The 46,357-nt window shown below is 72.7% G+C and carries 35 protein-coding genes; 24 read left to right on the forward strand and 11 right to left on the reverse strand.

All coding sequences use genetic code 11. From position 1 onward, the window contains the following. Positions 1–218 precede the first annotated feature (218 nt). The 3 genes from ACFRU2_RS38210 (at position 219) to ACFRU2_RS38220 (ending at position 3,532) form a co-directional block, all read left to right on the forward strand. On the forward strand, positions 219–1,064 hold the full coding sequence (locus tag ACFRU2_RS38210; protein ID WP_382980923.1) for a GNAT family N-acetyltransferase: 846 nt from the start codon (positions 219–221) through the stop codon (positions 1,062–1,064). Between the two features lie 116 nt (positions 1,065–1,180). Next, positions 1,181–1,750 (forward strand): GNAT family N-acetyltransferase, encoded by a 570-nt coding sequence (locus ACFRU2_RS38215; protein ID WP_382980950.1) that lies wholly within the window; start codon positions 1,181–1,183, stop codon positions 1,748–1,750. Between the two features lie 78 nt (positions 1,751–1,828). Further along, the gene (locus ACFRU2_RS38220) at positions 1,829–3,532 is read left to right on the forward strand and encodes a proline--tRNA ligase (RefSeq protein ID WP_382980924.1); all 1,704 of its coding nucleotides are present in this window, start codon (positions 1,829–1,831) and stop codon (positions 3,530–3,532) included. A 186-nt stretch (positions 3,533–3,718) separates the two neighbouring features. On the opposite strand, the gene ACFRU2_RS38225 is transcribed toward ACFRU2_RS38220, so the two are convergent. From ACFRU2_RS38225 to ACFRU2_RS38240, 4 genes are read right to left on the reverse strand one after another with little or no spacing between them, the layout of a single operon-like run. After that, a complete protein-coding gene (locus ACFRU2_RS38225; RefSeq protein WP_382980925.1) occupies positions 3,719–4,651 on the reverse strand; it encodes a slipin family protein in 933 nt (310 codons plus the stop codon). A 50-nt stretch (positions 4,652–4,701) separates the two neighbouring features. Next, positions 4,702–5,604 (reverse strand): aminoglycoside phosphotransferase family protein, encoded by a 903-nt coding sequence (locus ACFRU2_RS38230; RefSeq protein WP_382980926.1) that lies wholly within the window; start codon positions 5,602–5,604, stop codon positions 4,702–4,704. A 52-nt stretch (positions 5,605–5,656) separates the two neighbouring features. Further along, on the reverse strand, positions 5,657–6,112 hold the full coding sequence (locus ACFRU2_RS38235) for a ferritin-like domain-containing protein (RefSeq protein ID WP_382980927.1): 456 nt from the start codon (positions 6,110–6,112) through the stop codon (positions 5,657–5,659). Then, positions 6,109–6,660, reverse strand: coding sequence for a hypothetical protein (locus ACFRU2_RS38240; protein ID WP_382980928.1), 552 nt, complete (start codon positions 6,658–6,660; stop codon positions 6,109–6,111). The genes ACFRU2_RS38235 and ACFRU2_RS38240 overlap by 4 nt, the downstream gene beginning before the upstream one ends. Positions 6,661–6,814: 154 nt before the next feature. Between ACFRU2_RS38240 and rimP the strand changes: the two genes are divergently transcribed. The 9 genes from rimP (at position 6,815) to ACFRU2_RS38285 (ending at position 19,118) form a co-directional block, all read left to right on the forward strand. Further along, positions 6,815–7,312 carry a ribosome maturation factor RimP gene (gene rimP, locus ACFRU2_RS38245; protein ID WP_243337559.1) on the forward strand — a complete coding sequence of 166 codons (498 nt, stop codon included), beginning with the start codon at positions 6,815–6,817 and terminating at the stop codon, positions 7,310–7,312. A 2-nt stretch (positions 7,313–7,314) separates the two neighbouring features. Further along, complete coding sequence (gene nusA, locus ACFRU2_RS38250) at positions 7,315–8,385, forward strand: transcription termination factor NusA (protein WP_382980929.1); 1,071 nt, start codon at positions 7,315–7,317, stop codon at positions 8,383–8,385. A 188-nt stretch (positions 8,386–8,573) separates the two neighbouring features. Then, positions 8,574–8,861 carry a YlxR family protein gene (locus ACFRU2_RS38255; RefSeq protein WP_382980930.1) on the forward strand — a complete coding sequence of 96 codons (288 nt, stop codon included), beginning with the start codon at positions 8,574–8,576 and terminating at the stop codon, positions 8,859–8,861. Positions 8,862–9,012: 151 nt separating this feature from the next. Continuing rightward, the gene (gene infB / locus ACFRU2_RS38260; protein WP_382980931.1) at positions 9,013–12,156 is read left to right on the forward strand and encodes a translation initiation factor IF-2; all 3,144 of its coding nucleotides are present in this window, start codon (positions 9,013–9,015) and stop codon (positions 12,154–12,156) included. 173 nt (positions 12,157–12,329) lie between these two features. Then, on the forward strand, positions 12,330–12,623 hold the full coding sequence (locus tag ACFRU2_RS38265) for a DUF503 domain-containing protein (protein WP_030161467.1): 294 nt from the start codon (positions 12,330–12,332) through the stop codon (positions 12,621–12,623). 27 nt (positions 12,624–12,650) lie between these two features. Then, positions 12,651–13,121, forward strand: coding sequence for a 30S ribosome-binding factor RbfA (gene rbfA, locus ACFRU2_RS38270; RefSeq protein WP_382980932.1), 471 nt, complete (start codon positions 12,651–12,653; stop codon positions 13,119–13,121). Beyond that, on the forward strand, positions 13,121–14,029 hold the full coding sequence (gene truB, locus ACFRU2_RS38275) for a tRNA pseudouridine(55) synthase TruB (RefSeq protein WP_382980933.1): 909 nt from the start codon (positions 13,121–13,123) through the stop codon (positions 14,027–14,029). Before rbfA ends, truB begins: the two co-directional genes overlap by 1 nt. 290 nt (positions 14,030–14,319) lie before the next feature. Further along, the gene (locus tag ACFRU2_RS38280) at positions 14,320–18,105 is read left to right on the forward strand and encodes a serine protease (RefSeq protein ID WP_382980934.1); all 3,786 of its coding nucleotides are present in this window, start codon (positions 14,320–14,322) and stop codon (positions 18,103–18,105) included. Positions 18,106–18,161: 56 nt separating this feature from the next. Next, on the forward strand, positions 18,162–19,118 hold the full coding sequence (locus tag ACFRU2_RS38285) for a bifunctional riboflavin kinase/FAD synthetase (RefSeq protein ID WP_382980935.1): 957 nt from the start codon (positions 18,162–18,164) through the stop codon (positions 19,116–19,118). Positions 19,119–19,224: 106 nt separating this feature from the next. Here the strand turns inward: ACFRU2_RS38285 and ACFRU2_RS38290 are convergent, their stop codons facing one another. The 3 genes from ACFRU2_RS38290 to eccE form a co-directional block, all read right to left on the reverse strand. Further along, on the reverse strand, positions 19,225–22,047 hold the full coding sequence (locus ACFRU2_RS38290; RefSeq protein ID WP_382980936.1) for an SCO5717 family growth-regulating ATPase: 2,823 nt from the start codon (positions 22,045–22,047) through the stop codon (positions 19,225–19,227). A 1,961-nt stretch (positions 22,048–24,008) separates the two neighbouring features. After that, positions 24,009–24,788 carry a hypothetical protein gene (locus tag ACFRU2_RS38295; protein ID WP_382980937.1) on the reverse strand — a complete coding sequence of 260 codons (780 nt, stop codon included), beginning with the start codon at positions 24,786–24,788 and terminating at the stop codon, positions 24,009–24,011. Beyond that, positions 24,785–26,068 carry a type VII secretion protein EccE gene (eccE, locus tag ACFRU2_RS38300; protein ID WP_382980938.1) on the reverse strand — a complete coding sequence of 428 codons (1,284 nt, stop codon included), beginning with the start codon at positions 26,066–26,068 and terminating at the stop codon, positions 24,785–24,787. The genes ACFRU2_RS38295 and eccE overlap by 4 nt, the downstream gene beginning before the upstream one ends. Before the next feature lie 260 nt (positions 26,069–26,328). Between eccE and eccB the strand changes: the two genes are divergently transcribed. The 4 genes from eccB (at position 26,329) to ACFRU2_RS38320 (ending at position 30,094) form a co-directional block, all read left to right on the forward strand. Then, a complete protein-coding gene (gene eccB / locus ACFRU2_RS38305) occupies positions 26,329–27,915 on the forward strand; it encodes a type VII secretion protein EccB (RefSeq protein WP_382980939.1) in 1,587 nt (528 codons plus the stop codon). Beyond that, the gene (mycP, locus tag ACFRU2_RS38310) at positions 27,915–29,165 is read left to right on the forward strand and encodes a type VII secretion-associated serine protease mycosin (protein ID WP_382980940.1); all 1,251 of its coding nucleotides are present in this window, start codon (positions 27,915–27,917) and stop codon (positions 29,163–29,165) included. The genes eccB and mycP overlap by 1 nt, the downstream gene beginning before the upstream one ends. A 216-nt stretch (positions 29,166–29,381) precedes the next feature. Continuing rightward, complete coding sequence (locus ACFRU2_RS38315; protein ID WP_250749227.1) at positions 29,382–29,723, forward strand: WXG100 family type VII secretion target; 342 nt, start codon at positions 29,382–29,384, stop codon at positions 29,721–29,723. A 62-nt stretch (positions 29,724–29,785) separates the two neighbouring features. Beyond that, complete coding sequence (locus tag ACFRU2_RS38320; protein WP_274549813.1) at positions 29,786–30,094, forward strand: WXG100 family type VII secretion target; 309 nt, start codon at positions 29,786–29,788, stop codon at positions 30,092–30,094. Positions 30,095–30,182: 88 nt separating this feature from the next. On the opposite strand, the gene ACFRU2_RS38325 is transcribed toward ACFRU2_RS38320, so the two are convergent. Both ACFRU2_RS38325 and eccCa read right to left on the reverse strand, forming a co-directional pair. Then, the gene (locus tag ACFRU2_RS38325; RefSeq protein ID WP_382980941.1) at positions 30,183–30,431 is read right to left on the reverse strand and encodes a DUF397 domain-containing protein; all 249 of its coding nucleotides are present in this window, start codon (positions 30,429–30,431) and stop codon (positions 30,183–30,185) included. 109 nt (positions 30,432–30,540) lie between these two features. Next, on the reverse strand, positions 30,541–34,524 hold the full coding sequence (gene eccCa / locus ACFRU2_RS38330; protein ID WP_382980942.1) for a type VII secretion protein EccCa: 3,984 nt from the start codon (positions 34,522–34,524) through the stop codon (positions 30,541–30,543). Between the two features lie 238 nt (positions 34,525–34,762). Between eccCa and eccD the strand changes: the two genes are divergently transcribed. From eccD to ACFRU2_RS38360, 6 genes are all read left to right on the forward strand, one after another. After that, the gene (gene eccD, locus ACFRU2_RS38335) at positions 34,763–36,268 is read left to right on the forward strand and encodes a type VII secretion integral membrane protein EccD (RefSeq protein ID WP_382980943.1); all 1,506 of its coding nucleotides are present in this window, start codon (positions 34,763–34,765) and stop codon (positions 36,266–36,268) included. Between the two features lie 172 nt (positions 36,269–36,440). Beyond that, positions 36,441–36,728 carry a 30S ribosomal protein S15 gene (rpsO, locus tag ACFRU2_RS38340; protein ID WP_254385843.1) on the forward strand — a complete coding sequence of 96 codons (288 nt, stop codon included), beginning with the start codon at positions 36,441–36,443 and terminating at the stop codon, positions 36,726–36,728. A gap of 296 nt (positions 36,729–37,024) precedes the next feature. Continuing rightward, positions 37,025–39,247 (forward strand): polyribonucleotide nucleotidyltransferase, encoded by a 2,223-nt coding sequence (locus ACFRU2_RS38345; protein ID WP_382980951.1) that lies wholly within the window; start codon positions 37,025–37,027, stop codon positions 39,245–39,247. Then, positions 39,244–40,623, forward strand: coding sequence for a M16 family metallopeptidase (locus ACFRU2_RS38350; RefSeq protein WP_382980944.1), 1,380 nt, complete (start codon positions 39,244–39,246; stop codon positions 40,621–40,623). The genes ACFRU2_RS38345 and ACFRU2_RS38350 overlap by 4 nt, the downstream gene beginning before the upstream one ends. Before the next feature lie 75 nt (positions 40,624–40,698). Continuing rightward, entirely contained in the window at positions 40,699–41,451 is a 753-nt protein-coding gene (gene dapB, locus ACFRU2_RS38355) for a 4-hydroxy-tetrahydrodipicolinate reductase (protein ID WP_382980945.1), read from the forward strand. Positions 41,452–41,470: 19 nt separating this feature from the next. Next, positions 41,471–41,923 (forward strand): hypothetical protein, encoded by a 453-nt coding sequence (locus ACFRU2_RS38360; RefSeq protein WP_266954845.1) that lies wholly within the window; start codon positions 41,471–41,473, stop codon positions 41,921–41,923. 59 nt (positions 41,924–41,982) lie between these two features. Here ACFRU2_RS38360 and ACFRU2_RS38365 read toward each other — a convergent pair whose 3' ends face one another. Together ACFRU2_RS38365 and ACFRU2_RS38370 are read right to left on the reverse strand one after the other, a co-directional pair. Next, on the reverse strand, positions 41,983–42,540 hold the full coding sequence (locus ACFRU2_RS38365; protein ID WP_375957531.1) for a PH domain-containing protein: 558 nt from the start codon (positions 42,538–42,540) through the stop codon (positions 41,983–41,985). Between the two features lie 48 nt (positions 42,541–42,588). Beyond that, positions 42,589–42,828, reverse strand: a complete 240-nt coding sequence (locus tag ACFRU2_RS38370; protein ID WP_243337485.1) for a hypothetical protein — start codon at positions 42,826–42,828, stop codon at positions 42,589–42,591. Positions 42,829–43,255: 427 nt separating this feature from the next. Between ACFRU2_RS38370 and dapA the strand changes: the two genes are divergently transcribed. Beyond that, the gene (gene dapA / locus ACFRU2_RS38375; protein ID WP_382980946.1) at positions 43,256–44,155 is read left to right on the forward strand and encodes a 4-hydroxy-tetrahydrodipicolinate synthase; all 900 of its coding nucleotides are present in this window, start codon (positions 43,256–43,258) and stop codon (positions 44,153–44,155) included. A 116-nt stretch (positions 44,156–44,271) separates the two neighbouring features. Continuing rightward, positions 44,272–45,957, forward strand: coding sequence for a ribonuclease J (locus ACFRU2_RS38380; RefSeq protein WP_382980947.1), 1,686 nt, complete (start codon positions 44,272–44,274; stop codon positions 45,955–45,957). The last annotated feature ends 400 nt before the right edge of the window (positions 45,958–46,357 follow it).

Consider the following 46,357-nt stretch of genomic DNA (forward strand, 5'->3'; position numbering starts at 1 on the left):
GGCTCCCCCCCCCTCTCTTTTTTTCTTTCTCTTTCCCTTTTTTTTTTCTTTTTTTCTCTGCTCCCCCCCCCCCCCCCCCCCCCCCCCCCCCCCGGGCCCGTCTGCATGCGGGCCTCCGGGCGCGACCGCCCGGGAGGCGCCCCGAGGGCCCTCGGGGGCATCTCGGAGCCGGTCCGGGTACAGTGCGGAGATCAGCAGACTTGCATGGTGAGGCCCCAGTGTTGACGCAGACCACCACCCGGGTCCTTGAGCCCAGTGATCTCGACGCCGCGCTCGACATCCTCGGCCGCGAGCCGGTCGAGAACGCGTTCGTCACCTCCCGGGTCCAGGTCGCCGGGCTCGACCCGTGGCGCCTGGGCGGCGAGATGTGGGGCTGGTACGCAGACGGCGAGCTCCGCTCGCTCTGCTACGCCGGCGCCAACCTGGTGCCCGTCTGCGCCGGTCCCGACGCGGTACGGGCCTTCGCCGACCGCGCCCGGCGCACCGGCCGCCGCTGCTCCTCCATCGTCGGCCCCGCCGAGGCCACCGGCCTGCTCTGGCAGCTCCTGGAGCCGAGCTGGGGCCCGGCCCGCGACGTCCGCTCCCGCCAGCCCCTCATGGTCATGGAGCAGCCGTCCACCGCGGTGACCGCCGACCCCCGGGTGCGCCGGATCCGCAAGGACGAGATGGACGTGATCATGCCCGCCTGCGTGGCCATGTTCACCGAGGAGGTCGGCATCTCCCCGATGACGGGCGACGGGGGCCTGCTCTACCAGGCCCGGGTCGCCGAGCTGGTCGCCAGTGGGCGTTCCTTCGCCCGCATCGAGGACGGCAAGGTCGTCTTCAAGGCCGAGATCGGCGCCGCGACCTCCCGCGCCTGCCAGATCCAGGGCGTCTGGGTGGCCCCCGAGTTCCGCGGCCGCGGACACTCCGAGACCGGGATGGCCGCCGTCGTCGCGTACGCGCTCCGGGACGTGGCCCCCGTGGTCAGCCTCTACGTCAACGACTTCAACACCGCCGCACGGGCCTCCTACCGCCGGGTCGGCTTCCGCGAGGTCGGCGCGTTCATGAGCGTGCTGTTCTGAGCGTGCCGCCGCCGGGCATCCGCCGCCGGGTGTCTGCTGCCGAGCGTGCCGTTTCCGAGCGTCCTGATCCGATCTTCCTGTTCGACCGCGCGGTCGGACAGTAAGGTCGCCGCATGATGCCAACCCCCGCGGGAGAAGACCCCGGCCGGCCCGCCGGACTGCGGATCGGGCCCCTCGACCTCGCCGCCCGGGTCGACGAGGCCCTGCGCGTGCAGGCCATGGCCTTCGGGCTCAGCGAGGAGGAGGTCGGCATCCGGCGCTACATCGTCCAGCGCCACATGACCTGCCGCGGCGCCCGCGCGCTCGGCGCCTTCACCGAGGACGGCGGGCTCGCCGGGTTCGTCTACGGCATGCCCAACGACCGCGCGCACTGGTGGTCCGGAGTCGTCGAGCCCTATCTGCGGGCCGGCGGCCACGAGGAATGGCTCGACGGGTCCTTCGTGATCACCGAGCTCCACGTCCACCCCGGCTTCCAGGGCAAGGGCGTCGGCCGCGCCCTCATCACCCTGATCACCGACACCGCCGCCGAGGACCGCTCGATCCTCTCCGCGATCGACACCGACAGCCCCGCCCGCGGCCTCTACGGCTCCCTCGGCTACACGGACCTGGCCCGCCGGGTCCTCTTCCCGAGCGCGAGCCTCCCGTACGCCGTCATGGGCGCCCCGCTGCCGCTGCGCAGGCCCTGACCCCCCGTACGGCCCCGACCCCCCCTGAGGCGCTCAATCCGTTTCCGCGCGCCCCGGAGCCCCCGATAGCCTCCCGTCATGTCAACGCAACACGTGCAGCGCATGTCCCGCCTCATGGCCAAGACCCTCCGCGAGGACCCCGCCGACGCCGAGACCCTCAGCCACCGCCTCCTCGTCCGGGCCGGCTACGTCCGGCGCAGCTCCGCCGGAGTGTGGAGCTGGCTGCCGCTCGGCAAGCGGGTCCTGGACAACGTCTCGCGCATCGTCCGCGAGGAGATGGACGGGATCGGGGCGCAGGAGGTGCTGCTCCCGGCGCTGCTGCCGAAGGAGCCGTACGAGGTCAGCGGCCGCTGGTCGGAGTACGGGGACCTGCTCTTCCGGCTCAAGGACCGCAAGGGCGCGGACTACCTGCTCGGCCCCACCCACGAGGAGATCTTCACCCTGGTGGTCAAGGACCAGTGCACGTCCTACAAGGACCTGCCGGTCATGCTCTACCAGATCCAGACCAAGTACCGGGACGAGGCGCGGCCCCGCTCGGGCGTCCTGCGCGGCCGCGAGTTCCAGATGAAGGACTCGTACTCCTTCGACGTCTCCGACGAGGGTCTGGCGGAGTCCTACCGGCTCCACCGCGAGGCCTACGTACGCATCTTCGAGCGGCTCGGCCTCGACCACCGGGTGGTGTCGGCGGTGTCGGGCGCGATGGGCGGCTCGGCGTCGGAGGAGTTCCTGGCACCGGCCCCGGCCGGCGAGGACACCTTCGCGGACTGCCCCGCCTGCGGCTACGCGGCCAACACGGAGGCGGTGACCTTCGCCCTGGCCCCGGCCCCCGGGGAGCACGGTCCGCTGGAGGAGATCCCGACCCCCGACACCCCCACCATCGAGACCCTCGCGGCTCACCTGGGCGTGCCCGCGTCGGCGACCCTGAAGAACCTCCTCGTCAAGGTCGACGGGGAGATCACCGCCGTCGGCGTACCGGGCGACCGGGAGGTCGACCTCGGCAAGCTCGGGGAGCACCTGGCCCCGGCGGTCGTGGAGCTGGTGACGGCGGAGGACTTCGCCGACCGGCCCGACCTCGTACGGGGCTACGTGGGCCCGCAGGGCCTGGAAAAGGTCCCCTACCTCGCCGACCCCCGCGTCGCGCCGGGCACCTCCTGGGTGACGGGGGCCAACAAGCCCGACACGCACGCCCGGAACGTGGTCTGCGGGCGGGACTTCGAGGTGGACCAGTACCTGGACGTGGTCGTCGTGGAGCCGGGCGACCCCTGCCCGTCCTGCGGCACCGGGCTCCGCCTGGACCGGGCGATCGAGATCGGGCACATCTTCCAGCTCGGCCGGAAGTACGCGGACGCCTTCGGGCTCGACGTCCTCGGAGCGCAGGGCAAGCCGGTCCGGGTCACGATGGGCTCCTACGGAATCGGCGTGTCCCGCGCGGTGGCCGCGCTGGCCGAGCAGACGGCGGACGAGCGGGGCCTGTGCTGGCCGGCGGCGGTGGCCCCGGCCGACGTGCACGTCGTGGCGGCGGGCAAGGCGGTGCCGCTCGCCCTCGCGGAGTCGGCGGCGGAGTCCCTGGCCGGGGCGGGTCTCCGGGTCCTCCTCGACGACCGGCCGGGCCTGTCACCCGGGGTGAAGCTCACCGACGCGGAGCTGATCGGCGTCCCGTGGATCCTGGTCGCGGGCCGCCGCTCGGCGGACAACGTGGTGGAACTCCAGGACCGCCGTTCCGGCACCCGCGAGGAACTCCCCCTGGAGGAAGCCCTGTCCCGCCTGACCGCGACCGCGTAACCCTGCGGGGCCGGTCCCCTACCCGCCCTTCCACCGTTCCCCGGGCTCCGCCCGGACCCGGTCCGCGGCATCATCCAGCCTCGCCGGCGTTTGAGGCGCGGGGTCTGGGGCGGAGCCCCAGGGGGGTCCGGGGCGCAGCCCCGGGGAACGGTGGAAGGGCGGGTAGGGGACGGCTCCGCGCAGCGCCTACCCGCGCACGTCCGGCTCCACGGGCGGCGACGTGGCCCCGTCGAGGCAGGGCTCCGCAACCGCCCCGGGGCCGAACCCCGCGGCAGCATCCGGAGGCACCGCCGCCGGGACGGGGGCCGCCATACCCGGGGCCGGCTCCGGGTACGGCGGAGGGGGCGCAACAGCAGGCGCCGGGGCCGCGCGTTCCAGGAAGCGGAGGAGTTCCACCGGGAACGGCAGGACGAGGGTGGAGTTCTTCTCCGCCGCCACGGCCACCACCGTCTGGAGCAGACGCAGCTGCAGCGCCGCAGGCTGCTCCGACATGACCTCGGCCGCCTCGGCCAGCTTCCTCGACGCCTGGAGCTCCGCATCCGCGTTGATGATCCGCGCCCGCCGCTCCCGGTCGGCCTCCGCCTGCCGGGCCATCGACCGCTTCATCGTCTCGGGGAGCGACACGTCCTTGATCTCCACCCGGTCGATCTGGACGCCCCAGCCCACCGCCGGACTGTCGATCATCAGCTCCAGGCCCTGGTTGAGCTGCTCCCGGTTGGAGAGCAGGTCGTCCAGGTCCGACTTGCCGATGATCGACCGCAGCGAGGTCTGCGCCATCTGGGAGACGGCGAACCGGTAGTCCTCCACCTCGATGATCGCGTTGGCCGCGTCCACCACCTTGAAGTACACGACCGCGTCCACCCGCACCGTGACGTTGTCCCGCGTGATCCCCTCCTGCGCGGGCACCGGCATCGTCACGATCTGCATGTTGACCTTCCGCAGCCGGTCCACGACCGGGACCACGAAAGTGAAGCCGGGCCCGCGGACGCCTCCCCGCAGACGGCCCAGGCGGAAGACCACGCCCCGCTCGTACTGCTTCACCACGCGGGCGGCGGCGCCCAGGTAGGCCACGATCCCGACGCCCGCGACGGCGCCGACTGTCAGCAGTTCCTCGACCATGACGGCCTCCTGCTCCTGCCGGGCGGCACTCCCCCCACAGGGCTTATGCCCTACAACCAGCCCGCGAACTCCAGCAGCAGCTCCGCGTCCCGCCGACGCCCGGCGGCCAGCGCCCGGTTGCCCGATTCGACCGCCCGGAACAGCGTCCAGCCCCGCAGCCGGTCCCGGTCCACCTCCAGCGCGTCGGCCAGCTTGTTCACCCGGCGCCGGGCGCCCGAGGCCCCCGCCGAGGAGGCCATCTGGTCCTCCAGCCGGTCCCGTACCAGCCGGGCCAGGTCGTAGGCCCGCTCGCCGACCATCGGGTCCGGGCCCACCGCCAGCCACGGGGCGCGCTCGCCGGCGAGGACCTTGCCCTGCCGGAAGTTGCCGTGCAGCAGCAGCTCCTCGGCCGGCGCCGCCATCAGCTCCTCGCGGGCCGCCAGCGCCGCCGAGGCCAGCTCCGCCGCCTCCGGGGGAGCCTTGCGGAGCACCTCGGCCTGCTCGGCGGTCCGCTCGGCGACCGTCTCCCAGCCGTGCCCCGGCGCCGGGGCCACCCACAGCCTGCGCAGCGTGCCGCAGGCCTCCAGCAGCGCCTTCGCCTCCGGCAGCGACCGCAGCGAAACCTCGGGGTGCAGCCGCTCCAGCAGCAGCGCCCCGTCCTCCTCGTGATGGCGCGTGTCGAGGACCCGTACCGACCCGAAGCCGCCCCAGTGCGCCAGCGCGGCCAGTTCCCGGTCGGGCCGGAGCCCCGGCGGGGCCAGCTTCAGCGCGGCCGGGGTCCCGTCGGCGTACCGGACGAGGACGACCAGGCTGCTGCGGCCGCCGGGGGCCTGCACCCGCTGGGCCTGTACTCCGCGCCGGGCCAGCGCAGCCTCCGCCAGCCCGGGGAGCTGCCCCAGCCAGTCCGAGACGTGCGCCGATTCCGGCAGCTCGCCGAGCGCCCGTACGAGCCGCTGCGGCGGTTCGAAAGCCATGCGTGCGTGGTCCCTTTCAGCTGTGCCCGGGCTCGTCGCGCATGCTTGCGCGCTAGGTCCGCGGTGTGTCCGCGCGTTCCGTGAGCCCTGGGAAGGCTACGCCGCCGCCGCGCCAGCGTGCCGCGCGCAGGGCCGCGGCGCCCAGCGCGTCAGCCGCCTCGCGGCGCAACCGGCCCTCGGCGGCGCGCACCAGATCGGAGTACGCGCCCGCCACCCGGTCCTCGATCCCGGCGGCCAGCCGCTCGGCGTCGGCGGGCGTGCGCACGGTGAACGGCAGGGCGTACGCGGCCTCCGAGGGGCGGGGGGAACCGCCCAGCTCACGCACGGTGCGGGTGAGCGCGTCGCGGCGCGCGAGGTGCCCGCCGTGCGCCTCGCGGGCCTCGGCGGAGCGGGCGGCCGCGGCCCGGGCCCCGATCACGCCGTAGCCGTACGCGGCCGCGTGCTCGGCGGCGAGCGCGGCCTGCGCGGCCTCCAGGACCTGTGCGGCGGGGGAGGGGGTCGGCGTCACGAGGAGGCTCCCGGAGTCGAGGTCAGCAGGTACGCGTGCACGTGGCCGCACGCCGCCACCGAGGCGAGCATCCTGGCCAGCTCCCCGGGGGCGTCGGCCAGGGAGATCGTCCGGGCCTCGGCCAGGCTCCGCTCGGCGTCCGCGAGCGCGGTCAGCGCCTCGGCGGGCGCGGCGGGCACCGGCGCGGCGCCCGGAGCGGGGGGAGCGGCGGCCGCGCCGCCGGACGGGACGGGGGAGGGCGCGGACGCGGAACGGGACGGCGAGGATGCCGGGGCCCCCTCGGCGAGGGCCGCCGCGTGCGCCGCGACCGAGACGCGCAGCGGTGCGAGGCGCTGCGCGAGGGCAGGGTGGGCCGCGCTCGTGGCGTCGTAACGTTCCAGCAGCCGCTCGCTCTCACGAACGGCCGTCTCGCGCATCCGCCGTTCGAGTGGAACCTCGGGGTCCGCGGCGGGCGGCCCGTCGTCGGAGCAACCGCTGAGCAGCGCGGCTCCGGCGATGCCCGCGGCACCGGCGAGCAGGCCTCTTCGCGACGGCAGGATCGAGGGCACGCATACGTCCTAGGGGTGAAGGCGGGCAGGGTGTGATCACGGTACCCGGGGCCCCCTGCGCAGCGCGGACGGCAACACCCTCCGCGACCGGATACCCTTTGACCTGACGCACGACGGAAACCACAACAGCACACGCGGCCGAGGAGTCACCCGGATGAGCACCACCCAGAGCGACAGGCTGCGCGCATTGCTGGAGCCGCTCGTCGCCGCCAAGGGCCTGGACCTCGAGGAGATCGAGACGTCCAAGGCGGGCAAGCGCCGGATGCTGCGCATCATCGTGGACTCCGACGACGGCGTGGAGCTGGACGCGTGCGCCGAGCTGAGCCGCGAGGTCTCGGACCTGCTGGACGAGACCGACGCGATGGGTGAGGACGAGTACGTCCTCGAAGTGAGCTCGCCGGGCGCGGACCGCCCGCTGACCGAGCACCGTCACTACATCCGGGCGATCGGCCGGCTCGTGAAGTTCCAGACGTCGGACGGCGGGGAAGTGATCGCCCGCATCCTCGACGTCGACGACGAGGGCATGGACCTGGAGGTCCCGGGCGTGAAGGGCCGCAAGGCGACCGCCCGCCGCATCGTGTTCACCGACATCGCCAAGGCGCGTGTCGAGATCGAGTTCAACCGCAAGGACAAGAAGGAAGAGGAGGCGTAGTCGTGGACATCGACATGAGTGCCCTACGGGGTCTGGTCCGGGAGAAGGAGATTTCCTTCGACCTGCTCGTCGAAGCGATCGAGTCGGCCCTCCTCATCGCGTACCACCGCACCGAGGGAAGCTTCCGGCGCGCACGCGTCGTGCTCGACCGCACCAACGGTCACGTGATCGTGTGGGCGACCGAGGACCCGAGGGACCTGGAAGAGGGCCAGGAGGCCAAGGAGTTCGACGACACCCCGTCGGACTTCGGCCGCATCGCCGCGACGACCGCCAAGCAGGTGATCCTCCAGCGTCTGCGCGACGCCGAGGACGACCTGACCTTCGGCGAGTTCCTGGGCCGCGAGGGTGATGTCATCACCGGCGTGGTGCAGCAGGGCAAGGACCCGAAGAACGTCCTCGTCGACATCGGCAAGATGGAGGCCATGCTGCCGGTGCAGGAGCAGGTCCCCGGCGAGGACTACACGCACGGACTGCGCCTGAAGTCGTACGTCGTGCGGGTGGCGAAGGGTGTCCGCGGTCCGTCCGTGACCCTGTCGCGCACCCACCCGAACCTGGTGAAGAAGCTGTTCGCGCTGGAGGTCCCGGAGATCGCCGACGGCAGCGTCGAGATCTGCGCGATCGCCCGTGAGGCCGGTCACCGCACCAAGATCGCCGTCCGCGCCAACCGCTCCGGCCTCAACCCGAAGGGCGCCTGCATCGGCCCGATGGGCAGCCGCGTGCGCAACGTGATGGCCGAGCTGCACGGCGAGAAGATCGACATCGTCGACTGGTCGGACGACCCGGCGGAGATGGTCGCCAACGCCCTGTCACCCGCCCGGGTGAGCAAGGTCGAGGTCGTGGACTGGGACACCCGGTCCGCACGGGTGACCGTGCCGGACTACCAGCTGTCGCTGGCCATCGGCAAGGAGGGCCAGAACGCCCGCCTCGCCGCTCGCCTGACCGGCTGGCGCATCGACATCCGTCCCGACACCGAGCAGCCCTCGGACGGGGACGACCGCGACCGCGGCGAGCGCCGCGACGACCGGGGTGACGACCGCCGGGACGACCGGCGCGACGACCGCCGCGGGGAATAAAACCGCTACCGCCCGGAGCTGTCCGGGCGGTACACAAGAACGGCAGGGGCGACAAGAGCCCTTCTCGACGTGCACGGCCGTCCGCCGCCGAGGTTTCGGCGGCGGGACCCTGCACTCGTGATCACGACAACATCCGTTCGATTTTTCGCCCGAAGGGGTGAGGTCGGTGCGGGGAGGTAGACTTAAGCGTGTCTGGCCGGACGCAAGCCCGCGCATGCCCCGAACGCACCTGTGTGGGGTGTCGGGAGCGAGCGGCCAAGAGCGATCTGCTGCGCATCGTGGCGGTCGGTGACAAATGTGTCTCCGATCCTCGCGGTACGCTGCCCGGCCGGGGTGCCTACGTGCACCCCGCCGTGGTCTGCCTCGACCAGGCTGTCCGCCGCAGGGCGTTCTCCCGGGCCTTCAAGTCCGCAGGACCGTTCGACGCGGCGGAACTGCACAAAGCCGTGGCCGATGAGGCCGAGGCGACACCGTAAGCACGTAGTACGGCACGGATCACCGTGCGGTCAGGTACCTCGCGAGTTGGAAGTAGGTCGAGATTGCGATGAGCACCCCTCGATGAGTACGCGATGAGTACGAGCATGAAGTAGAGACGGTCCGGCGTAACCCGGACCTAAAAGGAGCGAAGTGGCTAAGGTCCGGGTATACGAACTCGCCAAGGAGTTCGGAGTTGAGAGCAAGGTCGTCATGGCCAAGCTCCAGGAACTCGGTGAGTTCGTCCGTTCGGCGTCCTCGACGATCGAGGCGCCGGTCGTACGCAAGTTGACCGACGCATTGCAGGGTCCCGGCGGCAGCGCCGGCAAGGCCCCTGCGAAGCCTGGCGCGCCCCGTAGCGCGGCGCCCGCCAAGCCCGGGGCTCCGACCCCGGGTCCCGCACGTCCCGCTGCGCCGAAGCCCGGCGCACCGGCCCCCAAGCCGGTCGTCGCAGAGGCTCCGGCCGCCGTGACGCCCGCCCCGGTGACCCCGACCGCCGCCCCCGGTGGTCCGCGTCCCGGTCCCAAGGCTCCGGCCGCCCCGAAGCCCGCTCCGGCGGCTCCCGTGGCGACCGAGTTCTCCGCGCCCCCGGCGGCTCCGGCCGCCCCGGCGCGCACCGAGCGTCCCGCCGCCGCGGCTCCCGGCCCCCGTCCGGCGCAGCAGCGTCCGGCGCAGGGTCAGGGCGGCCAGCCCGGCGCCCGTCCCGGCGCCCCGCGTCCGGCCGGTGCCGCTCCGGCGCGTGCCGAGCGTCCCGCCGGTCCCGGTGCTCAGGCCCCGCGTCCGCAGGGCGCCCGTCCGGCCGGTCCCCGTCCGGGCAACAACCCGTTCACCTCTGGTGGCTCCACCGGCATGGCGCGCCCGCAGGCGCCCCGTCCGGCCGGCGCTCCCCGTCCCGGTGCCCCCGGCGCCGGTGACCGCCAGGGTGGCGCTCCCCGTCCGCAGGGCGGCCCCGGCGGCGCTCCGCGTCCCCAGGGTGCCGGTGCCGGTCGTCCGACCCCGGGCGGTATGCCGCGTCCGCAGGGCGGCGCCCCGCGTCCCGGTGGTGCTCCCGGTGGCAACCGTCCCAACCCGGGCATGATGCCGCAGCGTCCCGCTGCCGGTGGTCCCGGTCCCCGTCCCGGTGGCGGCCCCGGTGGCCGTGGTCCCGGTGCGGGCGGTCCCCGTCCCGGCGGCGCCGGTGGCGCGGGTCGTCCCGCGGGCGGCGGCTTCGCCGGTCGTCCGGCCGGTCCGGGCTCGCGTCCCGGCGGCGGTGGCGGCTTCGGCGGTCCCCGTCCCGGTGGCGGCGGCTTCGGCGGCGGTCCGGCCGGTGCCGGTGGCGGCGGTCGTCCCGGCTTCGGCGGTCGTCCCGGTGGTCCCGGTGCCCGTGGTGGCACGCAGGGTGCCTTCGGCCGTCCCGGTGGTCCCGCGCGTCGTGGTCGCAAGTCCAAGCGCCAGCGTCGCCAGGAATACGAGGCCATGCAGGCCCCGTCGGTCGGCGGCGTCATGCTGCCGCGTGGTCACGGCGAGACCGTTCGCCTGTCGCGCGGTGCCTCCCTCACCGACTTCGCGGAGAAGATCAACGCCAACCCGGCGTCGCTCGTCGCCGTGATGATGAACCTCGGCGAGATGGTCACTGCCACGCAGTCCGTCTCCGACGAGACCCTCGAAATGCTGGCCGGCGAGATGAACTACGTCGTTCAGATCGTCAGCCCGGAGGAAGAGGACCGCGAGCTCCTCGAGGGCTTCGACATCGAGTTCGGCGAGGACGAGGGCGGCGAGGAATTCCTCATGCCGCGTCCGCCGGTCGTGACCGTCATGGGTCACGTCGACCACGGTAAGACCCGACTGCTCGACGCCATCCGCAAGACGAACGTCGTTGCGGGCGAGGCCGGTGGCATCACGCAGCACATCGGTGCGTACCAGGTCACCACCCAGGTCAACGACGAAGACCGCAAGATCACCTTCATCGACACCCCGGGTCACGAGGCGTTCACCGCCATGCGTGCCCGTGGTGCGAAGTCGACCGACATCGCGATCCTCGTGGTCGCGGCCAACGACGGCGTCATGCCGCAGACGATCGAGGCGCTCAACCACGCCCAGGCCGCCGGCGTCCCGATCGTCGTCGCGGTCAACAAGATCGACGTCGAGGGTGCCGACCCGGTCAAGGTGCGCGGTCAGCTCACCGAGTTCGGTCTGGTCGCCGAGGAGTACGGCGGCGACACGATGTTCGTCGACATCTCCGCCAAGCAGGGTCTGCACATCGACTCCCTGCTCGAGGCCGTCGTCCTCACCGCCGACGCCTCGCTCGACCTGCGCGCCAACCCGGAGCAGGACGCTCAGGGTATTGCGATCGAGTCCCACCTCGACCGCGGCCGCGGTGCCGTTGCCACCGTCCTCGTCCAGCGCGGTACCCTCCGCGTCGGCGACACGATGGTCGTGGGCGACGCCTACGGCCGTGTGCGCGCCATGCTCGACGACAAGGGCAACAACGTCGAGGAAGCGGGTCCCGCGACCCCCGTCCTGGTCCTGGGTCTCACCAACGTCCCCGGCGCCGGCGACAACTTCCTCGTCGTCGACGAGGACCGCACCGCCCGTCAGATCGCCGAGAAGCGTGCTGCGCGTGAGCGCAACGCCAACTTCGCCAAGCGCGTCCGCCGGGTGTCCCTGGAAGACCTCGACTCGGTCCTCAAGGCCGGTCTGGTCCAGGAACTCAACCTCATCATCAAGGGCGACGCGTCCGGTGCGGTCGAGGCTCTCGAGTCCTCGCTGCTCCAGCTCGACGTCGGCGAAGAGGTCGACATCCGCATCCTGCACCGCGGTGTGGGTGCGGTCACCGAGTCCGACATCAACCTGGCGATGGGCTCCGACGCCATCGTCATCGGCTACAACGTCCGTGCGGCCGGCCGTGCCGCGCAGATGGCGGAGCGCGAGGGTGTCGACGTCCGCTACTACTCGGTGATCTACCAGGCCATCGAGGAGATCGAGGCGGCTCTCAAGGGTCTCCTCAAGCCGGAGTACGAAGAGGTCGAGCTCGGTACGGCGGAGGTCCGCGAGGTCTTCCGCTCGTCCAAGCTGGGCAACATCGCCGGTGTCCTCATCCGGTCCGGCGAGGTCAAGCGCAACACCAAGGCGCGGCTCCTGCGCGATGGCAAGGTCATCGCCGAGAGCCTCACCATCTCCGGTCTGCGCCGCTTCAAGGACGACGTCACCGAGATCCGCGAAGGCTTCGAGGGCGGTATCAACCTCGGCAACTTCAACGACATCAAGATCGACGACGTCATCGCGACGTACGAGATGCGCGAGAAGCCCCGCGCGTAAGCGCGAGGCGGTTCGCACCGTGTCGTAGCTAGTCGCGGGTTGCTGTAACACCGGGGCCGGTCGGCGGAATATCCGTCGATCGGCCCCGGCCGTTGCGTGTACGGTTCTGATGACCCTGCCGCGCGACGGCCGGCAGGCCACCGAACCCGCACCGGCGGGATATCCGGACCTGCATGTACGTGGGGACTCTGTCCTTCGATCTGCTCCTCGGCGACGTTCACTCGCTGAAGGAGAAACGCTCCGTCGTCCGGCCCATCGTGGCCGAGCTCCAGCGCAAGTTCTCTGTGAGCGCGGCCGAAGTGGGCGACCAGGACCTGCACCGCAGGGCCCGCATAGGGGTCGCTCTGGTGAGTGGGGACACGGGGTTCCTCTCGGATGTACTGGACCGCTGCGAGCGGCTGGTCGCGGCACGTCCGGAAGTGGAGCTGCTGTCGGTACGACGACGGCTCCACGGTGATGAAGACTGACCGCAAGACGAAGAAGGAGACGGACCAGTGGCCGACAATGCGCGGGCGAAGAAGCTGGCGGACCTCATCCGGGAGGTGGTGGCCGAGAAGCTGCAGCGCGGCGTCAAGGACCCCCGCCTCGGTACGCACGTGACCATCACGGACACCAGGGTCACCGGCGACCTGCGGGAGGCCACGGTCTTCTACACGGTCTACGGTGACGACGAGGACCGGGCCAGTGCGGCAGCGGGCCTGGAGAGCGCCAAGGGCGTCCTGCGCTCCGCGGTCGGCCGGGCGGCGGGAACCAAGTTCACGCCCACCCTGACCTTCGTGGCGGACGCCCTCCCGGAGAACGCCAAGACCATCGAGGACCTCCTCGAGAAGGCGCGGACCTCCGACGCCCAGGTGCGCGAGGTGTCCTCCGGCGCCCAGTACGCCGGCGACGCCGACCCGTACAAGAAGCCCGACGAGGACGCTGCCGACGACGCTGCCGACGAAGACGGGGACGCATCCGCGTAATGAGCACCAACGCAGGGAAGACGCCGGACGGCCTGGTCATCGTCGACAAGCCGTCCGGTTTCACTTCGCACGACGTGGTCGCCAAGATGCGCGGGATCGCCAAGACCCGCCGCGTCGGCCACGCCGGCACGCTCGACCCGATGGCGACGGGCGTGCTGGTCCTGGGCGTCGAGAAGGCCACCAAGCTCCTCGGCCACCTCGCGCTCACGGAGAAGGAGTACCTCGGCACCATCCGGCTGGGCCAGAACACCCTGACGGACGACGCCGAGGGCGAGATCATCTCGTCCACGGACGCCTCCGGGGTCACCCGGGAGGGCGTGGACGCGGGCATCGCCAAGCTGTCCGGCGAGATCATGCAGGTCCCGTCCAAGGTCAGCGCCATCAAGATCAAGGGCGTGCGCTCCTACAAGCGCGCACGCGACGGCGAGGACTTCGAGATCCCGGCCCGCCCGGTGACCGTGTCCTCGTTCCAGGTGTACGACATGCGGGAGGCGGAGGCCGAGGACGGCACCAAGGTCGTCGACCTCGTCGTCTCCGTGGTCTGCTCCAGCGGTACGTACATCCGCGCGCTCGCGCGGGACCTGGGCGCCGACCTCGGCGTCGGCGGGCACCTCACGGCGCTGCGGCGCACGCGGGTGGGCCCGTACAAGATCGACCGGGCGCGCACGCTCGACCAGCTCCAGGAGGAGCTGACCGTCATGCCGATCGGCGACGCGGCGGCTGCCGCGTTCCCGCGCTGGCAGCTCGACGCCCGGCGGGCGTCGCTGCTGGCGAACGGCGTGCGGATCGACATGCCGGACGAGTACGAGCCCGGCAAGGCGGTCGCGGTCTACGGGCCGGACGGCCAGCTGCTCGGGCTCGTCGAGAGCAAGAACGGCAAGGCGAAGTCGCTCGCCGTCTTCGCCTGACGGGTCCTTCGCCCGGCGCGTTCCCCTCTGCAGTTCCCCGGCCGGCCTTCGGGCCGGCCGGTTCTCGTTTGACGTGGAGCGGTGAGCGCACACGGACTGCTGCTCACCGCTCCACGACCCCCCTCGGGTAGGTCTCTATCCACCCGGAGCCCCTTATTCACCCGTCCGAGCAGGCGCTCGGAGTGAATGGAGGGAGCGTAAGGGGGCGCTTTCGCCTCGCGTGCTGTTCCCGCTGATCTTCACCTGCCTACCGTCGTGGCTACGGGGCACGCGCGGCGGGGAGTGGTGCGGTGACGGCGGAACTGATCAGGATCTGCGATCTCGCCGGGAGGCCGCGGGGCAGCGGGTTCGTCGCGGACGACCGGGGGACGGTGCTCACCAGCCACGAGGCCGTCGACGGACTGGCCCGGCTGGTCCTGCACGGGCCGCCGCCGGGGGAGCGGACCTGGCTGGCGGGGGCCTCGGACGTGACCGCCCTGCCGGAGCTGGGGCTGGCGCTCGTACGGAGCGACGGGCTCGGGGTACGGCCGCTGCCGGTGGCTCCGCGGGAGGCGATCGCTCCCGGGACGTACGTACGGCTGTCCGCGCGGGGCTGGCGCCAGGCGAGGGTGCTCGGCGGGGCCGAGGCCACCTACGCGGCGACCTCCACGACGAGGGCGGGGACGGGGACGGCGGTGGGGACGGGGGCGACGGCTGCGGACGGGCTCCACCGCCTCCCGGCCGCGCTGGAGCTGGCCATCGGGACCGACGGCCGCGACGCGCTGCGGCTCGGCGGCGAAGCCTGCGGGGGCCCGGTGCTGGACGCCGGAACCGGAGCGGTGCTCGCGGTCCTGTGCACCGCTCTGCAGGCGGAGCACCGCTCAGGCGGCTTCGCAGTGCCCCTCACGGCCGCGGCCGCCGCCGATCCGGGCGGACCCCTCGCCGCGCTGCTGGAACGCAACGCCGCCACCGTGCCGGGCCACGGCGCCGATCTGAACCTCGCCGGAGCCCTGCAGCTCACCGGGACCACCCTGGGCGCGGCCCTCGCCGCCGGGGGACCGGAGCCGGTGGACCGCCCGGAGATCGCGGCCGAACTGGACGCCTTCACCGCCGGGGACCGCTTCACCGCCGGGGACCGCCCGGTCCTCGCGCTGGTCGGGCGCCCCGGCACCGGCCGCACGACCGCCCTCGCCGCCCTCGCGGTCCGCCGCGCCCGCGGCCCGCACCCGGCCCCGACCCTCTGGCTGCGCGGCGCCGACCTGGAGGCCGGGGACGCCTCCCTGGCCGACGCGGTGACCCGGGCCCTCGTGGAGGCGGGACGGATCCTGGAGGTGCCGGCCGCCGCTCCGGGCCCGGACCCGGCGTCGGCACTGGCCGCGCTCGTGGCTTCGGCCGGGCGGGCCCTGCTCGTCGTCCTGGACGGGCCGGAGGAGATGCCGCCGCGGCTCGCGGCGCGGGCCGGGCCGTGGACCGCGGCCACCGCCGCCTGGCTGGACGCGACCGGAGCCCGGCTCGTGGTGGCCGCCCGCCCCGAGTACTGGGAGTCGGCCGGGCGGCTCTACCCGGCGCGGATGCTCCGGACCCCGGCCCGGCCGGCCCGCCGGCTGCCGCCCGCCCTCCCGGTCGGCGACCTCACCCCCGAGGAGGCGGCGCTCGCCGGGGCCCGGCTGGGGATCCCGGCCGACGCAGTCGCGGGAGCCGACGCCCGGCACCCGCTCACCCTGCGGCTGCTCGCGGAGGTCCGCGCGGCCGGGGTCACCGCCGGCCGTCCGTCCCGTGACGAGGTGTTCGCCGCACACCTGGACCTGCTGTGCCTGCGCGTGGCCGTCCGGGTGTCCGCCGCGCTGCCGCAGCCCCGTAGACCCGGCGTCGGCGGGGCCGCGGACCAGGTCGGCACCGACGGGCCCGACACGGCCGGGGTGTACGGGCCCGGGGTGGGCCGGCTGGCCGCGCGGGTGGCCGGGCGGGTGCACGAAGCCGCCCGGCGGTGTCTGGGGCCGGGCCGGGGCCAGGTGGACCGGGCCTCCTTCGAGGAACTGTTCCCGTGGCGGTCGGGGTGGGCCTCCGCCGTGCTCACCGAGGGGCTGCTGGTGCCCGCCGGAGAGGGGTACCGCTTCGCCCACGAGGAGCTCGCCGACTGGGTGCAGGCCGCGCACCTGGATCTCCCCGCCGCCCTGGACACCCTGGGCCGGGACGTTCCCCGCCACCGCATCGGTCCCGTACTGGAGGCCCTGGGCCTGCTTCCGCCCGGGGAGCGGGCGGCGGTACTGGAGCGGCTCGTGGCCCTGCTCGACGCACCGGCCGACCCCGAGGCGCGGTGGTGGGCCGCCCGCCTCGTCGGCGAAACCCTGCTCCGCGTCCCGGACGCGACGCCGTACCTCCCGGTCCTGTACGCCCTCACCACCCACCTGAGCGGGCCCGCGCCGGGCGGGGCGCACGAAGCCGGCCCGACGCCGGTGAGCCCGGCACCAGCGCCTGTGCCGCCGGCGGGCCTGACACCGGCGGACCCGACACCGGCCGGTTCCGCGGCGTACGCGGGCGCCCTGGGGGCCCCGGCCCCGGCGGCCGCCACCCCGTGGGCGGGACCCGGTACCACCGGGCACCCGTGGATCCCCGCCCAGTCCGGCCGGCCCGGCGGGCCCGCAGGGCCCCTCCGCCCCGGGGCGGAGGCACCGGATGCCGCCCGCGTCGGCTGGACGCGGACCGGCGGGACCACCGCAGCCGGCGGCCCGCCCGGGCCCGGTCCGGGCCGGGAGGACGAGGGGGAGTTCGGGACCTGGTTCTGGACCCGGCTGCGCCTCGCCGAGGAGGACCGGTTCGAGCTGCTGCGCCGGATGCTGCCCCACGACCACCGCCTTCTCGATGCCGCCGCGCGGCGGCTGGTCCGCGCGCCGCACCTCGTGCAGCCGCTGCTCTGCGGCTGGTTCCGCGACGAGCGGCGGCTGCTCGGGCGGCCCGGTGCCACCGTCGCCACCGCCGCGCAGGCCTTGCTCCACACCCATCGCAACCTCGCCGTCGACGACCTCGCCGAGGCGCTCGTCACCGCCGCGCATCCCCGCGCCGACGAGCTGCTCGCCGTACTCGCCGAGGACGAGCCCTCCGCCCTCAGCCGGGCCGTGGACCGCTGGGCCCACGACGAGCGGCCCGGCCGCCGGGTCGCGGCCGCCGCGTACGGGCCGCTCACCGCCCCGCACGTACGGACCCCGGCCGACCGCGAGCTGCTGCGCTACGCCGCGCAGGCCCTCCTCGCCCGCCCCGGCGACGCCTCCCTGCACGGCAGCGCCCTCGGGATCCTGCTCCGCGACCCCCAGGTACGGGCCCGCTACCTCCCCGACGCCCTCGCCTGCTTCCGCGACCCCGGGCGCGGCCTGCGGCTGCCCGCCGCCGCACTGGTCGCCGCGCTCCCCGTGCTGCCCGACCCGGACGCGGTGTTCGCCGCCCTGCGGGAGCGGGCCGACGGCGAGGTGGTGCGTGCGCTGGCCGCGCTGACCACCCCGGGCCTGGCGCGGCGCGCGGCCGACCTCGTACGGGACCACCTGGCGCGGCACCCGCAGGACGCCGCGCACGCCGCCGAGTTCGTGGACCGGCGGCTCGAACAGGGCCTGGCCGCCGCCCCCGTGCTCCGCCCGCTCGTACGGGACCTGCTGGGCTCCGGCCCGCCCCCGGTCCGGGCCGCGCTGGCCGGCGTACTGGCCGCCCCGGGCACGGAGGCCTCGTACACGCTCCGCGGCGAGTTCGCCGAGGCGCTGCTCCGCGAGGAGCTCGACCCGTCGGTGCTGGACGCCTTCCTCGGCGCACTGGCGGCGGGGGCGGTCACGGCCGCGCCCGACCGCACCCGGGACCTCCTGCGGCGCACCGGCCGGCAACTGCTGCGGGCACCGGGCGGCCCGGCGGTCTTCGAGCGGCGCACGGTCGAGCTGGCGCGGGCCGAACCGGCCTTCGGCGCGCTCGTGGCCCGCTGGCTGGAGCGGGCGCCGCAGGAGGCGGCGGCGCTGTTGGGGCCGAGCGCGCGCCGGACCGTCGAGACCCTCGCTCACAGCGCGTCGCCGCGGGACGACGCCGATGATGGGCAGCGGCCACCGGCATGGCAGTCTTAGACCTGCAATCGGCAACCAGAACAGGGCCTTCAGGGTTCGGGCGAGGAGCGGTCACAGTGCAGCGCTGGCGTGGCTTGGAGGACATCCCCCAGGACTGGGGACGCGGCGTCGTCACCATCGGCTCCTACGACGGCGTTCACCGGGGTCATCAGCTGATCATCGGACGGGCCGTGGCCAAGGCCCGCGAGCTCGGGGTCCCCTCCGTCGTCGTCACCTTCAGCCCGCACCCGAGCGAGGTCGTCCGCCCCGGCAGCCACCCGCCGATCCTGGCTCCGTACGACCGGCGCGCCGAGCTGATGGCCGGGCTGGGCGTGGACGCGCTGCTGATCCTGCCCTTCACGGCGGAGTTCTCGCAGCTGTCCCCGGCCGACTTCATCGTGAAGGTGCTCGTCGACAAGCTGCACGCGCTGGCGGTCATCGAGGGACCGAACTTCCGCTTCGGCCACAAGGCCGCCGGCAACGTCGAGTTCCTGCGGCAGCTCGGCCCCACCTACGACTACGAGGTCGAGGTCGTGGACCTGGTCGAGCGCGGCGAGGCGGGCGGCGGCGTGCCGTTCTCCTCCACGCTGGCGCGCAAGCTCGTGGCGCAGGGCGACATGGACGGTGCGGCCGAGATCCTGGGCCGCCCGCACCGGGTCGAAGGCATCGTGGTGCGCGGTGCGCAGCGCGGGCGCGAGCTCGGCTACCCGACGGCGAACGTGGAGACGCAGCCGCACACCGCGATCCCGGCCGACGGGGTGTACGCGGGCTGGCTGACGGCGGACGGCGAGCGGATGCCGGCGGCGATCTCGGTCGGCACGAACGTGCAGTTCGACGCGACCGAGCGGACCGTGGAGGCGTACGCGATCGACCGGGTCGGGCTGGACCTGTACGGCATGCACGTGGCCGTCGACTTCCTCGCCTACGTGCGCGGGATGGCGAAGTTCGAGTCGCTGGACGGGCTGCTGGAGGCCATCGCCGACGACGTGAAGCGGGCTCGGGTGCTGACGGATTCGTACGACGCGGAGCGCTGACGGCCTGATGCTGTCGGCCTGACGAGCGGTTCTGCAACGGGCGAGGGCCCGTACGGTCCCCGGGATTCCGGGGGCGGTACGGGCCCTCGTGCGTGGGCCGGCCGCGTCAGCCCAGCCGCGGGTCGCGCGGGGGCCCGCCGGGCTGCTGGGGCCAGGGCTGGCCGGCGTTGGGGTAGGGCTGCTGCCCGTACGTGGGCTGCGGCTGCTGGTGAGGCTGCTGCTGCTGCTGCGGGTAGGGCTGCTGGGGCGGCTGGGGCTGGCCCCAGTGGTTCGGGGGCGCTTGCTGCTGGGCGCGGATGAAGTCCTCGGCGACCAGGGCGGAGAGGTTGAAGTAGGCCTCGCGCGTCTTGGGCCGGAGCATGTCGAGGTCGACCTCGGCGCCGGCCGCGAGGTGGTCGTCGAACGGGACCACGACGACACCGCGGCAGCGGGTCTCGAAGTGCCGCACGATGTCCTCGACCTTGATCATCTTGGCGGTCTCGCGGACCCCGGAGATCACCGTGAGGGAGCGCGAGACGAGGTCGGCGTACCCGTGCGCGGAGAGCCAGTCGAGGGTGGTGCTGGCGCTGCTCGCGCCGTCGACGGACGGGGTCGAGATGATGATCAGCTGATCGGCCAGGTCCAGGACCCCGCGCATGGCGGAGTACAGCAGACCGGTACCGGAGTCGGTGAGGATGATCGGATACTGCCGGCCGAGGGTCTCGATGACCCGCCGGTAGTCCTCGTCGTTGAAGGCCGTCGAGACGGCCGGGTCCACGTCGTTGGCGATGATCTCCAGGCCGGAGGGCGCCTGGGAGGTGAACCGGCGGATGTCCATGTACGAGTTCAGGTACGGGATCGCCTGGACCAGGTCCCGGATCGTGGCCCCGGTCTCGCGGCGCACGCGACGGCCGAGGGTGCCGGCGTCGGGGTTCGCGTCGATGGCCAGGATCTTGTCCTGGCGCTCCGTGGCGAGGGTCGCGCCGAGGGCGGTGGTGGTCGTGGTCTTGCCGACGCCGCCCTTGAGGCTGATGACGGCGATGCGGTAGCAGGACATGACCGGCGTGCGGATCAGCTCCAGCTTGCGGCGCCGCTCCGCCTCGGCCGCCTTGCCGCCGAAGCGGAACAGGCCGCCGCCTCCGGAGGCGTTGTTGCCGCTCTTGGCCTTCTGCTTGCCGCGCAGCAGGCGGTCGGAGGACAGCTCGACGGCAGCGGTGTACCCGAGGGGGGCGCCGCCGGAGGGCTGGGGGGCGCCGTAGCGGGGATCGGGCCCGTGGGGGCCCTGCGGCCCCTGCGGGCCGGGGGGACCTTGCTGCCACTGACCGCCGCGGGGATCGGCGTACTGCTGGGGCTGGGGCTGCGGCTGGGGCTGTGCGGGCGGGAACCCGTACCCGGCATCGGGCGTCTGGGGCCGGGGCTGGCCCTGGGCCTGGACCGGCGGCAGGATGTCGTACCCGGCCTGCGGATCAGGGGACTCCTGAGCCCGCGGAGGCGAGGTCAATTCCGAAGGCCACCGCGGGAGTTCGCTGCCGGACGCCGGGTCTGCTCCGGCGGGTCCCTCGAACGTGTCCGCCGCGCGCGGCGCCGGAATGACCGTCCCCTCCGGGGGAGTGGGCGTACGCACGACAGCGGGCGGCGCGGGGTTCTCGTACGGCGGCTGGGCGGGCGCGGCGTCGTGCTCGGGGCCGGCGGGCCGGGACGCGTACGGGTCGGCGGAGGCCTGCTCGCCCGCCGGACCGGCGGCACCCTCGGAACCCGGACCGGCCGGGGCCTGCGGGCCCCACACCTGGTCGGCGGGCCCGTCCGCGGCCGGTGCGTGGGGCGGCACGGCCTCAGCGGACGGGGCCTGCGCACCCGGGTACGGCGGCAGCTCGCTGTCCGGGCTCGGGGCGTGGGCCGGCACGGCGCCGTCCGAGGCCGACGCGACCGGCGGCAGGGTGCTGCCCGGGGCCGGCGCGGAAGCCTCCGGAGCCGCCGGGTACGAGGGGAGCACCGAGTCCGGGGCGGCGCTGTCCGGAGCCGCCGGGCTCGACGGCAGTTCGGCCCCCGCGTCCGACGGGCGCCACGGCAGACCGGCGCCGGGGACCGGCGCGTGGGGCGAGGCGGGGCCGTCCGGAGCCGCCGGGTATTCCGGCCGGGCGGCGTCCGGGGCGGACGGGTGCAACGGTCCGGCGGCTTCCGGGGCGGAGGGGTAGGGCGGCCGGCCGGTGTCGGGGGCCGGCGCGTAAGGCGGGGCCGAGCTGTCCGGAGCCGACGGGTACGACGGCAGGCCAGCGTCCGGGGCGGACGGGTAGGACGGCCGGGCGGCGTCGGGGGCCGGGGTGTAGGCCGAGGCGGCGCTGTCCGGGGCGGACGGGTGCAACGGCCCGGCGGCTTCCGGGGCGGCCGGGTAGGACGGCCTGCCGGTGTCGGGGGCCGGCGTGTAGGGCGGGGCCGAGCTGTCCGGAGCCGACGGGTACGACGGCGGGCCAGCGTCCGGGGCGGACGGGTAGGACGGCAGTCCGGTGCCCGGGGCAGGCGGGTAGGGCGGAACGGTATTGCCCGGGGCCGACGGGTACGGCGGGACGGAAGTACCGGCGGCCGGAGCGTACGGTGCGGCCGCGGGGTCCGCGGTCAGAGCCGTGGGTGCGTCGGGGGTGCCCGGGTACGGCACAGCCGAGGCCGGCGCCTGTGCGTTCGGCGCCGCGAGCGGAGCCGGAGCCGCAGCCGGCGGCGCGATGCGCATCGTCGGAGGGGTCTCCAGGTCCGACGGCGGCCGGTGGGGCTCGAAGCCGCTGCCCTCGGGCAGGCCCGGGATCGCTGCGGCGGCCGGAGCCGCGCCCTGCGTGTACCAGGCCGGCGGGGTGTAGTCGATGGTGAACTCGCCCGTCAGTTCGGGCTCCGCGTCGGACTGATCGTCCGTCGGGACGTCCCACGTCCCGCCGCGCCTCTCGTTCCGATCGCCGCTCACTGGTCCTCCTGGTATGTCGAACACTGGTTTGGCGTCCCACCGCGCCACGCCGCCGCCCAGCCTAATCGGGTCCCGCAGCCGGTATCCGCCCCCGCCTGCCCGTACCCGAGGCCGACCGCAGGCTGCGGGCCGCCCCCATCCTGCCCATACGGCCGTATCCCCGGCCAATCCCATCCCCCTGGGGCTGGGCGCTCCACGATGACCGTGCCCACGGGTTGGGCGCTCGGTGGTGGCTGCGTCCTGGGGTCGGGCGCTCCGTGGTGGTGGCTGTGCCCTCGGGTCGGGCGCTCCAGGATGACCGTGCCCTCGGGTTGGGCGCTCCGTGGCGGCTGCGCCCTGGGGCTGGGTGCTGCGTGGTGGCTGCGTCCTGAGGTCGGGCGCTCCGTGGTGGTTGTGCCCTCGGGTCCGGCACGCCGCGATGACCGTGCCCACGGGTTGGGTGCTGCGTGGCGGCTGCGCCCTGGGGCTGGGTGCTGCGTGGTGGCTGCGTCCTGGGGTCGGGCGCTCCACGATGACCGTGCCCTCGGGTTGGGCGCTCCGTGGTGGCTGCGTCCTGGGGCTGGGCGCTCCGTGGTGGTTGTGCCCTCGGGTCCGGCGCTCCACGATGACCGTGCCCACGGGCTGGGTGCTCCGTGGTGGCTGCGCTCTGGGACTGGGCGCTCCGCGATGGCCGTGCCCTCAGGTCGGGCACACCGCCATGGCCGTGCCCTTGGGCCCGGCACGCCGCGACGACCGCGCCCTCGAGCCCGGCGCACCGCGACGACCGCCTCCTCCGGCCCCGCCAACCACGACCACCGCCCCTCCGGCCGGGCGCACCGCCATGACCGCCCCCCTTCGGCCCGGCACTCCACCACGACCCCCCGTTACCCGGCCTGCCCACCACGGCCCCCGCTCTCCGGACTGCCCACCGCGCCCTGCCGCTGGAGGGCCACGGCCGCGTGCGTGCGGGCCTGCGGCCCAGCCGCCGCTCGCGTGCCGACCCCCAGCTCACCCGTTCCCGCCCTGCGGGTCCCCAACCCGTCTGCGCTTTCCGGCGCGTCCTTGAGAGCTTGCCCGTCCCGGTGCCAGGGGCTTCCGGCCTGCCCGTACTGGCACAGCCGGTTCGGGTGCCTACCTGCTCTTTGCTCGCCCATCCCGGGCCAGTTCGGCTCGGGAGGCAGGTTCTTGGCCGGCCTATGTCGGCGCCGCCTGTTCCGGGCCTGCCGGTCCCGGCGCTGCCGTGCGGGGGCGTGCCTCGCGTTGGCCCGTCGCTCTCGGGCCTGCTCTGTTCGGCTTGCCGGGTCCTGTTCTCCCCGTCCGGGCGCTGCCGCTTAAGGGCCTACCGGACCCGGCCTTGCCTGCTCTTGGCCTGTCGGCGCCCGGGATCGTTCGGTTCGGCCTACGGTTCCCGGCCTGCCTTTCAGGGCGCCTGCCTGCCGGTCCGGGGCTTGCCCGGCCTTGGCCCAGAGGCTCTGGCTCGGCCGGTCTGCCCGGGCGCTGCCGGATCCAGGGCCGCGGGTCGATGGCATGCCCGTACATGCTCCGCCGGCTCCGGGCCCCCCACCGGTCCACCGCTCTCGATCTGCCCTTCCCGACCGCTGTTCGGCCCTCCCGGTTCGGGGTCGGGCGGTTTCTGAACTGCCGCTCCCCGGAATGCCTGTTGCGGTCGGCCTGTCCGCAGACTGCCGGTCCGGGGAGTTCCCGGGTGCCCGTAGATGCACATCCACCCAGCCGGGACCCCCGAGTCGTATCCCTCGAACTGGTACCTCCCGAGTGCCCACCCCGCGACCCAGGGTCCCCCGTGAGGCTGAACCCCGCGGCACCCCGGCTCCGCTAGTCAGCAGCAGCGGCTCGGCCTTCTGACGCACCCGAGTGCCCCCGGCTCCACCGGCCCGCACGGACGGCTGCGTTCCGGGGCCGAGCCCCGGCCAGGCAGGCCCGGCTGCGCCGCGCCGCGGGCCCGGCCAGGCGGCCCCCAGGGCTCAGTCGATGCGACGGGCCGGGCCCAGCAGGCCCGTTTCGGCGTCCGTCGGCTGGGTCATCACGAACTGCCGGTCCCGCTCGGTGCACCACAGCGTGACCCCGTCGCCCAGCGTCGGCAGGGACTCCACCGCCGCCGCGGGCAGCCGCATCAGGCGGCCGAGCTGCTCCGCCTCGTCCGGGGAGACCCGCTGGATGCCGACGAGGGAGGCGTTGCGCACCAGGCGGGGAGCCGCCGGGCTCAGGTACGGGAGCAGGGTCAGGACCGACTGCCAGGGTCCCGCCGCCACGCGGCCCCGCGGCGGCCGCATGCCGCAGTCGCGGATCACCAGGACCGGACTGCCCGCCGACGCGCCCTGCGGCGGCACCCGGCCCACGTCGTGCAGGGTCACGCACTGCTGGCCACCGCCCGCGGCCTGCGCGAGCCCGGACCACACCTGGCCGCGCCCGGTCTCCACCGTGACCCGCGCCCCCGTGGCGGCCGCCCGCAGGGCCAGGACCTGCGCCGTCCACAGGCCGCCGATCAGCGTGACCTCGTACGGTGTCGGCCGGTTGACGCCGAGGACCGCCGGGCGGCCCCCCGAGTCCACGCCGATGACGACCCCGTCGTCCCCGATGGGCAGGGCGAGCGCGTCCAGTTCCGCCGCCTGGAGCACGTGCCGCTCCCGGCGCGGGCCGACCAGCCCGAAGCCGCCCCGCACCGATGTCCGGACCCCCGAGCTCGGCGCCGACCCCGCAGCCGAACCCCGCGCCGCACGCCTCGTAGAGCCAACGCCCCTCATCGCGCTCCTCCCAGCGGCAGCGACGCCAGCAGCCCCGGCACCTGCTCCCGGTCCAGCCGCACCAGCCCGGCCTTGACTCCCCGAGCCGTCTGTTCCAGTCCGCGCCGCGCAGCGACCAGTTCCTCGTCGCTGCGCCCGGTGACCCGCACGTGCCCGGCCAGCGTGACCTCGTGCCGAGCCGTCGGGGTCATCGTCAGGCTGAAGTTCGTCGCCAGCGCCGGCAGCGAGGTCAACAGTGCGACGAACTGCGGAAGTCCCGCCCCGCTCCCGCCCAGCTGGGGCCAGCGGCTGATCCAGTACGTGGTGTGCCGCCGGTCGTCGCAGCGCCAGGTCCGCGGGGTCTCCTCGGTGCGCCGCCCCGTGGCCGCCGACCGCCCGGCCTGGGTGATCGCCATCGGGTTCGCGCAGGAGGACGTGGCCAGTGCGCCCGTCAGCTCCTGCTCCGTGAGCACCGTCGCGCGGAAACCCGCCCCCGCGAGCCTGCTCGCCAACTGGTCCGCGACCCGCACCAGACACCGCTGCGCACCCGGCAGCCCGCCGCCGCGCGCGGTGACCGCGTCGGGGCACAGCTCCGGATCCAGCTTGAGCGCGATCCAGGTGAGGCGCACCGCCGGGCTCCCGGTCAGGGCCTGGAGCGGGGCGTAGTTGCGCGTGGCCATCGACTGGGCCGGCAGGTGCGGTGCCGGCGCCGGCTGGGTGTGCTGCACGAGCTGCGCGGACTCCAGCCGGATGCCGTCCACTTCGAGGACGTCCCGTACGAGGGCCAGCGGCAGCGGCCGCTCCGCCCGGTCGGGCCGCAGCGCGGTGGCGTCCATGTCGACCTGGACCACCGCGGTCAGGAAGGTGCCGTCGCCGACCATTCCGACGGGCCGCCGGTCGCGGTCCCGCTCCCGCTCGCTGAACGTGAGCGTCCGCAACGCCGGTTCGGCCTCGACGAGCGGGGCCAGCCCCGGCTCCGTGCCGGCCGGCACCGCGGTGGCGGCGGCCCGGCGGCGGCGTGCGCGCAGCGCCAGTGCGCCGCCGATCCACTCGGGCAGCGAGCGCCGGTGCCTGCGTACGACCGCGAGCAGGACGAGGATCAGGGCGAGCACACCGGCCGGCGCGAGCAGCAGCGGATCCACCACCCAGGCGGCCAACAGCGCTGCCGCGGCGACTTGGAGGAGCACGAGTTGTTGCAATCGGAACGGCCCGAAACGCCCCGGGCCGGACTTCGGATGCGGCGTCACTCCGGCGGGCGCGGGTGCGGGCGCCCCGGTCCGCGGCCTCACGGCAGTGGCCATCACTCGCGCACCTCATCTTTCCGGGGTTCGTACCCCTGAGCCCCGGCAGCACGCGCGACAGCCGGCCGCTCGCCCCCGGAATCTCCCCAATCCGCCCCAACACCCCTGTTTCCCCCGGCCAGGAAGGCGTGGAGCGGCTGCCTCACCCTACCCGGCCCCCACCCGCCCTCCGTCAAGAGGCATAGTAGGTGGCCGGTCGGACAACAGAGGCCCGGCGACCGTACCCATCGACCGGGCCGTGCGGGGAGAATCAGGCGGCCATGGCCTCACGACGTGACGAGCTCAACGCGTACACCTTTGCGAAGCGACGCACGGTGGCCGCGTTCCTTCAGCCTTCCGCGAGCGGGTCGGAGGAGGGCGCTCCGCGACCGTTGCGCGCCGTCCTGCCCGGTGTCATCACCGCGGCGCTCGTCCTCGCCGCCTTCGGAGCCTGGGGGATGTTCAAGCCGACGGCCCCCAAGGGCTGGGATACCCCCGGCGACCACGTCATCGTCGGCAAGGATTCGACGACCCGCTACGTCGTCCTGACCACCAAGGTCGACGGCAAGGACCAGACCCGCCTGCACCCGGTGCTCAACCTCGCCTCCGCCCGGCTGCTGCTCGACCCGAACAAGGCCAAGGTCGTCCAGGTCGAGGACAAGGTGCTGGACGCGGGCAAGCTCCCGCGCGGCCCCATCATCGGCATCCCGTACGCCCCCGACCGGCTGCCCGCCCCGGCGGAGGCGGGGAAGGCCAAGCGCTGGGCCGTCTGCCAGCAGCCCGGCGGCAACGGCAAGGGCGTGCAGACGGCCGCCTTCGTCCTGGCCGACCGCGAGGCGAAGCTCATGGACGACGGGCGCAGGCTCTCCGACTCCCAGGCCCTGTACGTCCAGAGCACCGGCCAGGGCAGGGCCCGCTACCTCGTCGACGCGGCGGGCATGAAGTACAAGTTCCCCGAGGGCACCGCGGACGCACGCACCATGACCAACGCCCTCGTCGGCGGCAGCGCCGTCCCGCAGCCGGTCACCGAGGAGTGGCTGGCCACCCTCGGCTCCGGCGACGACCTGGCCTTCCCCGAACTGCCGGGCGCCAAGGCCGGGACGGCCGCCGGGGTCAAGGGCCTGGCCAGCGCCGACGACAAGGTCGGCATGGTACTGAAGGCCGTGACCGGTGCGGGTGCGCAGCACTACCTGGTGGTACCCGGCAAGGTCGTCCCCGTCTCCGACTTCGTCGCCTGGCTGATGATCTCCTCGCCCGCGACCGACCGGCTGGACATGCACGGCAAGCCCCACGAGGTGGACCTCCAGTCCATCAACCCGGACCGCACGCCCTTCAAGGGCGACGCGAAGTGGCCGCTGAAGAAGACCGACCGGATCAACGAGGTCCGCGCCACCGGCGCCACCCCCGCGGACGGCGCCCGCGACACCGTCTGCAGCGTGCTGCGCTCGGTGGACGCCCAGGGCGGTCAGACGCTGAGCACCTGGGCCGGCACCGGATTCCCGGTCGACATCACCGCCACCGGCACGAGCGCCTACGTCACCCCGGGCACCGGCCTCCTCTACACCCAGACGCAGGGCCGCCAGACCACCGCGGGCGGCGCGCTCTTCCTGGTCACCGACACCGGCCTGCGGTACGCCGTCCAGGCCAACGGCGACAGCGACGCGGCCCAGCCCTCACCCGGACCGAGCGCGAGCTCCGGCCAGGGCGGGCCCGCCGCCTCCGACGGCCGCCCCGCGCCGAGCCAGGCCCAGGCCCGGCTCGGATACGCGAACGTGGTCCCGGTGTCGGTGCCCATCGCCTGGTCGGAGTTCCTCTCCAAGGGGCCCCGCCTCGACAGCAACTCCGCCCGCCAGCCCCAGGGTTCGTGATGCCGAGCACAGCGAAGCCCGCCCTCGCCGCCCTGCTGGCGGCGGCCGCCCTCACCCTGGGGGCCGCGCCGCAGCCCTCGTACGGGAGCGTCCGAGAGACTCCGTACCCCCTGCGCCTCGCGGGCGCCGGCGAGTGCACCTTCCCGATGAAGAAGCAGATAGAGGACCGGCCCTGGGCGCTCCAGCGCCTGCTGCTCGACGAGCTCTGGGCGGAGACCAAGGGCCGCTCCAAGGACGGGAAGAGCGTCCGGGTGGCCGTCATCGACACCGGCGTCGACCGGGTCAACCCGCAGCTCAGTGATGCCCTCGACATCGGGGCCGGCCGGGACTTCCTCGATGCCAAGGGCGACGGCACCGAGGACACCGTCGGGCACGGCACCAAGGTCGCCGGGCTGATCGCGGCCCGCCCGAAGGCCGGTACCGGCTTCGTCGGGCTCGCCCCCGAGGCCACGATCATCCCGATCCGGCAGAACGACGGGCAGGGCAACGGCAACGCCGAGACCCTGAGCGAGGCCATCACGCACGCGGTGGCCAAGGGGGCCCAGGTCATCAACATCTCGCAGGACACCGAGGTGCCGATGACCCAGGACTCCAAGCTCGGCCAGGCCGTCAAGAAGGCCGTGGAGGCCAACGTGGTCGTCGTCGCCTCGGCGGGCAACGACGGCCTGACCGGGAAGAAGCGCCCCACCTACCCGGCGGCCTTCCCCGGCGTCCTGGCCGTGGGCTCCTCGGACCGCAACAACGAGCGCGCCGCCTTCTCCCAGCCCGGCTCCTTCGTCGGCATCGCGGCGCCCGGGGTCGACATGGTCTCCACCGTCCCCGGCTTCGGCCAGTGCGTGGACAACGGCACCAGCTTCTCCGCCCCTTACGTCGCGGGGGTCGCCGCCCTGCTGCGCGCCAAGCACCCGCAGTGGACGGCGCAGGAAGTGGTCTGGCAGCTCCAGAACACCGCGGAGCGCTCCGTCAACGGCCACGACGACTACGTGGGCTGGGGCGTGGTCGACCCGGTCCGCGCGCTCACCCAGTCCGCCGTGGGAGCAGAGCCCCCCAAGGCCCCGGTACCGGACCCCGGACCGCCCCGCGCGGCGGCCCCGGAACCGGCCGCGATGCGCACGAGCGAGACGGCGCGCGAGCGCGACGAGCGGCTCGGCACGTACGCGCTGGGGATCGGCGGCGTGCTCATCGCCGTGATCGCCGGTACCGCCACGGTGGTCCGGGACGCGCGGAAGAGACGGCGCCGTTTGCTGTGAACGGTGTCACGGTTCATCAACAGATCCCAAAGGGCTGTGTTGGGTAAGGCCGATCAACTGACTACAGTGATCGGAGGCTTCACGACTGTGATCGGGGATGGTGTGTGAAGCGGAGGGGATCCGGGGGCGCGTGGCTGAAAACCGCCCCCTCGAAGCACCGCTCCGCCGCGCGATCCGCCGGTTCTGTCTGGCGAATTGAGAGATGAGGAGCTTCGGATGACCAACAATTTCGGACTCGCTGATGACCCGGTAAAGCAGGCACTGAACAAGATTTCGGAGACGGCCGACAGCGTCACCCGGCAGTCCCGGGAGCTGGCGGACATCCTCGCCACCGTCAGCGCGGGCTGGACCGGTGTGGGTGCGTCGGGGTTCACCTCCGCGCAGACCGTCGTCAACGAGGACCACGACGAGATCCGCCGGCTGCTCGGCGTCCTGCACAACGCGGTCGGGCAGACCAAGAACCTGAGCAACGCGCAGGACGACGACGTGGTCTCGGCGTTCCAGACGGTCAAGGCGTCCAGCGGCGGCGGCAACACCTCCGCCCTGAACGGGATCTGACCCACTCGGGATCTGACCCACTTCCTCACCCACCTGCCCCGCCCCGTGCGAAGGAGAAGAGCATGACCGCGAACGACGGGCACACCAAGGTCCAGTACGAGAGCGTCCAGGTGATGGCGGACCGCATCCGCATCGTCTCGGACAACATCAAGAAGGACCTCGACGAGATGGGTGCGGCCCTGACGGTCGTCACCGACACCTGGGACGGCGAGGCGCACGCCCAGTACGTCGAGCTGCAGCGCAAGTACAACGGCAAGGCCGACCACATGCGCGCCCAGCTGCGCCTGGTCGCGGACCTGATCGAGCGCGGCAAGAACGACTACCGCGCCACCGACGTGAAGGCCTCGCGCCTGTTCACCGAGGCCTACTGAGCCGCACGGCACGCCACGCACCACGTGGCACGAGGAAGGGGCGCGCCCGCATCGGGCGCGCCCCTTCCTCATGCCCCACGTACGGAACTCAGCTCGGAGGCTCCCGGTCGAGATCGAACTCCCCGTCCCTGGCCCCGAGCACGAACGCCTCCCACTCGGCCGCGGTGTAGCGCAGCACCGTGTCCCGGTCCAGCGAGGACCGCATCGCCACCGCGCCCTCGGGCAGCCGGGCGATCTCGACCCGCTCCTCGTCGGGAGAGGTTCCGGGCGGGCCCTCCCACTCGACGCCGCTGATGTCGAGCCCGTACAGCTCGTCCTTCTCCTGCTGAGTGCCCATGCGCGGCCTCTCCTTCGGTGGTGCGATCCCTGCCGATTATCGACGCTGACCAGCCGCGCGCGGGGAGCTTTGCAGAACCCTTCCGGACCCCCGGCCCCCGCGCACCGCCCTATATCCCCGGCATCCGCCCGATCTGGATCAGCGAGGTCCCGCGCTTGCGCGAGACGAAGGAGGCCCGGCCCGCAGGCATGGGACGCGGCCGCACGTTGCCGACCAGATCCCCCTCGGACGGATCGCCGGAGAGCACCACGCCCTGCGCGCCCAGCTCCTTGATCCGCTGCATGAACGGCTCGTACAGCGCCCGCGAGGCACCCGCCGAACTGCGCGCGATGATGAAGCGGACCCCCGTGTCGCGCGCGAACGGCAGGAACTCCACCAGCTGCGCCAGCGGATTGCCCTGGCTCGTGGCCACCAGGTCGAAATCGTCGATGATGATGAACACGTCGGGTCCCGTCCACCAGCTGCGGTCGCGCAACTGCTGCGGAGTGACGTCCTGCGGGGGCTGCCGGCGGGCGAACACCCCGGCCAGCGCCTCCATGTGCATCTGCAGGGAGCTCGCCATCGGCGCGTACTCCAGCAGGTGCTCCTCCGGCAGCGCACCGAGCAGGCTGCGCCGGTAGTCGCCGACCACCAGCCGGGCCCGGTCCGGGCCGTAGCGCTCCGAGATCCGCTGCGCGATGAGCCGCAGCAGGTTCGTCTTGCCCGACTCGCTCTCGCCGAACACGAGGAGGAAGGGGTCGGTCTCGAAGTCGACGAACACCGGCTCCAGCTCGGTCTCGTCGATGCCGATCGCGATCCCGCGCTCCGGGTACTCCCCGCCCTTGGGGAGCTGGTCCGCGTGGAGCAGCCGCGGCAGCAGCCGGACGCCGGGGGCGGCCTGGCCGGCCCAGTTCTGCTTCACGGCGTCCACGAAGGCGGCCGTCGCCTCCGACAGGTCCTCCGCCGCGTGCGAGCCGTCGACCCGCGGCAGCGCACCCAGGAAGTGCAGCTTCTCCGCGACCTGGCCGCGGCCCGGCATCCCCGTCGGGACGTTCGCCGCCACCTTGCGGTCGAACTCGGAGTCCATGACATCGCCGAGCCGCAGCTCCAGCCGGCTCAGGATCTGGTCCTTCAGCGCGGCCCGGACCTCCATGTACCGGGCGACCGTGATCACCACGTGGATGCCGTATCCCAGCCCGCGGGACGCGATGTCCGTGACGACCTGCTCCAGGGCCTCGTACTCGCCCCGGAAGCCGCCCCAGCCGTCGATGACCAGGAACACGTCGCCCCAGGCCTCCCCGGGGAGCTCGCCCGCGGCCCGCCGGCGCCGGTAGGTGCCGATCGAGTCGATGCCGTTCGCGCGGAAGAACTCCTCGCGCCGGCGCAGCACCCCGGCCACCTCCGCGACCGTACGCCGCACCCGCTCCGGGTCCAGCCGGGACGCGATCCCGCCCACGTGCGGCAGTTCGGCCAGCGAGGACAGACCGCCGCCGCCGAAGTCCAGCCCGTAGAACTGCACCTCGCGCGGGGTGTGCGTCAGCGCGAACGAGGAGATCAGCGTCCGCATCAGCGTGGACTTGCCCGACTGCGGACCGCCGACCACCATCATGTGGCCCGCCGCACCCGAGAAGTCCCGGTACAGCACCTCGCGCCGCTGCTCGAACGGCTTGTCGATGAGCCCGAGCGGTACGACCAGACCGCCCGGCCGCGTGTACCCCTCCGCGTGCAGCCCGCGCTCCGGCGACGGCGCCAGCGCCGGCAGCAACTGGTCCAGCGGCGGAGCCTGGTCCAGCGGCGGCAGCCACACCTGGTGCGCCGGCACCCCCTGCCCCTCCAGCCGTCCCACGATCACGTCCAGCACCGTGTCCGCCAGCGCGTCGTCGCCCTGCCCGGCCCGCTCGGCCTCCGCCGCCCGCGCCGACAGGTACGCCGGGTCCGGAGCCGCGTACACCACGGGCACCGGCGCCGCCGTGAACAGCACGGGCCGCCGCTCCACCGGGAACAGCCCCACCGACAGATCGGGCCCGCCCGAGCGGTAGGTGCCCGAGACGTACGCGGCCTTGAAGCGCGTCATCTCGTCCGTACCGAACTTCAGGTAGCCCGAACCGGGCACCGACGGCAGGTGGTAGGCGTCCGGCACGCCGATCGCGGTCCGCGACTCCGCCGCCGAGAAGGTCCGCAGACCGATCCGGTACGACAGGTACGTGTCCAGCCCGCGCAGCTTGCCCTCCTCCAGCCGCTGCGAGGCAAGCAGCAGGTGCACGCCCAGCGACCGGCCGATGCGGCCGATCTGGATGAACATGTCGATGAAGTCCGGCTTCGCGGTCAGCAGCTCGGAGAACTCGTCGATGACCAGCACCAGCGAGGCCAGCGGCTCCAGCGGAGCACCCGCCGCGCGGGCCTTCTCGTAGTCGTGGATGTTCGCGTAATTGCCCGCCGAGCGCAGCAGCTCCTGACGGCGCTGCAGTTCGCCGCGGATCGAGTCGCCCATGCGGTCCACGAGCGTGAGGTCGTCCGCCAGGTTGGTGATGACCGCCGCGACGTGCGGCATCTGCCCCATCCCGGTGAAGGTCGCACCGCCCTTGAAGTCGGCGAGCACGAAGTTCAGCGTCTCCGAGGTGTGCGTGACCGCCAGCCCCAGCACCAGCGTGCGCAGCAGCTCCGACTTGCCCGAACCGGTCGCGCCCACGCACAGCCCGTGCGGGCCCATCCCCTCCTGCGCGGCCTCCTTCAGGTCCAGCATCACGGGGGAGCCGTCCTCGCCGACCCCGATCGGCACCCGCAGCCGCTCGCCGGCGGAGCGCGGCCGCCAGGTCCGGGCCACGTCCACCGCGGCCGCGTCGCCCAGGTTCAGCAGGTCGGTGAAGTCCAGATTGGCCAGCAGCGGCTCGTCCTCGTCCCCGCCGCCCGTCCGCAGCGGCGCCAGCTGCCGGGCCAGCGCCTCGGCCGCCGGAAGCGACAGGGCGTCCGGCAGACCCTCGTAGGCGAAGCCCGCACCGGACTCCAGCCGCAGCCGGCCCGGCCGCACCACGACCGACAGCCCGCCGCGCGCCTCGTCCAGCTCGCCGGCCACCACCTCGACGACGGTGACCCCCTGCAGTCCCTCGGCCGCCGCGAACACCGAGTCCTGAGGTACCAGACCCCCGCGGGAACCCGAGTCCAGTACGAGGACCACGTGCGGCTGGTCCAGCACCGGGGAACCCTCCCGGCTGAACCGGGGCCGCCCCTCCAGCCGGGAACCGAGCAGCCCCTCCAGCTCGGCGAGGTCGTCGCCGAACAGCCGCTTCGTGCCCGCCCCGTCGATCTGACCCGGGACCTGCGTGTGCGGCAGCCACTTCACCCAGTCCCACTCCGCCACCGCGCCGGGTGCGGCCACCACGGCCACCATCAGGTCCTCGGGGGAGTGCAGCGTCGCCAGTTGGGCCACCAGCGCCCGCGCGGTGCCCCGCGCCGACTCCGGCTCCCCGGACACCGTCACGTGGTAGAACGCCCGCAGCGACACCGCCATCGGCAGCCCGTCCAGCGAGGAGTGCACCCTCAGGAACTGCTGCATGGCACCCGCCGTCAGCGGCTCCAGCTCGTCCACCGGCGCCGTCTCCGGAGCCACCAGCGGGGTCGCCAGACGCTGCGCGCCCAGCCCCAGCCGGGCCTGCCCGAAGTCCGCGTCGCCGACCCGCCGCTCCCACAGCCGCGAGCCCTCGGCCACCACCGACCACAACTGCTCGGGCGCCGGGTGCAGATAGAGCTGCGCGTCACGCTGGGCCCGCGCGGTCCTGCGTACCTGACGACGGGTTTGCGCCAGGTACTTGAGGTAGTCCCTCCGGATATCCGCCATTTGCCCTTGCGTACCGCGCCGGTGGCGCACCAGCTGGGCCACGAGCATGCCCACCGTCGACACCATCATCAGCACGCCCATGATGCGCATGAACGGCGCGGCACCCGGCATGAAGAAGAACACGGCGGACGAGCCCATCCCGAGCATCGGGAGGAGCTGCATCAGCACGCCCTCCTGCTGCCCCCGGGGAAGTTCCGGCGGTGCCTCGAGCCTCAGTTCGTCCGAAGGCACTTCGGGCGGCAGCGACCGGGGCGGACGTTTGACGACGATCTGGCTCACCGGAGCATCAATCCCTCGAAAACAGACGGGACGTCGCAACCGGCGCCCTCAAGTCCCGGGCGCGAAGGGGGTCTCCTCCGCAGAGAGGTGATCCTACTTGCCGACAGTCATCCGCCCTCCCGGTAGGGTGGCGCGCGCAGCATGCGCATCCGCGAATCGGCTGCGCACCGGCGGGCGGACCACCGTCACCGGCGCACCCGCACGCACACCAACGCACACACCCACCGGGGGGCATCAGGTGAACACCGCCGAGGCGACCGGCTTCCGCAGGGTCACCGTCGTGGCTCCCGACAGCCGCATAGACGTCGCCCTCCCCGAGGACATCGCCGTCGCCGACATCTACCCCGAGCTGCTGCGCCTCACCGGCCAGACCCAGCCCGTCGGCGCACCCACCGGCTTCCACCTGGTCCTGCGCTCCGGCACCGTCCTCGACGGCGCCCGCACCCTCGCGGCCCAGCAGGTCCTCGACGGCGAAGTGCTGAGCCTGCGCCCCTTCGCGGAATCCCTGCCGCCCGCCGTCTTCGACGACGTCTCCGACGCCGTCGCCGCCGCCGTGGTGCGCGACCGCCACCGCTGGAGCGACGACATGCTGCGCGGCGCGGGCCTGACCGGCGCGGCCGTCCTCTTCGTCCTCCTCGGCTTCGTCCTCTGGTACGCCGACCCCGTCCTGCACGACATGCACGGACTGCCGGGCATCATCGCCGGCTCCGTCGGCGTGCTCCTCACCGCCGCCGCGGGCGTCCGCGCCCGGGTCTACCGCGACCGCGGCTCCGCCGTCGCCCTCGGCCTCGCCGCCGTACCGCACCTGCTGCTCGCCGGCGCCGGCATCATCGCCCCCGCCGCGGGCCAGGGACCCGGCCGGCTCCAGTTCCTCCTCGGCTGCGTCTGCGTGCTCGTCGCCTCCGTCGCCCTCGTCGCGCTCACCCCCGACGGCGACGCCCCCTTCGTCGCGACCACCTTCCTCGCCGCCACCGGGACCCTGGCCACGTTCGCCGCCATCACCGCCGACGCCGGCGCGACCTCCGCCGCGGCCGTCTGCGCCCCCGCGGCCATCGGCCTCGTCGCCTTCCTCCCCGGCTTCTCCGCCCGCTTCGCCCGCCTCCCCATCGGCTACGCCGCCCCGCAGAGCGCCACCGCCGAGTACGAGACTCCGGACCGCTACGAGAGCGAGCCGTACGGTGAGCGCTCCGCCGCCGACGGGCACGACTCCGGAGCCCCCCTCGACGCCGAGGCCATCGCCGCCCAGGCCCGCCGCGGCCACGAGATGCTCCTCGGCCTCGTCGGCGGCTGCGCCGCCGTCGCCGTCGGCTCGGCCGCCGTCCTCGGCTTCTCGGACAACACCTGGGCCCGGCTCCTGGCCCTGGCGACCGGCCTCGCCATGCTGCTGCGCGCCCGCCTCTTCCGCTACACCTCCCAGGTCGCCTGCACCCTCGTGGCCGGCTTCGCCGCCCTGGGCCTGCTCGTCCTGGGCCTCGCCATGCACCCGCCGGCCGCCCTGCTCAGGGAGCTCGCGCTGTACGGGGACCACAGCGGCCTGGAGATCCGTACGCTCTGGCTCTCCGCCGCCGTCGCCGCCGGTGCGGCCCTCTTCGCCGGAATTGCATTGGTCATTCCCCGCAAGGGTCTGTCACCCTTCTGGGGGCGGCTGCTCGACCTCACCGAGGCGGCGGTCCTCCTCAGCCTGGTCCCGCTGGCCCTGGCCGTGCTCGACGTCTACGCCCGGGCCCGCGCTCTCACCAGCTGAGACGAGGGGCTGCGGCAGCCTGGTACGCTGTGTGACGGCCGTTTGTGTACGCGCCCCCGGAATCATCCGGAGGCTGCGCTCAGCGGACCCCGCCTCCCGAGTTACGGAAGATCCCCAGAGAATTCGACCTGGGGCACTCGGTGGCTATGAAGACCTATTACGAGGAGTACGCGTGCCGCTCGACGCCGCAGTCAAGAAGCAGATCATCGCAGAGTTTGGTGCCAAGGAGGGCGACACCGGCTCCCCCGAGGTCCAGGTCGCGATGCTGTCCCGCCGCATCTCGGACCTGACCGAGCACCTGAAGTCGCACAAGCACGACCACCACTCCCGTCGTGGTCTGCTGATCCTGGTCGGCCAGCGTCGCCGCCTGCTGCAGTACCTGGCCAAGAAGGACATCCAGCGCTTCCGTACGCTGGTCGAGCGCCTCGGCATCCGCCGCGGTGCGGCCGGCGCCAAGTAAAGACGCTGTGAAGGGAGCGGTTCCCACATTGAGTGGGCCGCTCCCTTTGCTGTACGTGCGCGACGTACCGGACGCTTTGTAGTCTGGAAGCGTCCGCGTCGTAAGACGCGCACAACCGAAGAGGAGGAGCGCCCTCCCACGCCGCCGGTCCTCGGTAGTGGCATCCGGAAAGCCCATACGCGGCTTCGCCCGGCTGCTTCGATCGAAGACCGGCCCGCACGCCAGGAGCGCTTCTCCGCAACCGTCCACCACCACACGGGTGGCGGACGGAGACGACGAAAATGGAGAAAACGCTAGTGGAGAACGAGACCCACTACGCCGAGGCCGTCATTGACAACGGTTCCTTCGGCACCCGCACCATCCGCTTCGAGACGGGCCGTCTGGCCCGCCAGGCCGCCGGCTCCGCCGTTGCCTACCTGGACGACGACACGATGGTGCTTTCCGCCACCACCGCGTCGAAGAAGCCCAAGGACCAGCTCGACTTCTTCCCCCTGACGGTGGACGTCGAGGAGCGCCAGTACGCGGCCGGCAAGATCCCCGGCTCGTTCTTCCGCCGCGAGGGCCGCCCCTCCGAGGACGCGATCCTCACCTGTCGCCTGATCGACCGCCCGCTGCGCCCGTCCTTCAAGAAGGGCCTGCGCAACGAGATCCAGGTCGTCGCGACGATCATGGCGCTCAACCCCGACCACCTGTACGACGTCGTGGCGATCAACGCCGCCTCCGCGTCCACCCAGCTGGCCGGTCTGCCCTTCTCCGGCCCGATCGGCGGCGTCCGCGTCGCGCTGATCCGCGGCCAGTGGGTTGCCTTCCCGACGCACACCGAGCTCGAGGACGCCGTCTTCGACATGGTCGTCGCGGGCCGCGTGCTCGAGGACGGCGACGTCGCGATCATGATGGTCGAGGCCGAGGCCACCGAGAAGACCATCGCCCTGGTCAAGGGCGGCGCCGAGGCGCCGACCGAGGAGGTCGTGGCCGCCGGTCTCGACGCCTCGAAGCCCTTCATCAAGGTCCTCTGCAAGGCCCAGTCGGACCTGGCCGCCAAGGCTGCCAAGCCCGAGGGCGAGTTCCCGGTCTTCCTGGACTACCAGGCCGACGTCTACGAGGCCCTCTCGGCCGCGGTGAAGGGCGAGCTCTCCCAGGCGCTGACCATCGCGGGCAAGCAGGACCGCGAGGCCGAGCTGGACCGCGTCAAGGAGATCGCCGCCGAGAAGCTCCTCCCGGCCTTCGAAGGCCGCGAGAAGGAGATCTCCGCCGCGTACCGCAGCCTCACCAAGGCTCTGGTCCGCGAGCGCGTCATCAAGGACAAGGTCCGCATCGACGGCCGCGGGATCACGGACATCCGTACCCTCGCCGCCGAGGTCGAGGCCATCCCGCGCGTGCACGGCTCGGCGCTGTTCGAGCGTGGCGAGACCCAGATCCTGGGCGTCACCACCCTCAACATGCTCCGCATGGAGCAGCAGCTGGACACCCTCTCCCCGGTGACCCGCAAGCGCTACATGCACAACTACAACTTCCCGCCGTACTCGGTCGGCGAGACCGGCCGCGTCGGTTCGCCGAAGCGCCGCGAGATCGGCCACGGCGCGCTCGCCGAGCGCGCGATCGTGCCGGTCCTGCCGACGCGCGAGGAGTTCCCCTACGCGATCCGCCAGGTGTCCGAGGCTCTCGGCTCCAACGGCTCGACGTCCATGGGCTCGGTCTGCGCCTCCACCATGTCGCTGCTGAACGCCGGTGTGCCCCTCAAGGCCCCCGTCGCCGGTATCGCCATGGGCCTGATCTCGCAGGAGATCGACGGCAAGACCCACTACGTCGCCCTCACCGACATCCTCGGTGCGGAGGACGCCTTCGGCGACATGGACTTCAAGGTCGCCGGCACCAAGGAGTTCGTCACCGCGCTCCAGCTGGACACCAAGCTCGACGGCATCCCGGCCTCGGTTCTGGCCGCCGCCCTCAAGCAGGCCCGCGACGCCCGCCTCCACATCCTCGACGTGATGATGGAAGCGATCGACACGCCGGACGCCATGTCCCCGTTCGCCCCCCGGATCATCACCGTCAAGATCCCGGTGGACAAGATCGGTGAGGTCATCGGCCCCAAGGGCAAGATGATCAACCAGATCCAGGAGGACACCGGCGCCGAGATCACGATCGAGGACGACGGCACCATCTACATCGGTGCCGCCGACGGCCCGGCCGCCGAGGCCGCCCGCGCCACGATCAACCAGATCGCCAACCCGACCATGCCGGAGGTCGGCGAGCGCTACCTGGGTACGGTCGTCAAGACCACCACCTTCGGTGCCTTCGTCTCCCTCATGCCCGGCAAGGACGGCCTGCTGCACATCTCGCAGATCCGCAAGCTCGCCGGTGGCAAGCGCGTGGAGAACGTCGAGGACGTGGTCGCGGTCGGTACCAAGGTCCAGGTCGAGATCGCCGAGATCGACTCCCGCGGCAAGCTCTCCCTGATCCCCGTGATCGACGGCGAGGCCGCCGGCGACGACGCTGACAAGGACGACTCCGACAAGTGACGTCGCGTAGTTCCCGTGTGACGGCCCGCCCCTCTTCGGAGGGGCGGGCCGTCGCCCGTACCCAAACACTGCTCAAGGGCGCCAACGGCATCGGCACCGTCCGCCGCACGGTCCTCCCCGGCGGACTGCGCGTCGTCACCGAGACCCTGCCGTCCGTCCGCTCCGCCACCTTCGGGATCTGGGCGCACGTCGGCTCCCGGGACGAGACGCCCACGCTCAACGGCGCCACGCACTACCTGGAGCACCTCCTCTTCAAGGGCACCGAGAAGCGCAGTGCCCTCGACATCTCCTCCGCGATCGACGCGGTCGGCGGCGAGATGAACGCCTTCACGGCGAAGGAGTACACCTGCTATTACGCGCGGGTGCTCGACACCGATCTGCCGCTGGCCATCGACGTCGTGTGCGACATGCTCACCGGCTCGCTGATCCTCGAATCCGATGTCGACGCCGAGCGCGGAGTCATCCTCGAAGAGATCGCGATGACCGAGGACGACCCGGGCGACATGGTCCACGACCTGTTCGCCCAGACGATGTACGGGGACACCCCGCTCGGGCGCCCCGTCCTCGGCACCGTCGACACGATCAACGCGCTCACCGCCGACCGGATCCGCCGCTTCTACAAGAAGCACTACGACCCCACCCACCTGGTCGTGGCGGCCGCGGGCAACGTCGACCACAACAAGGTCGTACGCCAGGTCCGCGCGGCCTTCGAGAAGGCCGGCGCCCTGACCCGCACCGACGCCGAACCGGTCGGTCCGCGCTCCGGGACCAAGCGGATCCGCACCTCCGGCCGCGTCGAGCTGGTCAACCGCAAGACCGAGCAGGCCCACGTGGTCCTCGGCATGCCGGCCCTGGCCCGCACCGACGAGCGCCGCTGGGCGCTGGGCGTACTGAACACCGCGCTCGGCGGCGGCATGTCCTCCCGCCTCTTCCAGGAGGTCCGGGAGAAGCGCGGCCTCGCCTACAGCGTGTACTCGTACACCTCGGGCTTCGCCGACACCGGCCTCTTCGGCGTCTACGCCGGCTGCCGCCCCAACCAGGTCCACGACGTCCTGCGGATCTGCCGCGACGAGCTGGACAAGGTGGCCGCCGACGGGCTCACCGACGAGGAGATCCGGCGGGCCGTCGGCCAGCTGTCCGGGTCCACCGTCCTCGGCCTGGAGGACACCGGCGCGATCATGAACCGCATCGGCAAGAGCGAGCTGTGCTGGGGCGACCAGATGTCGGTCGACGACCTGCTGGCCCGGATCGCGGCGGTCACCCCGGACGACGTGCGCTCGGTCGCGCAGGACGTCCTGGCCCAGCGGCCCTCGCTCGCGGTGATCGGCCCGCTGAAGGAGAAGCAGGCGGCCCGTCTGGACGAGGCCGTCGCCTAGCCGGGCGAACCCCCGGGAGCACGTTGCCCGGGCCCCGGGACAGGGCCCGGGTCCGTACGCACTTTAAGGAATGACATGAGCAAGCTGCGCGTGGCAGTTCTCGGCGCCCAGGGCCGCATCGGCTCCGAGGCGGTCAAGGCCGTCGAGGCCGCCGAGGACATGGAACTGGTGGCCGCCCTCGGCCGCGGAGACAAGCTGGAGACGCTGGCCGAGGCCGGCGCCCAGGTCGCGGTCGAGCTGACCACTCCCGCCTCGGTGATGGAGAACCTCGAGTTCCTCGTTCGCCACGGCATCCACGGAGTGGTCGGCACCACCGGCTGGACCGAGGACCGCCTCGCCCGGCTGAACACCTGGCTCGCCGCTTCCCCGGCGACCGGTGTGCTCATCGCGCCGAACTTCTCCATCGGCGCCGTCCTCACGATGAAGTTCGCCGCTCAGGCGGCCCGGTACTTCGAGTCCGTCGAGGTCGTCGAGCTGCACCACCCGAACAAGGTCGACGCCCCCTCCGGCACGGCGACCCGTACGGCGCAGCTCATCGCGGCCGCCCGTGCGCAGGCCGGCCTCGGCGCGCAGCCCGACGCCACCGCCACCGCGCGCGACGGCGCGCGCGGCGCGGACGTCGACGGCGTCCCGGTGCACGCGATCCGCCTCCGCGGCCTGCTGGCCCACCAGGAGGTGCTCCTCGGCGGCGAGGGCGAGACCCTGACCATCCGTCACGACTCCCTGCACCACAGCAGCTTCATGCCGGGCATCCTGCTCGGCGCACGCCGCGTGACGCAGACCCCGGGCCTCACCTTCGGCCTGGAAAACTTCCTCGAACTCGGCTGACGAGCAGGCGGCTGCACCCATGCGCGCGAAGATCCTCTACTTCATCACGGCCGCGGTCCTGGTCGTGTACTTCGTCCTGGTCGGCAGCCGGGGCCTGATGCTGATCCGGCACGGGACCTGGCTCACCGTCACCTTCGGGGTGGCGGTGCTGATCCTGCCGGTCATCGGCGTCTGGTTCCTCTGGAAGAACACCCAGTTCGTCACCAAGGCCAACCAGCTCGGAGCCGAGCTGGAGGCCGAGGGCGGACTGCCGGTGGACGAGCTGGAGCGGGACAAGTACGGCCGGATCCTGCGGGACTCGGCCGACGAGGTCTTCGCGCGCCGCAGGGCCGAGACGGAGGACGCGCCGGGGGACTGGCGCAGCTGGTTCCGCCTCGCCATCGCCTACCACGACGCCCGCGACACCCCGCGGGCCCGCAAGGCCATGCAGCGGGCCATCTCCCTGCACGACGGAAAGCCCGTACAAGCCTGAGCCTGTACGGGCTTCCCGTGCGGGTGTGACGCCCTCTCGGGGGCGTGGGGCGGGCTGTCTCAGACCGGTACGGCCCGGTACTCGTCGGCCCAGGCCTCGACCGAGCCGGCGGCCCGGTCGAAGGCCTCGGTCCGCGACAGGAAATCGGCGTTGTGGTCGGTCAGCAGGACCGGCAGCTCGGCGCCGCCGCGCGCGGCGACCGTCAGGGCCTGGCCCTGCACGGTCCTCGGCAGTCCGAGCCAGCGCACGGGCTGCTGCACGGTGCGGACCTCGCCGACCTGGTTCCAGGGGATCGAGCGGGTCGTGAAGAACCCCGCCACGCGCAGCCCCTTGGGGCTCACCCAGACGCCCGTGCGCAGCAGCCGCAGGGCGGAGCCGACCACGGCGAGCGAAGCGAGCAGACCGCCGAGGGCGCCGGTCCAGGTGCCGGCGGCCACGATGATCACGGTGGCGAACAGCATGAACGAGCCGAGCAGGAGCAGCACGGCGGCAATGGCCACCCGCCAGGGCCCCGGACGGTAGGGGCGGCGCCAGCGGTCGGGGTCTTCGTAGGGGAGCGTCTCCCCGGTGTCGTGCGCGTCGAATGCGCCGTCGGCCGTCAGGAAGGGCAGGGGCACGGCAGGACCTCACTCACATGCACGTTCGGTTGGACTGTGCCCGTGAGGCTACCGCCCCTCGGAGGCCTCCGACTGCTGCGACTTCGCCGGTGCGTGGCTCGGCTGCAGTGCGGGGATGCCGAAGAGCAGGGACCCGACGAGCCCCGCGACGACGGTCAGTCCGACCAGACTACGGGCGGCGATCTGGGTCTTGCTCAGACTCTCGCGCGGCGGCGGAGTGACGTTGCTGCGGAATCGGTCGGCCTCGGCGACGAAGGCGAACGGGACGGGTTCGCGCCGGCGGAACATGGGGAACGACTCTCCTCGGGGTCAGGGCCCTTGGGGCGGCGGTGGCGGGACGGGCGGACGTTCTACGAAGTAGGACGTGCGAAAGGCCCGATCGGTGCCGATTTTCGGGACATTAACCAAATTTTATGGCGCTGCGTCAGCTCGTGCGTCAGCCCGGCAGCCGGGAGCGCGGAGGCCCCCGGCCGGACCGGCCGCCCCGGCCGCTCGTTCGGCCCCGCCGCCCTGTATGCGTGGATCTTCCGTTTCCGCACGGATGTACGGAACAAGTCTGAAGTGTCCGTATTGCCACGTTTCGTAAAGTTCATCTAGGCTGATCAAACGGACCCGGCACTGCTTGAACCCCCGAGCAGGCAGTGCCGGGCTCCAACACCCTCATCACGTCCCCCGAGGGGACACCGCGAGCATGGCAGCGAGTAGCGTGTTACCCATGGCTCCGATCTCGACTCCGCAGACCCCCTTCGGGCGGGTCCTCACCGCCATGATCACGCCGTTTACGGCGGATGGCGCACTTGACCTCGACGGCGCGCAGCAGCTCGCCGTCCACTTGGTGGACGCAGGCAACGACGGCCTGATCATCAACGGCACCACCGGTGAGTCGCCGACCACCACTGACGCGGAGAAAAACGACCTCGTACGAGCCGTACTCGAAGCGGTCGGAGACCGGGCCCACGTGGTCGCCGGCATCGGCACCAATGACACCCGTCACACCCTCGAGCTGGCCCGCCAGGCCGAGCGCACCGGCGCCCACGGCCTGCTCGCGGTCACCCCGTACTACAGCAAGCCGCCGCAGGAGGGCCTCTTCCGGCACTTCACGGCGATCGCCGACGCCACCGAGCTCCCGGTCATGCTCTACGACATCCCGGGCCGCAGCGGTGTCCCGATCAATACGGAAACACTCGTCCGGCTGGCCGAGCACCCCCGTATCGTTGCCAACAAGGACGCCAAGGGCGACCTCGGACGCGCCAGCTGGGCCATCGCACAGAGCGGCCTGGCCTGGTACTCCGGCGACGACATGCTGAACCTGCCGCTCCTGTCGGTCGGCGCGGTCGGCTTCGTCTCCGTGGTCGGTCACGTGGTCACCCCCGAGCTCCGCGAGATGCTCGAGGCCCACCTGGGCGGCGACGTCCAGAAGGCCACCGAGATCCACCAGAAGCTGCTCCCCGTCTTCACCGGCATGTTCCGCACCCAGGGTGTGATCACCACCAAGGGCGCGCTGAACCTGCAGGGCCTGCCCGCGGGCCCGCTGCGGCTCCCGCTGATCGAGCTGACCGCCGAAGAGACGGCGCAGCTCAAGATCGATCTTGCCGCCGGCGGGGTACAGCTCTGACATCAGACTTCACAACTGAATAAGCAGAACCACACAAGACAACAGCAAGTGCACGAATGACATGCGCGCCACGTGCCTCGACGGGTACGTGGCCGCGCGTGGTGAAGGAGAACCTTTTGAGCCATCCGCATCCTGAACTGGGTCCGCCGCCGAAGCTCCCCAAGGGCGGCCTTCGGGTCACCCCCCTGGGCGGGCTCGGTGAGATCGGCCGCAACATGACCGTCTTCGAGTTCGACGGCCGCCTGCTCATCGTCGACTGCGGTGTCCTCTTCCCCGAAGAGGAACAGCCGGGCATCGACCTGATCCTGCCGGACTTCTCGTCCATCCGGGATCGCCTCGACGACATCGAGGGCATCGTCCTCACGCACGGCCACGAAGACCACATCGGCGCCGTCCCCTACCTCCTCCGGGAGAAGCCGGACATCCCGCTGATCGGCTCCAAGCTGACGCTGGCGCTCATCGAGGCCAAGCTCCAGGAGCACCGCATCCGCCCCTACACCCTCGAGGTGAAGGAAGGCGAGCGCGAGAACCTCGGCCCCTTCGACTGCGAGTTCATCGCGGTCAACCACTCCATCCCGGACGCCCTGGCCGTGGCCATCCGCACCGGCGCCGGCATGGTCGTGGCCACCGGTGACTTCAAGATGGACCAGCTGCCGCTGGACGGCCGCCTCACGGACCTGCACGCCTTCGCGCGTCTGAGCGAAGAGGGCATCGACCTCCTCCTCTCGGACTCGACGAACGCCGAGGTCCCGGGCTTCGTCCCGCCGGAGCGCGAGATCTCGGGCGTCCTGCGCAACGTTTTCGCGAGCGCCAACAACCGGATCATCGTGGCGAGCTTCGCGAGCCACGTGCACCGCATCCAGCAGATCCTCGACGCCGCCCACGAGTACGGCCGCAGGGTCGCCTTCGTCGGCCGTTCGATGGTCCGCAACATGGGCATCGCCCGTGACCTGGGCTACCTGAAGGTCCCGGCCGGCCTCGTCGTGGACGTCAAGACCCTCGACGACCTGCCGCCGAACGAGGTCGTCCTCGTCTGCACCGGCTCGCAGGGCGAGCCGATGGCGGCCCTGTCCCGCATGGCGAACCGCGACCACCAGATCCGGATCGTCCCGGGCGACACGGTCATCCTGGCCTCGTCGCTCATCCCGGGCAACGAGAACGCGGTCTACCGCGTGATCAACGGCCTGACCCGCTGGGGCGCCAACGTCGTGCACAAGGGCAACGCCAAGGTGCACGTCTCCGGCCACGCCTCCGCAGGCGAGCTGCTGTACTTCTACAACATCTGCAAGCCGCGGAACCTGATGCCGGTCCACGGCGAATGGCGCCACCTGCGCGCCAACGCCGAGCTCGGCGCCCTGACGGGCGTACCGAAGGACCGCATCGTCATCGCCGAGGACGGCGTCGTCGTCGACCTCATCGACGGCAAGGCCCGCATCTCGGGCAAGGTCCAGGCCGGCTACGTCTACGTGGACGGCCTCTCGGTCGGCGACGTCACCGAAGCCCACCTCAAGGACCGCAAGATCCTCGGCGACGAGGGCATCATCTCGGTCTACGTCGTGGTGGACAGCACCACGGGCAAGATCGTCAGCGGCCCGAACATCCAGGCCCGCGGCTCCGGCATCGAGGACTCGGCGTTCGCCTCCGTCCTGCCGAAGATCGAGGAAGCCATCGCCCGCGCAGCGGCCGACGGCGTGGCCGAGCCGCACCAGATCCAGCAGCTCATCCGCCGCACGATGGGCAAGTGGGTCTCGGACGGCTACCGCCGCCGCCCGATGATCCTCCCGGTCGTCGTCGAGGTCTGACCCTCGCCGTAGCGACCACACCGGAGCGGGGCAACCGGATTTGCATCCGGGGGCCCCGCTCCAGTACGTTTACGTCTCCACCTCGCACGACCCCCCGGCACACACGTGTGCCCGGCCGTGTCGATGCGGGCGGGTGGGATTCCAGAGCAGGGAAACCTGATAAAGTCTGGCTCGCCCGAAAGGGAATGGCTCTCCAATGGCCGTCCAATTCAAATCCAAGCCGACTGCGACTTTCGAGAAGCAGAGCACGGAAATGATCTGGTAGAGTTGGAATCGCCGGAAAGGGAAAGCGCGAAAGCGAAGAACTGGAAGGCGGAAAACAAGCGAGACAGACTCTGATAGAGTCTGAAACGCAAGAACAGAACAGAACGAAAGCCCGGAGGAAAGCCCCAGTAATTGT

This window comes from Streptomyces sp. NPDC056883, from assembly GCF_042788835.1.
Lineage (GTDB): Bacteria > Actinomycetota > Actinomycetes > Streptomycetales > Streptomycetaceae > Streptomyces > Streptomyces stoeckheimensis.

Coding starts and splice junctions, on each gene's coding strand:
- ACFRU2_RS38215 (WP_382980950.1), top strand. CDS start 1,181: ATGCCAACCCCCGCGGGAGAAGACCCCGGCCGGCCCGCCGGACTGCGG.
- ACFRU2_RS38220 (WP_382980924.1), top strand. CDS start 1,829: ATGTCAACGCAACACGTGCAGCGCATGTCCCGCCTCATGGCCAAGACC.
- ACFRU2_RS38225 (WP_382980925.1), bottom strand. CDS start 4,651: ATGGTCGAGGAACTGCTGACAGTCGGCGCCGTCGCGGGCGTCGGGATC.
- ACFRU2_RS38230 (WP_382980926.1), bottom strand. CDS start 5,604: ATGGCTTTCGAACCGCCGCAGCGGCTCGTACGGGCGCTCGGCGAGCTG.
- rimP (WP_243337559.1), top strand. CDS start 6,815: ATGAGCACCACCCAGAGCGACAGGCTGCGCGCATTGCTGGAGCCGCTC.
- ACFRU2_RS38265 (WP_030161467.1), top strand. CDS start 12,330: ATGTACGTGGGGACTCTGTCCTTCGATCTGCTCCTCGGCGACGTTCAC.
- truB (WP_382980933.1), top strand. CDS start 13,121: ATGAGCACCAACGCAGGGAAGACGCCGGACGGCCTGGTCATCGTCGAC.
- ACFRU2_RS38295 (WP_382980937.1), bottom strand. CDS start 24,788: ATGAGGGGCGTTGGCTCTACGAGGCGTGCGGCGCGGGGTTCGGCTGCG.
- eccE (WP_382980938.1), bottom strand. CDS start 26,068: ATGGCCACTGCCGTGAGGCCGCGGACCGGGGCGCCCGCACCCGCGCCC.
- eccB (WP_382980939.1), top strand. CDS start 26,329: ATGGCCTCACGACGTGACGAGCTCAACGCGTACACCTTTGCGAAGCGA.
- mycP (WP_382980940.1), top strand. CDS start 27,915: ATGCCGAGCACAGCGAAGCCCGCCCTCGCCGCCCTGCTGGCGGCGGCC.
- ACFRU2_RS38315 (WP_250749227.1), top strand. CDS start 29,382: ATGACCAACAATTTCGGACTCGCTGATGACCCGGTAAAGCAGGCACTG.
- ACFRU2_RS38320 (WP_274549813.1), top strand. CDS start 29,786: ATGACCGCGAACGACGGGCACACCAAGGTCCAGTACGAGAGCGTCCAG.
- ACFRU2_RS38325 (WP_382980941.1), bottom strand. CDS start 30,431: ATGGGCACTCAGCAGGAGAAGGACGAGCTGTACGGGCTCGACATCAGC.
- dapB (WP_382980945.1), top strand. CDS start 40,699: ATGAGCAAGCTGCGCGTGGCAGTTCTCGGCGCCCAGGGCCGCATCGGC.
- ACFRU2_RS38360 (WP_266954845.1), top strand. CDS start 41,471: ATGCGCGCGAAGATCCTCTACTTCATCACGGCCGCGGTCCTGGTCGTG.
- ACFRU2_RS38370 (WP_243337485.1), bottom strand. CDS start 42,828: ATGTTCCGCCGGCGCGAACCCGTCCCGTTCGCCTTCGTCGCCGAGGCC.
- dapA (WP_382980946.1), top strand. CDS start 43,256: ATGGCTCCGATCTCGACTCCGCAGACCCCCTTCGGGCGGGTCCTCACC.